Genomic DNA, 57,671 nt, shown 5'->3' with positions numbered 1-57,671 from the left:
ATAATTGTCGGTTTCCCCCAGAGTCCTTTGTTGGCGGGAAACGGCGGCTTGGCCCGCGGCATTCCCCGCTCACCTTCAATCGAGGCGATAAGGGCGGTCTCTTCACCGCAGACAAAGGCACCGGCGCCAAGCTTGACCTTAATCTGCAGATTAAATCCGCTGCCAAACAGGTTCTCGCCGAGATACCCTTTTTCTTTCGCCTGCTTCAGCGCCATATTGAGACGGTCGACCGCGAGCGGATATTCGGCACGGATATAGATGTATCCCACCGACGCACCAATGGCGTAGGCGCCGATGATCATCCCCTCGATAACCGCGTGGGGATTACCCTCGATGATCGAACGGTCCATAAAGGCGCCGGGATCACCTTCGTCGGCGTTACAGATAATATAGTACTGATCGGAATCGTTGGCGGCACAGAAGCTCCACTTCACCCCTGTCGGAAAACCGCCGCCCCCCCTGCCTCGCAGCCCGGAATCCTTGATGGTCTGGATTACATCGGCGGGACTCATGGTGTCCAGCACCTTCTGTGCCGCCTTGTATCCGTCAACCGCCAGGTATTCATCGATCGACTCCGGATCTATCTTGCCGAGGTCGGCCAGAACGATCTTGGTCTGATTGTCATGGAAGGTGTGATAATCCTCGCCGACCAGCCAGTCACTGACCGGTTTCCCGCCAACGACATGTTCTTTTACCAGCTTGGGAACCATGTCCGCCTGGATATACTGGTACGTGGAGACATTACCGTTTATGGTGATGTCAACCAGCACGTCTCTGGCACAGAAACCACGGCATCCCACCTTGTGCAGCCGGCATTTTTCCTTTACCGTGGCGTTTTCAACACCTGCGGCTTCCAGCTCACTGATGAACGCCTCCATTACCTGGCTGCCGCCGGCGGCGATACCACCTGTTCCCATGCACACATTGACAACTATTTCATTGCTCATGGTCTATTCCTTATATTCTTTAAGACTTTTCACCATACTTGCCGGTGATACCTTACCGAGAACCTTATCGTTCACCAGCACGACGGGTGCGATACTGCAGGCCCCAACACAGTTGACCCGTTCCATGGTAAACAGCATATCCCTTGTTGTATCCTGATCTTCCTTGAGCTTGAGATCCTCCCGTACTTTTGCGATGATGCGCGGCGCCCCCTTGACGTGGCACACCGTTCCGCAACATACGGTGACGATATTCTTACCTCGTGGGTTCTGGTGGAACTGGGAATAGAACGTAATTACACCATAATACTTCGAGGCGGGTATGTTTGTGCGCTCGGAGAACCAGTTCACGACCTCTTCCTGGATGTAGCCGAATTCATGCTGAACTTCCTGCAGAACGGTGATGAGGTTGTCCCCGTTGGCTTCACACTTTTGGTATATACCCTCAAGCGTTTCCATCATCTGCTTTTCCATATACGTCTCCATAAAAGATGTTTCTTCACTTTCCGGCGGAACGTGTTGTGCACCGACCGCCTTTGCAGCGCTGAAAAAAATCTATCCTTCAACAAGGCTATTTTCATCCGGCAAAAACCAGCCGACAATAATCAAGCGATGTCCATAGCTCATCGAAAAAATCCGCTCTCCCCCACACAAAATATTTCACTATAACCCAAAACCAGTTCCATTTCCAAGAAGTTTGACCGCAGAATATCAACTAATAGCGTTTATTTTTAAGGTTTTTCCAACTGATCACCCTGCTTGACTTTCCAATCCCGATTTTGTAAAAAACAACCTGCAAGCTGGTTCTCGACACAGAAACTGCCTCTGGCAGTGATCAAATGCCCCAGAGTCTACCATGAATATGATGTATCCTTCATCGTCCTTTACCCTTACCAGGTACCACTCGGGGAGCAGATCGTATACCAAGATGAGTTTTCCGGTGCATTGCGGCTCCTACCACATCATTGAGACCAGAAGCCATATTTTCCACTTTAACCTCAACCATGAGATCATAAGGGCCAGGTCCAAGGGAAGTGATTGGGGACACCCCCACGAATGGCTCAAGCGTACCGCCGGAAACGACTGGGTATACTATTCAACCGGAGGATATGCAGGAGTCTTTGAAGCCATAGGTGAGTACTATCTGCCAAACTTCAGATACCCGACCAACAATATCCTCGGCGGCACCCCGTTCAAGCTGCCTGACGTCACCGAGCTTGTCGATGGCTGGTACGACATGGTTGCCGCCCTGTTACCGGCCAGCCAAGACGATGACCAGCATCGTTTTATCAAGTCGGTGCTGCGCAACACACCTTCGCTGCTTCAGGCAAAAGGGGAGAAACTCCATGACATTATCGGCGGTGTGGTCTCGGTGTTGCCGCCCGACGCCAGGCACGTCGACTACAATGTCATACCGCTGACGATATCAAGAGGCTGTCTCTATAAATGCAGGTTCTGCAAGGTAAAAAACAGCACCCCCTACCGGGAGTTACCGGCTGCTGAAATCGATCATCAGCTCATAAGCCTCAAAGAGCTTTACGGCTGTGACCTGACCAATTACAACAGTCTGTTTCTCGGCGAACACGACGCCCTCCAGGCCGACCCCCGGCTTCTTGTGCAAACAGTTGAACGGGCGCTGACCGGACTGGGGCTGACGCATTCGGCAATCGACGGCGGCAACGTTTTTTTATTCGGCTCGGTCTTTTCGTTTCTCGGCGCTGACCCTGGACTGTTCCATGCCCTTGACAGGCTGCCGGGAAAAATTTTCATAAATATCGGCCTGGAATCAGCGGACCAGCAAACCCTTGACAGACTGGGCAAACCTATTTCAGCCCAAAACGTGAAAGAAGCTTTTGCCAGGATGCTAAACATCAACAAGACTTACCCTTCAATAGAAGTAACGGCCAATTTCATTATGGAAGATGATCTGCCTGAAAGCCACTATCCGTCGGTTCTTGCACTGATCCGCGACAGCCTGGTACGCAACTGCCCGAAAGGAACGATCTATTTTTCCCCGCTGCGGTTTGCCCAACCCTCGAGAAGCAGGCTGTTTGAGTTCAACCGACTCAAAGTGGCCAGCAGGCTGCCAACCTATCTCTATACTATTCAACGGCTGTAACCAGATAAACGTTCAACCGGCCAGGAGCCAATACCCATGACCCCCTCGCAATTGAGAAAAGACATACTTGGAAAAAGAAACAACCTTACCCCGCAGGAACTCAAGAAAAAATCATCCGCGGTAAGAGACAGACTTCTTGCCATGGATCAGGTCCGTGAGAAAAAAAATATTTTTGTCTACGTGAGCTTTCGCAGTGAGGTCATGACCTTTTCACTGATTGAAGATCTACTGCGGATGGACAAGACGGTCACAGTTCCGATCACAAGGACCGCCGACAACAGACTCGACGCCATCAGGATAACGGACCTTGAACGGGATCTCGTTCCTGGCTACTGCAATATTCCCGAACCGACAAAACAGTTATGCAAACAGCAGCTGATGTCACCCCAGACCATCGACACCGTTCTGCTGCCAGGCTCGGTTTTCGACGAAAGAGGCGGACGTTTCGGCTATGGCGGCGGTTATTACGACAGGTTTGTCTCGAAAATTCCGCACGCGGCGCGGATAGGCCTCGCCTTCGACCTGCAGATAGTCGACAAAGCTCCCCTGCAGGACCATGACGAACTGCTTGACTTCGTGGTCACGGAATCCCGCACCATCCGGGGCCAGCGGTAGTTCTTCCGTGTCCAATACGGACGCCATGAAGAACCAGGCCGGAGAAACCGGCCTGGTTCTTTTTGGGCCCGTCTGTGTTCATATCCCCCATGAACAAGGGGTGCTGCTATTTAACAGCCGCTGCTTTAGGATCGACGGCGGTTCCGCAGGAGGGACATTTGGCCGATTTTTCGATCTCATCAGAGAAAACTTCCCACTGGTGCCCGCAATCGGGACACTTCACTTTGACTTCACTTAAGGTTTTGTTGGCTTCAAAGCCCGGGCAATGTGTGTTGTTGGTCATATTTCTCTCCTTATTTTTTTCTTTTAACTGCACTCATTGTATTTCACCATAAACCCTAATGCAACCTCGTGCCAATACTGTTTGTCAGAAAAATCGAGAAATTTTCACAACTCCTGCTGGGGTTGACCAAGAAGTTTACCCGACAACAGGGTAGCGGTCATTGCCAGACACTCCATGTCAAGGAACAGGGCTGCCGACTTGTGGTAAAGAATGGAACAGGAAGCGGGAAACAACTCGTCGCGGTCATTGAAGTTGAGAAGAACCGGGATTCTCGGAAAAGCATAAAACCTAAGAGAAACATCATGGGTCTTGCTCTCAAGGAGTTCGCCGCCAATATTCATACTGCGTTTTTTCAAGCCGTGTATATTTCCCGAGAAATGCGACTCCAGCGTCTTGTTGGTATTATTGGTGAAATAAGAGACGAGGGGCGCCGAATTTTGAAATTCCCGGAAAGTGGCTAAATTTTCGTCCAACTGTGGAAGCGGTGCGGGGCAGGTAAGAACATACATGCAGATCATCACCTTCACGGCCGGTACAACCTCCCTGCCATCAAGAGCTGAAATACGCTGCGCATCGACCCGGTAAACATCGTCGTACAGCTTAATCAGCAGCCCTTCTCCGTCCTGCTCGGCCCCTAAGGGCCCGCATTTTGCTATAAAGTCCATGGAACGGATTTGTTCCATATAATGATCACAGGTCTCATCAAAAACCTTCGAACGTTGCCGCTTCACCGAAGTTGCTCCATTTCCTTCAGCAAGGCGTCTTTTTCATCTTCCAGCGCAAACAGGTCCATCATCACCGGAGGCTTGACCGAATGGGCCGGCAGCCGACGCTTGGTTTCGGCAATTTTCTGTTCCAGCTCTGCCAGTTCTTCCTGCAGACGTCTTCGTTCAGTTAACATGGCAACACCGTGGAAATAGATATATTCAAGGAAAAAATATTACAAAGAGGAGTACATTTCCAGCTCTTTCACCAGCCGACCGGCTTCAACATCAGACGCCCATCTTTTTTCCACCTTGTAGAAGAAGGTAGCGCCCAATCTCGACGACCTTGAGAACGTGACGATTTCAAATCTGTTTTCTGCTGTCCCGTGATCCTCCACCCAGAGAACCCTTTGCAGCTCAAGGGAAAATTCCGCGCACAATTTTTTGGCAAATTTTTCCGGATTTGCAGATACGGAAAATCCGCTGCCGGTCTGGGCATATACGCACACATAGGGTTTCAACGGTTCAACATTGCCCTTGGCCGGCCATTTGTATATCGTCACATCACAGGCACCGGCAGACCACGCTATCTGCTCGCTGTTGTCTTCTCTGATCCCGGTCCAACTGTATCTGCCGCTGAAAATAGCCATTATCTGCTCCGTATTCGCTTTGCACCTGTCAGGGAAGGCCGACTCACCTGCCTTCCCTGTCATATTATCACCGATCAGGCGTTGGCATCAAGGGACCGCCTGTCAGCCATGTCGAGCAGTACCCTTTCCCTGGCCTTGTCGATGCCCAGAGCCGCCCTCTTCTCGTCGATATGAGCGATCATCAACCGTGCCATCTCTTTCGGGTCGTCGGAGAACGCCCATTTGCCAAACCCTTCATTTTCCAATCCTTCAAACAGATATTTTTCAAACTGGGTCCCCTTGGTCATCGGAAAAGTGTGGCCGAAGACAACATAAACCCCGCTGGCGACGAAATAGTGGCCAATGGCAATGGCCTTTTCACTCATCCATTCCGGGGCACACCCGGCCGCCGGCAGATCGGCGAGACAGTCGCCAAGCCCGCCCACCCGGACCATTTCGGATGCGGCGATCAAGATCCTGGAGTTGTCGACGCAGGCGCCAAGCCCCAATATGGGCGGCATTCCGACCGTTTCACACACTTCCGCAAGTCCCGGTCCGGCAAGTGCCGCAGCCCCGGGACCGGTGAGGCCGGCCTTGGCTAGTGCCATCTGTGAACATCCGGTCTGCAGCACCAGCACATCGTTACGGATCAGCTCCTTGACCAATTCGACATGGGAATAATCCTGCTTGGAGCGGGGATTGGTACAGCCGACAACTCCCGCAACTCCGCGAATACGACCGTTGATGATATTGTCGTTTAACGGCGTAAAACTGCCCCTGAAAGATCCCCCGAGCATATAATTAATATACTCGTAGGAAAAACCGTGCACCCCTTTTACGGTCTTCCTCGGAATCCGCACAGGCTTCTTCCTGGTCTTGAACCGGCTGATCGCCTTGATGATTATCTCCTCAGTACATCCCAGGGGATCATGCTCGTCCAGCTGGATATGAAGCGCCCCCTCTATCTTGGCCCGATAGTTGGTAGTAATAAAGGGAGTGTCGTAAAAATCGGCCACCCGTTTGAGATCCTGTTTGATGCACTGGATATCGACAGTCATCGCGTCCACCGCCCCTGTTACGAGGACCGCCTCGGTACTGGAAAAATTTCCCGCGTGGGGGAGCCCGTGGCGTGACATAACGTCAAGTCCTGAGCAGCACATTCCCACAAGGTTGATCCCCTTTGCCCCGGCATCGACCGCCATCTGCTTAAGGGCCGGGTCGGCGGCGGAAATCATCATCGCCTCCAGCAGGATCGGTTCATGACCATGGACAATGATGTTGACCCTGTCTTCCTTCAACACCCCCATATCAACCTCAATTTCAACCGGCGATGGAGTGCCGAACAGGATATCGGATATATCGGTTGAAACCATGGACCCGCCCCAACCGTCCGCCAGGGCTGTGCGGGAGATCTGCTGCGTGATATTTTTATAGTCTTGGTCCACGCCTATCGCGGTCCGATGCATCATTTCCATAATTTCCCGCATCGCTCCCCTGGGGACTATCCCGGCCTGCCGCCAAAGTTCAAGAGTCTTTTTGGGTACCCGCTTCACCATGGGAATTTCACCGTCCACCTGGGTATAGGTCCGCTCGAGTTCATGATACAGATCCATGGCCACTTCCTTAAGTTCCCTACCCTCGGTCGGGATCTCAAGCGAGGTTGCCACTTCATAGAGTTTCATAGGATCTTTGATGGCGAAATCCTTCACCTTGCCGTTTATGACATCGCGGAACAGTTCGAGCATTGCCATACCATGATCGGTATGGGCAGCAGTACCAGCAGCCACCATCCGACCAAAGTTCCTGGCAAGTATGGTATCCACCGTGGCGCCGCACACCCCCACACGGTCGTAAGGACTGTTGACATTCATTCGGCATGGTCCCATTGAACAATGTTTGCAACAGGCCGACTTCTCTCCGATAGGACAGGCTTTCATGGCATTGGCCCGGTCGAAAAAGAGTTCAACTCCGTCTTCACGAGCCTTGGTGATCATCTGCGCAGTTGAGTCACAAATAGTTAAGTCTTCTACATTTACGAGTTCTAGTGGTTTAGCCATAGTGCCTCCTGTTAGCATTGGTTTTGACAGTTTGGCGAGTATCCTCTTGTGTGGAAGAACAATGGCAGGACAACTCTCAACTGCACCGTTGTTACCGAACTGTATCGAGTTACAAAATAAGAACCGGTCCTTATTGAGACAAATTCCTACTTCTGTAGTATTGCACCACACAGTGGCATTGTCAAGTCAATTAACGAAGTGATGGCGATAAAAAAACTCACTTTTACAATGATATATGGCAATAAGGGGCGGACCGGAACAGCTGGAGGGTAATTTGATTCCAAAACTATCTGTCATGCCGTCACCGCTCATCGGTAAACGGCATGATGGCTGCAAAAATCTGCTATGCTTTCTTCATGGAGTTCAGTTTGTCGACAATATCGAAAATTTCCCGGGGGCATGTTTCGATATCCTCAAAAGGCCTCCGCCCTTCCCTGTCGGCGGTGACGATTTCATCGTTTTCTTGGAGAAAACCGAGGATTTCAAAATCGGGCAGAGTCTCGCGGATAAGATTTTCATCTTCCTTTGACCGCAGACGATTTGCCAGCACCAGAATATTGCTGATACCTATGTCCCGGCCAAGCTTGCGAATTTTATCGGCCGCAGCCCTTGATCGAGCCCCGGGGTTGACGACGATGACCAGGGCATCCACCGATGCAGAAGTGGCCCGGCCAAGATGTTCCACCCCGGCCTCCATATCCATTATCACGATATCGTCCCGAAACAGTACGAGATGGTTCATCAGCGCCTTGAGCACGGTACTCTCCGGGCATATGCATCCGGAGCCGCCACTCTGAACAGTTCCCATCACCAGCAGCTTCACCCCGTCCCTCGACCGGGAAAAACGATCAGGAATATCGTCTACTTTCGGGTTGAGCGAGAAAAATCCGCCCATCGTTCCGGGCTTGGCCCCTGTCCGCTCTTCGATCAGCTCGGTCAGTTGCGAAACCGGGGTGATCGGTTCCGTCTCGTCAATACCGAGGCCGGCGGCAAGGTTGGTAACGGGATCCGCATCGATAGCGATTACCTTGTTTTTTTCATTCAAAGCCAGACAGCGTGCAATCAATGAGGTTACCGTGGTTTTTCCTACCCCACCTTTGCCGCCTATTGCAATTTTAAGACTCACAGTTACAATTCTCCTTAGTCAGCGGAGCTTATCGGCCAGTTGCCCCCTCCGCGTCACTCTTTGACAATGCGGCCCTCGCGGTCGACAATGGCCACCACAAAATCGTTTTTCTCCGCAGCTTCATGCAGTTCTTCAATATGAACAGCCTGTAGTTCATATTTCCTGCCTTTTTCCCGGGGCATTTCAAGATAGCAGTCGTTGGCTTCTTCCTTGGACCGAAATGCCGGGATAAAGTTTATCTTCTTTTCCTGGTTATAGAGCCCCAGGTAGCTCTCTTTTTTACCGGGGTCGCATACAAACACGTATACCCACCCTTCTGTATTGGCTTGGTCAGTCATTTTGTCAGCTCATCGTTGTAAATTTCTGGCTTTCCCAGGCACCTTGTTGCGCTCTCACAACAGTGGTAAACATTTTTCGGCAAAAAAAAAGCCCCACCCCGCGAAAGGATGGAGCTTTTCCATGCAATACGACGCTATCAGATTTCCAGATAGGAATCAGAGAACAGACTCTCGCCGGTGATAACCCGTACAGTCTTCACGTAATCACCAAGTTCCTTGGACAGGGTGGACAGATCGGGAGCGGTGCCGTCCATCGCCTGATAGACAACATCGACGATATCCTGCCGCTTGCCCTTGGCTACCTCGGTGAGGTTGGTATCGAGCGGATCGGAGATAACCGACTTCATACCGTACCGGCCCAGCATGACCATGAAGGTAGTGTTGATAATCGGCCGCAGATGTTCCGGAGGACCGTTGGAGATATTTGACAGACCGCAGGTAGACATGGCTCCGGGAGCGATGTCCTCGAGCATCATCTGGAAGTTAATCAGTGACATGCACTGCGCCTGCTGAATGTTGACCGGTGTCACGATACCGTCAACCCAGATCTTCTCGTTAGGGATACCGGCCTCGTTGGCCGCATAGAGCAGTTCGACACACAGCGCGGCGCGCTCGTTTTCGTCGCGGGGCAAACCGTCCGGTCCCCACATCAGCGCGACTATGTCCGCATCATACTTTGCCGCCATGGGCAGCATCTCGGTATATCTCTCGGCTCTTGCCATGATCGAGTTGACCACGTGCGGCTTTGCTGCGGGCTTGAGTACTTTAAGCCCTTCCTCGATCGCGGCGATATTTGACGTATCAAGCAGCAGCGGGGCGTCCGGTGCTGCTTCCTGGACAACCTGGCATACCCACGGCATCAACTCGTGACCATCTTTTTTGGCCGGACCGAGGTTGATGTCGATATAATCCATGCCAAGCTTGAGTTGTTTTTCGCATTCAGCCTGGATTGGCCCGGGATCACGCTCTTTGAAGGCCTTTCCGATAACCTTGGAAATAACGTTGAGGCTTTCGCCGAAAAGAATCATATTTCTCTCCTTATAAAAAATAGTAGGTGGTTCCGCAACAATGCACAGTAATCAACCTGTATTCATCTTAGTGCAACAGGATATGCCGGCATCTTGTAAAAGGTGATTGCACCGGCATACCGTCTCTACCCTAATTTACCTGCTTTTAAGAAAACCGGCAATATGTGCCGCCTCTCTCGGACCCACCGTAATGGTCCAGCCCGACAGTTCTTCCTCAACGTCGCCGGCAATCGCCGCAGCATACCCGGGGATAATCAGTTCGGTATGTTTAACCTTGTCCATTATCCCGCATTTCTTGACAAACATTCCCACATCGTCCCCGCCGAACTTGCCTGCCGCCCATGCGGTAAGCACTGAAAGTCCTTCGGAATCTTTGATAAGCAGCCACGCCGGCACCTTGCTCGCTTCGATCTCGCCGGACACGATAAAGTAGGTCAGGGCGAAATTGGTGGTCACCAGCACAGGAGAATTCTCGTCGGGGTTGCCGATCTCAAAAATACCCTCGGTAACCGTCATCGGCCGCTGCGGATCGGTAAAGATATTGAGCCGTTCCAGCAGAAGCGGGAAAATAACCTCGGTGGTCAGGTCGGACATAACCACGATACCGCCATACTTGGCCACGAACATACTGGCGATAAGTCCTTCCATTTCAACATTTGAAGCCATCTCGCAGGGGAAGGCGATGGTCGGGAATCCAAGCGACCGGTTCCCGCCTTTGAGCGCTGCGCGCCTTATCGCCACCTGATCTGCAAGCGCCTGCTTGACCTCTCTTGCTCCGGAATCGATAACCAGGTCCTTTACTCCAAGCTCACCGAGTTTATCCACCAGGGCGATAACACCGTCAATGGAATCGGACTTGACCGCAAGCGGAAGTTCGTTTTCAAGGGCAATTTTTCCAAACGCATCTACGTTATCCGCCGTTGCTGCGTAAATGAGCGGCCTTTTAAAACCTGCGGCTTTCACCGCACCGCTTATGACCTCGGCGTCCTCGCTCATAAGAACCAGGTTGAACTCGGATGTTTCGGCGATAAACTTGGCCAGCGCGGCAAATGCCACTCCGTCGCCATTGACGTCTTTCAAGGCGACCAGCTCCGGGCGAAGGTTCAGGCCTACACGTTCATACTGCAGGGCATTCCACGCCTTGAGCTTGGCGTCCACGTCTGCTTCGGCACTGTCTGAAGTAATGATTCCCGCAAACATCGTAGGATTATAGAAGGTTTTTTCGTGACGGAAAAGAACGGTTTCGCCGCCTGTCTTTGCTGCTCGAACGCCTTTTCCTATTGGTACGGGACGAATAGGAGGTGCTGATGCTTCTGCGAGTTGCTCCCTCGCTTCGTCTGACACATACGGACAAGAATCAAGTTCAGCTTTACCGGATGCAAGGTTCATTGCAAAAGCAAGACATGTTGGAACCCCGCACTCCTTACAGTTTGTTTTTGGCAGGAGTTTGAAGATTTGTATTCCTGTTAACGCCATTTCTGTTGTCTCCTTATCTATATCTTTTACAGCGGAAAATGCATGGCTCCACGGGTTTCTGCTGTAAAGCCATGCGCCCGGCTATAATGTATCAGCCAATCAGGGGTTCCATGCTCAGCGCCGGATGCCCTTTTTCCTCGAGCCATGGCAAAATCTCTTCTTCAGTGACGCCAACGGTCTCGTCGGCTATCAAGTCAGCGAAATTTTCAACGCCCATTTCGGCGCCCCTGGCATTCAGTCTGTCATAGATTTCATCTTTTACAATCTTCGGCATCCATACCATTCTCAGCAGACCGCCATCACCGAGGATGAACTTCTTCTGGGTAATGTTGAACTTGGAATGGCCGACAAATCCCGGAGAGGAAGCACCACCCCCCATAACACCTGCCAGGGTGGTGAATTTCATTCCGGAAGGAGTGTCACCGGTGTAATCCCTTCCCACGGTCATGATACCGTTGCAGCTCGGCAGCATTGCCGCGATACACTCACAGCATCCGCAGGTGGTCATCGGCGCATGCACCATGGAATAGAAGTTGTAGGTATCAATGGCGCCCTTGGAGGCTCCCTTGATGAATGCATCTACGCCTTCAAAGCGGCCGAGTTTTTGATCAAGAACCTTGCCTTTCTTGATCGGCTGGTTCGGCCCGGTGGGATTGATCTCAAAAGAGGCCTTGCAGTCCATCCAGTTATAGGCACCGCAGAGTCCGGTTCTTTCAGGGCTCACCGTGCACACATGGCTTGGCGCAAAAGATTGACAGAGACTACAGGAATAGAAGGTGTCAACATCTTCGTCGGTCATGGTGTCAACGCGCTCGTCACGCTTCTTGTATTCGGCTCTTGCCGTTGCGGTTAACTTGTCGACATCGTCTTTACCGGTATAAAGCGTTACCTGAACTTTATCAACTATCTTCTGGAATTCCTGATGAAATTTAGCATGAAGAACCACGCCGATATCCTTCAGGGAGAATCCTTTTTCAACAGCTGCCTTGCTCACCCTTACCCAGGATATGTCGCGCTGACCGATATGCATGATGCCCTGGATGTAGTTTACCAAGTGGTGAATCTGGCGTTCCATTATCGGTTCGAAATCCGGCTGGAACTCACGACCGGCAATCTGGACATAGATTCCCAGGGGCAGTACGTCACCTTCCTTCATATCGGCGATATCCGGTCCGATGACGTTCACCTTGCCGTCCTCGATCTCGTTCATTTCAGCCATCTTCACCAGCTCGGTGCACTGGGTCTTGCTGCCGCCCATCTGACCGAACAGATCACCGCCGCGAACCCTCTCGCCCTCGAACGCCGGACCGAATGCGAGCGGAATATCGATTTCGGTAATATTGATTTTGAGTCCCCTGACCTCGACGGACTTCTGGCAGATCTCGTCGTGGGGTACGTTTGCCACAACGTGCTCGTAAGTACAGATGCCGGTGGGCAGAATCTCGGGAATATCGGTGTCGGCCAGAGTCGGGAAACCCCAGTTGACCGCTCCGGCGGCGGCAACCGCCCATTCCGTGCCGACATCGCCAAGTGCGTTTACAAAGGCGAAGATCCTGTTTTTATTGTACATCAACATCCTGCGATAATCGCCAGGCTGAACTCCGCCAAACGCCATGGCGGCGCGGTTGGCAAAACCAAGGGCAAAAACGGCCGAAGAGATATCGGGCCCAAACGGTACGATACGGGTATTCCATCCGACCTGCATTCCGGCCTCGAGGCACTGTTCGATAACGGTTTTGCCGTTATGGTTTGCAGCGCAGAAGATATACAGACTCTTCTTCTGGTAATCCTCGACGATCATCTTAGCCGTTTCAGCATCCGGTGCGGCACCGACTACAGCGGCAAAGCCGGGAGCGGAACCGTCGACAAACTCAACCCCGCGTTTTCTGAGGATGGTGTCATCGGCGGGCCCTACCCACAGTTTACCGGCATCGATATCCGGATCTTCCTGGGCGATGTAGAAATCAGGCTCTTTGAGAATCCGGAGCGCTTCCTTTACTTCATAGGCAAAAATACCGGCCATACCGGCATCAAGGAGCGGTCCGAGATACGGCAGATGATTTGACCCCTTTATATGCGGGGGAAGCAAGCCCCGGGCAAAGGCCATCGGCTTTTTCAAGTCTTCAAGGGTCTCGCACTTCATACCAGTAAGAGAATAGATAACTGGAAGATAATATGCGGTGTTCGGAAATCCAATTTTGGTTGACGCATCATAACTCTGCAGGGCCTTTTCAAGTTCTCCTTCAACTTGAGAAACTACTTTATAACCGCCCTGGATAGCTGCGAATGCTACTAATCGAGACATACTTAACTCCTTTCTTTGGGATTCGTAATCACAGTATTCCAGTTATATTATTCCACTCCAAGAGCCTGCCTGTCGGCCATATCCATCAGAACCCTCTCACGAGCTTTGTCGATGCCGAGTTCCGCACGTTTCTTGTCGATATGGGCAATCATCTTATGCGCATGCTTTATTGGATCGGGTTCGCAATCCCATTTCCCTCCAAAGATTTTTTCCATCTCTTTGTAGAGGTAGTTCTTGAATTCAGGCGCGCCGTCAAGCGGCATATGGTATCCGAACACAGTGTAGACACCGGAAGCAACAAAGTATTGGCCGATGGATATCGCTTTTTCACTCATCCATTCCGGTGCAGAGCCTGCCGCCGGCAAATCGCAGATGTCATTGCCCAGTCCGCCGGCTTTTACAACCTCAGTGGCCGCCAGCAGAATCCGGCTGTTGTCGACACAGGATCCCAGATGAAGAACCGGTGGGATACCGACAGTCTCACAAACCTCGGCAAGACCAGGTCCGCAATGTACCGCCGCAGACTCGGGAGTCAGCAGCCCGTGGATTCCGGCAGCGATAGCGCTGCAGCCGGTGGTCAAAACGATAACGTCGTTTTTAATAAGCTCCTTGATGAGGGTAATATGCTCCTCATTGTGTTTGGTACGGGCGTTGTTACAGCCCACGACGCCGGCTATACCGCGGATACGGCCGTTGATGATGTTGTCATTGAGGGTGTAGTAGTCGCCGCGAAAGGCTCCGCCCAGGTGATATTTGATGGACTCGACTCCAAAACCGGCGATCTGAGTCGTCTTGTGTCTTGGGATGATAACCTCCGCACCGCGATTGGCGTAGTTGTCGATAGCCATCTTGACGATGCGAACGGCGTCTTCCATCGCATGGTGTTCGTCAAACTCAATATGAATGACGTTGTCCTGCTCCATCTTGGCGATGGGGTGAGTGGTGATAAGCTTGGTATGGAAACATTTCGCCACGTTCGCCAGGTTCTGGAAGATGCACTGTACGTCGACGATCATCGCGTCACACGCGCCGGTTATAATCGCCAGCTCCTGCTGGAGAAAGGTTCCTGCCGGCGGTACACCGTGGCGCTGAAGTATTTCGTTGGCGGTACAGCAGATACCCCCGAGCTGAATACCCTTGGCGCCTTTTTCCTTGGCGTAGCTGATCAGTTCCTGGGACTGGGCTGCGGCAACGATCATCTCCGAAAGGAGCGGTTCATGACCGTGAACGATAATATTGACATGGTCTTCCTTCATGACCCCGAGGTTGGCCTCTGCCTGGAGCGGTGACGGAGTTCCGAACATCACGTCCTGAAGATCGGTACCGATCATGGAGCCACCCCAGCCGTCGGCCAGTGAAGCACGGGTTCCCTGCTTCATCAGGTTTTTATAGTCCTGGTCGACGCCCATATGGGTCCGGTGCATAATCTCGACAATTTCACGGTCGACGTTTCGCGGCATAACCCCTTCCTCGATCCACTTGTCCTGCAGCGGCTGCGGAGCACGCTTGAGATAATCGAGGGTTCCTGACGGCTTACCCCATTCGTTGACCGCTTTTTTCGCTACAGCCAGAGCGATTTCCTGGAGATCTCTGTCTTTTACCACGCCGTCTTCTTCAACGGTGGTTGCCACGCCGAAATAGGGCGCGATCTGGATCAACTTGGCGGGATCCTTTATCTTGTAATCTTTGGTCGTGCCTTTGGCAGCTTCAAGGAATGTGAGAGCAACGTTTCTTCCATGGTCGGAATGCGCTGCAGCTCCAGCGGCTATCATACGAGCGAAGTTTCTGGCACAGATGGTATTTGCAGTGGCGCCGCAAAGTCCTTTACGGGTGTCTTCGCCCTGGATTCCGTCCTTGGGCAGCGGCAGGCGGCAGGGGCCCATTGCACAATTTTTACAGCATATGCCCTGAAGTCCTATGGCACAAGGCTTCATGGTAACCGCTCTGTCGAAGACGGTTTCAATATTCAGCTGCTGCGCTCTGCGAATCATTTCCTGAGTTGACGGCTCGATAGACGCTTCCATCGGGTCTGCTAATTTAGCAGCTTTTGCTTTTGCTTTTACTTCTGCCATTTCGAGGTTCCTCCTCATTTAATTTCTGAGATAAGTTCTATCTCAAAGCTCACTTCATTTGTCGTGCGAAGAGATAAGTCGCTTCTACTTTCTCTTATGGAATCTATCGAGCATTTCGATGATCTTTTCCTGGTCCGTCTTCTGCACAGCAGCCGCCGTCACGGTCTCTTCAACTGCAGAAGCAGAAACAACCGCATCCTCGGCTGCGGCCCTTGCCTGGGCTCTCAGTCTTCTCAGGGCTTTTTCCTCTTCTTCCCTTCGCTCGGCATCAGCTTTCAGGGCATCCGCTTCAGCTTTTGCCTTGGCTTCGGCGTCAGCTTTTGCTTTTGCTTCGGCATCCGCTTTGGCTTTTGCTTCGGCCTCCGCTTTGGCTTTTTCATCCGCTTCAGCTTTTGCTTTTGCATCCGCTTCAGCCTTGACCTTTGCTTCAGCGTCAGCTTTTGCCTGAGCTTCCTGGTCTACTGCGGGTTCCGGCTTAGCCTCCGCCTTGACTTCCTCTTTTGGCGGTGCAACCTTCTCAGCTTTGGGGGCAGGCGCCGGTTTAGCAGCTTCTTTCTTGGCAGGTGCTGCTTTCTTGGCCGGTTCGGCTTTCTTTTCCTCCGCTATGGTCAGGTCGACCGGTGGAGCAAGGGCGGCGAAATCGACAGAGACCTCTTCCATTACTTTCAGGATCGGCTTGGAGTCCTGAAGAGATCCGCCGTCGGTCAGAGCGTCGATATACTCCTTGGTCATCCTGATTGCTTCGGGATGACGCATGACGAGAATATTGGACCCGCTCATCAGGTATGAAATGGCGCCAATCGCTTCCATCATTATGCCGCGCTTTTCCGGATCGCCTAACACTTCGGCTTCTTTGAGGGTCTGTTTGGCTTCCTTGCATTTCCACACTTCATTCCCAAGGTTGTTGATCATGGGGAACTGAAGCTTATCGTCGCCCTGGACCATGGCCGCCATAGAAAGACGCTCCATCACCGAATAGGTATACTCCAGTCCGTAACCGAGTCCGCCGGTAGTCGGGTCAACCAGCAGTCTGTCCATGGGCATTCCCAGGTTTTCCAGCAGGATATTGATCTGCTTGGCAAGGTTTACATCAATCGGCGATGAGGCGATAACAGCATGGCCGTAACCCATTGCCGCCGCTCCGATGCCTTTGTAGTTGGCTTCTTCGACAGGACCGAGCACCAGATTGTCTCCCTGGCATGCTTCGGCGATAATTTTCAGGACTTCTTCATCTTTGGACGGGTTGGCGCATCCCCACACGATGACCGGGACGTTTACCGCTGCCAGAACTTTCTTCACGGTCTCGGCGGCGGACTGGCCACTGGCGTCTTTATCGTTTGGATCTATTGACTTCAGCTGAACGACTATCGCGTCCGCACTGAAATCATCTACGCATTTTTTAGCCCAGGCTGCCGGATCTGCTACGACATCCTTAAAGTGGGCCATGACGGGCTCCGGCCAATCCTCCGGCTCCATGTCCCATATTTCCATGGCCACTACCGGCTTGTTGGGCATGTCACCTTCAAAGGTGTGGAAGGGATAACAGCTTTCCCCACCCACGGTTATGGCAGAATCACCTTTTCCTATGGAAATTGCTTTAATGCCGCCGCTATAGGATTCCTTATTCAATTCAAATCCCACTTTTGCCTCCTTACTGGTGAGTAATTATTCTCCTAGAGGTTATCCGTAACCGATACTTCTGGTAACCTCCCCTTTTCTATACGAATTTTACTAGTAGAAGCACAAACATCTATGCGCATAGCTGAAGCAAATTCAGTTAAATAAAGCAAATAAAGCACAAGTTATTTCTTTTATTCTTAATTCTTCCGCGCCTCCATTCTCATTTTTAGTCTAGGAAATTTTTCAATTTCGGTATGCGGCAGAAACATAGCCGCAATGTAGTTATCCATGTACGATGGCGTTTCCGACAGTTCGAAATTCGTCATCCTCTGGGTGACCGAGACCACGTCTCGGCGAATCCTGTTAGTCAGAGAACTCATCCGGGCCCCCATCAAGGAGCCGTTGCCGATGAATGTCACCTTTTCAGGATCTATCTCGGGAAGCAACCCGATAGTCATCGCTTTTTCCAGGTCTATATAACTGCCGAACCCGCCGGCCAGAATGATCCTCTCGACCATGTCCATAGCCAACCCAACCTCTTCAAGCAGCGTCATGCAGCCGCTGTAAATGGCTCCCTTGGCCCTGATCAGATTGTCCAGATCCGGCTCCGTCAGCACGATATCCCGGTTGATCTGGGTCGCATCCTTCCACACCACGACATACTCCCAGATACCATTTGTCTTTCGGATCCTCGGCGTCCCATGTTCGCGGTTGAATTTGCCGCGATTGTTGATGACACCCATCTCGAACATAACCGCTGCCATGGTTATCAGCCCTGACCCGCAGATCCCCTTGGGGCGTACATCGCCGATGGTAAAAATCATGGGCTCATAGGTGATCGGATCGATGGAAAAATCTTCAATGGCGCCCTTTGCAGCCCTCATGCCGAACTCGATCCCACCGCCTTCAAATGCTGGGCCTGCAGAACAGGCGGTACAGGCGAGCCAGTCTTTATTGCCGACCACCAGTTCGGCATTTGTTCCGATATCAAGAAACAGGGTCAACTCCTCGTCACGATACATACCCGACCCCATGATTCCAGCGACAATATCGCCACCGACAAAGCTTGACACCTGGGGGTACAGCAGCGCGATTGCATGCTCGTTGATGGACACCCCGATTTCCGCAGCCCTGAACGGCGGATAGAGAGTGGCGGTGGGGACATAGGGTGCCCGCCTGATGTTTCTCGGGTCGATGGCGAGAAACAGCTGGGTCATGGTGGTATTGCCGGAAAAGGTAATGGTTGAGATGTCTTCCCTGTCAATACTTGACTTTCTGATGATCTTTTCAATAACGCTGTTGATCGTGGCGACGACCACTTCCTGCAATTTTTCGAGACCGCCCGCTTTTTCCGCGTAAATAATGCGGGTGATAACATCTTCCCCATAACTTATCTGGCCATTGAAGTCACCAGCCTCGGCAAGGCACTGACCGGTGGTCAGATCAATCAGCTGGCCGTAGATGGTGGTGGTTCCGATGTCCATTGCTATGGCGTAATTCGACCCGGACCTGTCCCCTGGCTGCACGTTGAGAATGATGTTTTTGCCGTTTTTGCGCACCGGCCTGACCATGGTGAGGGTGAGAGTGAAATTTTCTTCTCTCATCACCGATGGCAGTTTTCGCATAACCGGCAGCGTGAGCTCCAGTTTGTGTTCGTCCGCTTCAAGCTTGAGATACTCCACCAGCCTGGTAACATCGGGCATGTTGTTCTGCGCGTCGGGGGGGGGAAGCCTGAGATAGATTTTCTCGACAGGGGGAATAAACAGCCCCTCTTCCTTCAGGTTCTCGAAGTCCATCTGCTGAATCCTGGCTGTTCTCCGCGGAGTCGCCTGCAGATTCATCACGCTTTTATCAACCGAGGACTCAACCGGGACCCTCACTACGACATCGCCCGTAACCTTCGCCCGACAGGCAAGGCGGACGCCGCTGTCCAGCTCTTCCTGCTTTATTCTTTCTGATTTGCCGTCCTGGACAAGACCCTGTTCAACATGAACCCGACATTTCCCGCAAACACCCTCTCCGCCGCAGGAAGCATTGATGTGCACGCCCGCCTGAAGCGCGGCGCGGATAAGACTTTCTCCCTCAGCAACAGTTATCTTTCTGTCATGAGGCAAAAATGTGACATTACATTCTTTCATGAAGATGTCCTAACGCCAGGACACAGATGGACCGACTGCAGCCTGACTTCACGAGCACAGGGCTCTTTTCTGGAATAAACGGGCTGTTTTTCCGCCCTGCTCGTCCCAGTGCTTTCTGTGAGTATGGGGGTACCTTGAAAACAGCCTCAATTACAGTCCATACAAATACATCTCACACAAGGTGCAAATATAGCACATATCGCAAGACTTACAACTTGTAATTAGCTATTTTCCCTTAAAAGTCGCCTAATTCAGCGATCATCTGTATCTTTTTTTTTACTTAATCACAGCATCAATTTTTTTTATGCAAAACCTCTCTCCCGCCCTGTACTGCATCGTGACATCACATCAATACATCAACACGTTAGAGAACATTGCCACCCCGGAGGGTTCCGGGTGCTCTCTGTTGCGGTTTCACCTGCAAGAATGACACAGCAAATTTATCTCTCGTTCAACCTGCGTTCTTTCTCATGAAAATTAATGAGGCATGCAGAACGAAACTTGCAGTACATCTTCAAGTCGCTGCATCTTGCGCACTCTCGGCACAGGTAAGTCTGATATTTCTGGCAGTAAAAATCGCCCGAAACCTCCCTGTGATTTTTACATTTTTCCATCGCATCCACGAAAAAAAGTTTGGTCAGATAGAAATCGCCGGTTAGTTTACAGCGATATTTCATCCCGAACAAGCTGTATTTACCCTGAGGCTACAATAACGTCAACGTAAAGTAGGAATTTATTGGTAGCACCTTTTCCATAAAATTTATACTCGCAAAATTGATCACTAACAAATCAAACAGTTACAACAAAATTAGTCCTGCGGAAGGTTTAATTTGACAGTGATCAATTTTTTCTACATATTGGTACTACCAATCACACAAAAAACCAATACTGTCGCCTCAAATATCGTTTCACCGGTCAACCACAGTGTCGCGATATCACAGATTTTACTACTCAGCGGTTATGGAGCACACAACGGACAGTGCCCGGATCAGCAGACTGCAATCAATCTTCTCCAAAAACGACGTCCTGACAGTCCCCGAAGATTTACTCGCCTACAGCTACGACGCATCGCATTTTGAAATTCAACCCGAATCCGTTTTTTTGCAAGATCCTGCGACCAGGTCGGCGAGTTGATAAAATTCACCCATGAAACCGAGACCCCGGTGCCCCAAGAGGCCAGCGATGCGGCTTGTCCGGAGGCCGAGCTCACCGCCTCGGAAATTGACCCGCCAGCCCAAACGTTCAACCTTTTCTATCCACCCGATTCCGGGAGTGTCGGTTTTTTTTACCATCGGCGGCAACGTTGCCGAAAACGGTGGCGGGCTTCGCGGATTAAAGTGCGGCGTTACCAAGGACTACGCCAGGATTATGGAAGTTGTCCTGCCCCAAGCGACATTGTCACCGTCGGTAACAAATGCATCAAAAATGTCGCCAAAATTGGTGGTGGATATTCTCACCAGCTACGGCTACGAGGAGATTATCCTAAAAAAAGCAGAAATGCAGCGGTACGCCGGGTCTGATGAACAGCGGCTATGAAGGCGCCGGGAAACTGTTGGTACATATCTTCAACCTGTTCAGGGGGAATGACCTTGATTGAGTCGTGGTCTCCGGCTCATCATGCACCATTGCCCTGAAGAAAGCGATCGGGCTTTTTATCGAAAACTTCAGGGAACTCGCCCCCCGGATCATCTCCCACGCCCACTGCCATATGATCCGCGGGCAGGCAATCAACAGGCAGCCGAAAAACCTGCTGACGATGATTCCCCGGAGTAGAACTCTGCGAGATGAAGGATCCAGACGTCTGGTGCGGCAACGGCTGAACCGGTGTGATGATGGTGCCTCCCAGGCGATTTTTCCTGTTGCGATAAAGATTGTGGTCGCTCTTGGCAACAGGCTCTGCTATGTAGAGCTGAACAGGACCAAGATGGCACAGGGTACCCAACTGGTCCGTTTAAACAACCCAACCACAAAAAAACCGGAAAAAACAATGTCAAAAACCACCATCACCGGCAAGGATGCATCGCTTGAAGAGACCATTGACAGCGCGAGCGGCCGACTACAGCGGCTGGGGATTGAAGTAACCGCTTCAAGCTGGCTCAACCCGGTAACGGACTGCTGGTCGGTGCACCTCCAAGCGGTTGATTGTCCGCAGCTCTCCACCAACGGCAAGGGAAGGTCGAGGCAGGCATGTCTTGCAAGCGGACTCGGAGAGTTTTTCGAAAGACTCGGCACCGATTTCTTTTTTGCCGACTACCACACGGGTACCTTTGCCACACCTCAGGGGAAAGAAGAAGACAACGACCCACCCTTTTACTTTCATCCGGACGAGCGCTGGTTTTATGGGGAAAATGTCGAAGACCTCAAAGTGCGAGAGTGCACCAGGCTCAGGATTCTCACCCCAGAGCTCCACTCTTTCTACAACCCGGACAACGACCTGAAACCACATCATCTTTACGACCATAATGTTGACGGCGCCACACGAGGTGTCGCCGCCCTTCCTTTTGGTGAATATGGTACCCGAAATACCGTCTTTTTCCCGGTAAACATACTCAACAACCTCTATGTCAGCAACGGCATGGCCGCCGGCAACAGCCCCAGCGAGAGCAGAAGCCAGGCGCTTTCGGAAATAATCGAGAGACATGTCAAGAACAGGGTTATCGCAGAGGGGACGGCACTGCCGGACATACCGGAAAAAACATTGCATAATTACCCACGACTTACCGCCATCATAGATGAGCTCAAGGCGGCTGACTTTCTTGTCAGAGTCAAAGACGCTTCTTTAGGGGGCAGGTTCCCGGTCGTCTGCGTCCTTCTCACGGACAGATATTCAAGCGGGGTCTTCGCCGCTTTCGGCTGCAACTGCCGTTTTGCAATCGCCGTCGAGAGAACCCTTACCGAGCTGCTGCAGGGACGACGGCTGGACCAGCTGAGAAATTTCAACACGCCCATCCATAATCAGGCGATCGTGGCATCCCCCGACAACCTTGAGAGTCATTTCATCGATTCGGACGGCCTTCTTGGCTGGAGAATGTTTTGCGACAAGCCGGACTTCACCTTTACCCCGTGGGACTTCAAAGGTTCCACGCAAGCTGAATTCGACCTTTTGACCGCCATCATCACCCGGGAGGGGTTCAACCTGTACCTGGCTGAATACAATCATTGCGGGATGCAATGCTGCCGTCTCATTGTTCCGGGCATGTCGGAGATTTACCCCGTAGACGACCTTGTCTGGAACAACCGCAACAGCGGTGCCCCCCTTCGCCCTCTTCTGCTCAGGCTGCCGCAGATGACAGAAGAAGAGCTCAACAACGTGCTGTCATTTCTTGAAACGACATCGTTTGGCGACGAACTGCTCATCAGCCACCTTATCGGCGTCGTGTTTGAAGACCTATCACCGTGGGCGACCCTTCGGGTAGGGGAACTCAAGGCCCTGGTGTACCTGGCTCTAAAGCAGACGGAAGAGGCCATGGACTGGTGCGGCTGGTGTGTCGATTTCGGCCAACTGCCCGACCATCGCACGAAAATGTATCGGCTGATTTATACGATGTTGGGCATTGCCGCCCACCAACAGTCTTATCGCGATTATATGAAGTCTCTTGGCCAGCTTTACAGCGAAGACGAGATCTTAACAGCGAAGCGAATTATTGACGGGGAGCACCTCTTTTTCGGACTCGACTTTGATGACAGCTGGCAACAGGTGTCTGCCGCCCACAAAAAACTGCTGGCCATGTATGAAAAGATCAACAGGGTTAAACGAGACCACCTGGCAGTTAGCCGCCAGCCTTGAGGTTTCACAGGTCAGACAGGCGGTGACACATCAGGACCTTGGCGACACGTCAGCGGCAAGCTCCTGATAGCAAAAAGGGTGGGTCCGGCAAGCGATGCGCCCCGCGGACAACGGGCCGCATCGCTTGCCAGTGTTGCGTTGCAGTTTTACACTGTTCCGGGTTGAATCAGCGCAACATCAGATGACGGGATTATTTCTGCAGTACCGCCTGGGTCTCCCTGGCAATGGCCAGCTCTTCGTTGGTCGGGATGCCCCAGATCTCGATCTTGCTGTCACTGGTCGACAGCAGGGTCGGCTTTTTGATACGCTGATCGTTCACCGCAAGATCCATAGAGATACCGAAACATTCAAGTCCCTCCAGCGTTTTCTCCCGCACGACCTCGTCATTTTCACCGATACCGGCAGTAAACACGATGGCGTCAACACGGCCGAGCACCGCCATATATGCCCCGACATATTTTTTATTCCTGTAGGTCTGAACCTCAAGGGCAAGCTTGGCTCTCTGATCACCGGCGGCAATTGCGTCATGAATATCGCGCATATCGTTGAGCCCGCACAACCCTTTCAAGCCGCTTTCCTTGTTGAGCAGATTATCGATCGCGTCGATATCCAAATTGCAGTTTCGCGCGAGAAACGCATGGATCGCCGGATCCACATCGCCGCTCCTGGTTCCCATTACAAGGCCTTCAAGAGGCGTGAGTCCCAGGGTGGTGTCTACGCTTTGTCCGTTTTTCACCGCAGTCATCGAACAGCCGTTGCCCAGATGGATGGTGATAAGATTGAGCTGTTCCAGCGGCTTGCCGACCAGACGGGCATACTCCCCGGCAACAAATTTATGGGAGGTCCCATGAAACCCGTACCGCCGAATTCTTTCTTTTTCATACAACGCGTACGGAATGGCGTAATGGTAGGCGTGGGGCGGAATGGTCTGGTGAAAGGCGGTATCAAAAACCGCCACCTGGGGAACATCGGCAAACAGTTCTCTTGCCACCTTTATTCCATCAATATTGGCGGGATTATGCAGGGGAGCAAGCGGAACATTCTTTTCAACAGCCGCCATAACCTCAGGCGTTATCCTGGTCGGTTGATGGAAATCCTCACCGCCATGGACGACCCTGTGACCAATAGCTCCGATATCACTTCTATCCGAGATAACCCCCGTCTTTTTATCTGTGAGAAAGTCGACGACCAGCCGCATGCCGCTGGTATGGTCCTTGATCACCTCCCGCTGCTTGACTACTGCCTCATCGGCAGTACCGGGCTTGAAGGTACATTTCACAAGCCCTTCGTCTTCACCAATTCTTTCAACGATTCCGGAAGCGAGAACGGTCTCGTCCTCCATGGCCAGAAGCTGAAACTTGATCGATGAGCTTCCAGAGTTGATAACAAGAATCTTCATTTCAGAACTACTCCTTATTGCTGTATTTTCGTAAAATAAGCAGCGGGCTTCCCGCTTATACATTCACAGTACCGCACACCCGACCCACTTCTCCGGGTCGGATCAACACCTCTTTTTCACCGGGAGACAAGAAGAAATTCCGCCCCTCTGTGACCCCGGCCCGAAAAAAAACAGTATCACCGTTTGTCAATCCACTGGACAATAAATTTGCATTATCAACAAGTTTGATCAAATTGTCTAGAAAATATAACAGAAAGAGACGAGAACTACAATCCTGCTCTTACCAGCCGGAAGAATTTGGTATGACCTTTACGGCTGTTTGCCTCTCTGGCCACTGGTGTTGATTTCTTGACAAAAGCCTCCCAAATTGGGTAGATAGATTTTTTTCAGACCACTTCCAGTCATCTCTTGTCACCAGTACCCCCAAAAACCCAAAGGAGCTGCGGCAATGCGCTACATCATACTGCTTAGTGCAGTAATCATGCAAATGTGTCTTGGGGCAACATATTCATGGAGTGTTTACGTTGCCCCCATAAAACTCCTCACCGGTCTTCAGCAGGGTCCCGTGCAAGTTCCATTCACCACTTTTTATCTCGTCTTCCCCCTTACCATGGTTTTTGCAGGAACGATTCTGCCAAGAACCGGTCCGCGTTTTCTCGCCGTCACCGGGGGGGTGCTGTTCGGCGGCGGATGGCTGCTGGCGAGTCTTGGGATAAAACATTTTGTTTTCACCACCCTCGGTATCGGTGTTATGAGCGGAATCGGTGCGGGACTGGCCTATATCGTTCCAATCGCCGTTTGCGTTCGCTGGTTTCCTGGACAAAAAGGGCTGGTAACCGGGATTGCCGTCGCCGGCTTCGGCGGAGGCGCTGCCCTGGTAAGCCAGGCCGGAGGTTTTTTTATGGAAAGTGCAGGCAGAACACCTTTTGCGACTTTTGCCCTGTTTGGACTGGTGTTTTTGTGTACCGCCGGCGCTGCCGGATCAACCATGAAATTTCCGGCGAAAACGAAACATTGCGCACCACCGCCACCTGTCAGTATATCGCAGATTTTCAGAAGTCCGCTTTTTCGCCTGCTCTATTTTGCCATGTTCACCGGCCTGGCCGCAGGTTTTGGCGTCAACGCCAACCTCAAGGAACTGTTTCCGACAGACTCTTTTGAGGCGGTCAGGATCGGAATCACCGGTGTCGCGCTGTTTGCCGTCGCCAACGCCGCCGGACGAATCCTGTGGGGTGTTTTTTTTGACAGGACAAAATCGTCCACCGCTATTGGCACAAACCTGATCCTGCAGTCGGCGGCGTTGCTGGCCTCCCCTGCCCTGCTGACAACCCCGGAAGGTTTTCTTGTGCTGGCGGTTGTTTGCGGATTCAATTACGGCGGAATACTCGTCCTCTATGTCGCCACAGCGACCCGCTGCTGGGGAAGTGAGCGGATAGGCCAGGTTTACGGATCGCTTTTTTCCAGCAACATCCCGGCTTCTCTGGCGCCTATCGTCGCGGGCCTCATATACGATTTTTCCGGCAGCTTCACCCCCTTTCTATACGGCCTGGGACTGCTGCTGCTTGCCGCCGCCTTTTTTGCCAGAAAACACGCCCTCCTTTTAGATTGCCCCGGCAAGGATGGTTTGCAGAGTTTAAATGGCCGGGGGTAGGCTGTTGCTCATATCATCACCGTATCACACCGCAGACTTCAGCCTTCTCAAGTAAAATCTCTTGTTATTATAATCGGAAACGATAATTTTGTTTTCCTGCAGCATCTCTTCTATCAATGAAAAACTACAGTCCGCTTTTTGCAGATATGCTCTCACGGCGTCCTCACGCATCGGGTGCACCGATATGATGCTGAGCAGGTCCTCCTTTACGTTTCCGGTGAACGCGAAGTCCCCCCCCTCATAACCTATCAGGTATTCTGCATCCAGAGAGGCTTCCCTGAAAATCTGGTACGCCTTGTTCAACTCTTTTTCCGTCGGCGCCTTGACCCATTTTTGTGCAGGGGGCCTTGTAGGAACGGACAGATACGCCGTTGATGGACACAGGGTTTTGATAAATTGGGCAACTTTTGCCATATCACTATTGAGATCCCTGACCAGCATTGTCTCGGTTACCAGTGTCCCCCGGTATTCTCGTGAAAACAGCCTGATCCCGTCCAGCATGGACGCAAACGCGATTTTTCTGTGGGGTCTGTCAATTTTTTTCCAGATCTTCTCATCCAGGGTATCAACCTTTACAGACACCCAATCGGCATCCCCCAGGTCTTTTCTTACTTCCGGGTCGTTGAGCAAGGTCGCATTGGTAATCACCGCGATCCTGAATCCCAGAGGTTTCATTAACTCAATCAATGTACCGAGGTTTTGATCCAATGTCGGTTCCCCATCGGAGACCAGTGTCAGATAATCGGCGGATTGGTTATTGATCGCAACACTTGCTATCTTCTTTTTCACCTCTGAAAGCAGGTCGTAAGGATCATAGAACTGCTCTCTTTCAGCCGTCATTTTCAACGACGCGCCTAACTGACAGTAGACACATGAGTAACTGCAAATTTTAGGAGGAATATTATTAACTCCGATACTCCTGCCAAGGCGCCTGGAAGGAACAGGACCGAATACTCTGATGCTATTCATACTGTTATCACCTCCCCTCCTGTTTTTTTATTGCCGTTACCGCAACCGCCAAAATCCTGCGCCGTCATGCCTTATTATCGGGCCGATCCAGAGAAAAATCCAGTTTTTACAGATTATTTTCCGCTTCCGGCCGAACATATCAGAACAGCAATGGTTCCGACTCTTTCAAGAGATGCAGCGGGTAGTGTCTGGTGCGCCAGACTATCCCTTTTGCGCGCAGGGTCACAATCATCGACCCGGCTACGATATAAAAAGAGATAAAGGGAGTGACCAGCGCCCCTGCCAGATACCAGCGGGGCAGAAGCTGCATCCGTAACGCTTTGTAAAATATCACCAGCCTTGTCCCGGTTATTATACTGCACACAAACAGCAGTTCAGAGTTTTCTGCTGTCACCAGGAGTACCGGCACCAATGCGATACATCCGATCAACATCAACACCAGAGCGGTCAGCCAGACCCGGTAATGGGCGAGTGCAAAGACGTTTTTTTCAAGCCCCCGACACATCTCACGCACCGAACGATACCAGGGAACCAGAACAAAATGGTCGCCGATGAGGCAGTCCTGTCGATACCCTGCCCGCTTTACAATTTTCCCGAGCATCACATCGTCGATCGGGTGCATCCTTATCCTTTTATGTCCACCAATCTCACGGTAGACGCAACCACGAATCATATTGAAGGCTCCTACCCCCATAAACGCGGAGCTGTCTCTTCTGGACACGCTCCACGGCCTGAAGAGAAGAAAAAGCCCTATGGTCATCTCAACTATCATACTGTTGAGCAACCACCCTTTTGAGATATTTTTAAACGTAAGGCACAGATGATCGAGTTTTTTCTTTTCCATATAGCTGACAGCCCTGGTTACAGCCGTCGGTTCCAGCTGCACATCGCCGTCGGTAAAAAGAAGAACGGTTCCGCTTGCCCTTTTCGCCCCCGTCCACAAAGCGTGCGACTTGCCAATCCACTTGTCCGGCAGGTCATGTATGGTAACCGTTGAAAATCCTGGTCGTGTCGCCTGCATCCGCGCAAGAATCTCGGCGGTACGATCCTCGGAGCGATCGTTGACCACAATTATTTCGAGGTTTTCATAATCCTGATCCAGCAACGAACGCAGCCCTTGTTCAACGTTTTCTTCCTCATTGCAGACAGGCACCACCACGGAGACCTTGGGACCAGATGCACTGTCCCGGCATCCATGGTCACCAAGACGCCTCATGTTGGTACTGCCGGACCAGAGAAACAGACCGCACGAGAAAGCGGCTAAAGCAACCGAAAACAGCGACAACTCCGAACCATTCACGATATCACCCCCTGAGACAACAAAACGCTCGCAATTCTTTACTGAGGTAGTAGAATGTCTTTCTTTGCTCAAAAAATGGTGTTAAAGTCAGTGCGCCTCATTCAACAAGGAGCACTCTCTAAGAACCGGGAGTTCATTCACCCGTCCGCCCCTGGATGTAGTCCAGCAGCAACCACCAACAGTCAGCAATGGGCAGAACACAGGCTCAGGGAACAACAAGTAACAGAAATCAGCCATTTTTTAAATTCCTCAGTTGGTAATATTAAGTCATGAAAGCAAAAAGTTACCGGGAGATACCGTACAATTTCACTTCTGCAGATGATAAACTCATCGTCAACATGCTCTTCGGCCCAGAAGTGTGGGAAGACCTCGAAGAGCTCAGAAGTCAAAGAATTACAGGGAGATCCGCGCGCCTGGTAATGCGCTTCATGGGCGACCTTTTTATCCTCAAGAGAAACCCGTTCCTGTTTCAGGAATTGCTGAATTCACCTTCACGGCGCAATCAGTTTTTCAAGACGGCAAAGGAAGATCTCGATATCATCGAAAAGGCGGCAAAGATAAGCAGAGTGGGCATGGAACGCAGCAACAAAGTTGTCCGGCTGATTGATATATGCAGGGACCGGCTCGAACTGTTGCGCAACATCATCGCCAGGGTTCCGGCAAAACGCCACACAATGATGAGGAAATTCGGCCCTATCATCGGCAAGGAGAATGTCAATTTCGATCCCTTCAGCCTGATCAGCCACGCGACCGACGCAACCGACTGGAGACTTTTCCTCCCCCTTGCCGTGCTGCGCCCCTCGTCCGAAGAACAGGTGCCGCCACTGATGCGGGCTGTTGCCGACCTGGGGTTAAAAATCATCCCCAGGGGAGGAGGGACAGGACTTACCGGCGGAGCCGTGCCAGTGGAAAACGACTGCGTCATCATCAACACCGAAAAACTGACCAAGATTCATGACATCCGCTACGAAGAGTTTTCCCACCTGAACGGCGGGGAAAAAGTTCCAACATTAAAACTGGAAGCCGGGGTCGTCACCTCCGATGCGATGCGCCATGCAACCAGCCACGGGCTGATATTTGCGACCGACCCGACAAGCGCCTGGGCGTCCACCATCGGCGGCAATATTGCCGAAAACTCCGGCGGTAAGACAGCCGTTCTCTGGGGAACGGCCATCGACAACATACTTTCCTACAACATCGCCATGCCCGGGCACGATCTCCTCACCGTGCGGCGTATAAACCACCCGATGCGCAAAATCCTCCCGGAGGACAACGTCAACTTTCAGGTCGTCGACTCATCCGGCCGGGTGCTCAGGAATATCAATCTCTCCGGTACCGAGATACGCAAAAAGGGTTTGTGGAAAGACATAACCAACAAAGCCCTGAACGGCTTGCCGGGCTTTCAGAAAGAGGGAACCGACGGCGTTATAACCTCCGGGGAGTTCGTCCTCTACCGTGAATATGAGAAAAAGATGACCTTCTGTCTCGAATTCTACGGTGAAGATATGGATGAAGCCAGCCGGGTGATAGTTGAAATCTCCGAAGAATTTTCCAACGGCCAAGAAGAAGCGCTGATGGCTCTTGAGCACTTCGATGAAGAGTACATAAAGGCCATCAAGTATAAATTCAAGGCAGCCAGGAGCGAGCGTCCGAAGGCGGTACTTCTCATCGATATGGTCGCCCATAACAGCGACCAGATCCAAAGGGGCAAGTCACGACTGGAAAAACTGCTTGAACATTACCGGAACACTGAACTTTTCAGCGCTCAGGACGCTGACGAAGCAGAGCGGTTCTGGAGAGACCGAAAACGCCTCGGGGCCATTGCCGCGCGAACCAACGCCTTCAAGCTCAATGAAGATATCGTGCTCCCTCTGCATGCGCTGGCAGAGTTTACCCGGTTCATCGACCAGTACAATATTGAAGAGGATATTTACAACAAAGAGCAGTTTATCCATCAGATCCAACAATATCTTGAAACCGCCGAACCCATTGAAGATCCAGACTGGCTCGAGGCAAAAATCCCCAAAGCAGAAGAGCTGTGCCAGAACACCCTCCAAGCGCTGACCCTCAGAACCACAGAATCTGTTCGCCACGAGGTGCACATCAAGAAACTGATGAGCGACCTCCTGGAACTTTTCAGCGGCTACAAGAAGGTAAGCAGCGATATTGAACAGATCTTTACCGAGGTGAGATCAAAAAGAATCATCATTGCCACCCACATGCACGCGGGTGACGGCAACAACCATGTCAATATTCCGGTATTTTCCAACGACAGGGAAATGATGAAACGTGCCGAAAAGACTGCCGAGGACGTCATGGCCAAGGCGGTGGAGCTTGGCGGCGCAGTCAGCGGAGAACACGGCATCGGTATAACCAAGATGAAGTTTCTCGACGATCAGAAACTCCAGGCTCTCTCCGATTACAGAAAAGAAGTCGATCCAGGGGCAATAATGAATCCGGGAATGTTGAAAGATCCACGGATAATCGACAAGGTTTTCACGCCATCCTTCAATCTTCTTGAGCTTGAAGCCAAGATTCTCCAGTATGGTTCCCTGGCTGAACTCTCATCAAAAATTTCAAAATGTATCAGGTGCGGCAAGTGCATGCCGGCCTGCTGTGTCTATCATCCCGGAAGCAATATCTTTTTCCATCCGAGAAACAAGAACATGGTGATCGGCTCGCTGATCGAGGCCCTGCTCTACGACATGCAGCGCTGTCACCTGCCCCGATTCGAGCAGCTTAAGAACCTTGAGGAAATCGCCGACCACTGCACCATGTGCGGCAAGTGTCTGGCTCCCTGTCCGGTGGACATAGACACCGCAGAGGTATCTATCCTCGAAAGAGACATGCTGAGCGCCCTCGGCTATAAGAACAGCGCGCCGGCGACAAAACTAACCCTGAGCTACCTCAACAGCAGAAATATCAGCTTCAACTCGATTTTTCGGCAATCGGTAATCAAATGGGGGGGCTCGCTGCAAAGAACCGGCACCAAGCTGTACAGCAAGCTTCCGGAACGGGCAAAGGCGAAGGAGTCGAAACTTACGGGAATGCTGAAATCGCCCATGAGTAAACCGGCTTCCGAACCGCTGGCGGCTTTTCTCCCTCCCTATGAGGAAAACGAAGCCTTGATGATTATGCCTGAAGGAACGATCGACAAGACTGTATTCTATTTTCCCGGTTGTGGGTCTGAACGCCTCTATACCGATGTCGCGTTGGCGTCTATCTTCCTTTTGGCCAAAAACAATATCAGGACAATCCTGCCACCGTCCTATCTCTGCTGCGGTTTTCCGGCCAAGGTTAACGCAAAGAAGAAAATGGCTGCGGACATCAGCTTAAGGGATACCATCATTCTCTCACAGATACGGGACATGCTCGGCTATATCGTCTTCGACGGCCTCCTGGTAAGCTGCGGGACCTGCCGGGAATCGCTTTTGGATATCGGCGGCGACGAAATATTTGATTGTAAAATTGAGGATATTTCCGCCTTTGTCCTTGAAAACACCAACTGGCAGTACCAGGACAAAGCCGATCAGAGAATTCTCTACCACGCTCCATGTCACGATTCTTTCGACGGCAACGGTTCCGTGTTGCTGAAACGGTTTTATCACAACGTCGAAGTGGTCCCCAACTGTTGTTCCGAGGCCGGCACCATGGCGATCTCGCGTCCTGATATCTCCCACGCCATGAGAAACCGAAAGCGTGAATCGATCAGCAACGCCAAGGGGGAAAACGAAAAACTGGTGATAGCCACCAACTGCCCCTCCTGCCTGTCCGGATTGGGACGAAATCCCGATATGCACGTGGAACCGAAACATATGACGGTTCTGCTGGCGGAATCGATAAGTGGAAAGAACTGGAAGAAAGAGGTGGCGGAAATGGTCAAGAAATCGGAAAAAGTCACATTCTAATCAACCCTGAATAGGCTGGCCGCCCCGGATATGAAAAGTTCTCCCGGAGCTTTTAAACAAGACGGCCCGGAAAACGAGTAGGTTCGTTTGCCGGGCCGTCTGTTCTGTCGTCTATGAGAGACCAGCTGATCAGGTCACAATTTTTTCATAGTAGCGTTTCAGATCATTCTGCAGAAAGTTCTGTATTTTATTGTAACTTCTGCCATATCCAGTCCATAAGTCCTTAACCTTCATCCCCTTGATATTCTCAATAATCTTAACTTCCATCTTCGCCCACAGATTCTTGCGGTAGTCGCTGTCCAACTTCACCAGCGAACGACAGTTGGCCAGTGTTTTTTTCTGGAGCTGCTTAAAGGCTATCCTGCTGAAGCCCAAGGCCCCGACCACGAGGGTGGCAACGCAGAGCACAAGAGGAATAACCAGGTTGACAAGACCAAACTGGCTGGTTCTGATGGATGCTATCAGGGTGCTTTCGGGAAAACCGAGAATCGAATTTAGCACCAGATCGCCGAAGAAGAAGAGTACCAGGGCGATGGCCACCGTGATATTGGTAAATTTTCTAAATACCTTGCCGGCCTTTTTCAAAAACTCATTGACAGTTTCCGCAACCAGCTCGACCTCGTTGACCTGCCTGTCGATATCCTCCAGGATATGGTTGATGCGAAACCCGGAGGCCTGGGTTATTTTGGCTATCAACTCATCCCTCTCCTGGGGCCATCCCTCGGCGACGGAGTCGGGATTGACAGCTGAAGGAGAATAGGTCAGGTAGACATGGGGAATATCTTTTCTCCCGGTCATCTGCGACATGTTCCAGCAAAGCGTACCGTAAGATCTGGTGAAATCGCTGAGGTTGTCGCATTCGTCGATCCTGCTCATGACAAACACGATACGGTGTTCTCCTGATTTTTCAGGAAGGGTGTTGCGGATCACCTCATAGGATTCCTTAATGGTACCGGCCTTATGCGGATCAAACATCAGCACGATCAGATCGGACAGCTTGGCTAATTCGCCGAGAACTTCAAGATAATTGTAACCGCGATCTTTCTCGCTGGTCGCGTCGAGCATTCCCGGGCTGTCGATAATCGCCATATTTTCGAGCAGCGGACTGTTGATCTGCTTCATGCAGATATGGGAAATAAGTTTTTCACCATACGATTTAAAATGTCCAAACGGCAGATTCTCGTCGTTTACCAGGGTGGAGCCGGGAATCTCTACATAATCGGAACCGCCGCCGGCGGTGATGACGGTAAAGGAATCGTCGGTCGGGGCCTGACCGACCCTCTGGATCTGCTGCCCGACCAGTTCATTGATAAGCGTGGATTTACCGGAACTGTAATTGCCTATGATCAACACCAGCGGCTTCCATTTCAGGCTCGCATCGATCCCGGCAAAATCCATATTATATTTGGCAAACAGCGGCTCAAGTTTTTTCTTTACCTTCGTCTGTAATTGCTTCTGCAGTTCTTTTTCATTCATCATGTAACCCAGTTTTAAATTTATCGAACAATGACATCATCAGAAAAATCGGCTCGTATTACCTAAACTATAAAAACACCCGGCAATAACTGATGCACAGTCTTACCGGGCTATCTTTCTACCAGGCAGGTTATTGCTTCAGCAGTACCACAGAAGCTCCATGGTGTGAGTAAAAAAACGTATTTTTCAAGAGGCTGTCTGATGTAAACAGGTGTCAAACATCAATCTTTTATCCTCCCGGCCCTGCACAATCGCACTATCTTACCCTGAACAACATGGCCAGGCAATTGCAAACAGAGATCTTTTTAAAAAGAAAGCCGGCAGGGGCACAGCAGCTGGTAGCGCCAAAGCGCGCCCTCCCCTCCGTTACCTGTCATATAACCTATTGAAAACAGATATTCTTACCTCCTGCAGTCAGTCATTGCACCGTAGTGAAGAGACCGAACGAAACCAGTCACCACCCATTTATTTTATTCTTCTGCCATCTTTTCTGACGGTTGTACTTACTTTTTTTCATGAATTACTCATTCTGAATACAGCCGCAATCCGAGCCTCGATCTCTATTGTTCCGGGAGATACAGGAGGCGTGCCACCACCATTGCGATAGGATTCCGCCATCGCATTGCCCATCGCTTTTACCTGTATGCCATTTGGAACCTCTTCGATGACAAGCGGTTCCTCCAGTTGTCCGCCAACCGCCTGGACAAGTTTTTCAGCCTTCTGCCTGGCGTCAAGCAGTGCCTCTATCCTGAGTTCATCGACGATCTCCTTGTGGTTGGACACCGCGAAATCGACTCGCTCGATGGTCAGATTCGTCAATTCCGCCAGCCGCAGCCAGTAGGCCAGGTAATCCTCTATCCGGTTCTGGGTAAAAGTGACGGTGGTAAGCGCCAGATATCCTTCCCGCACCCTAGTGTTGTTGCGAAATATCATGTTTTCACGCAATTGCATCCCCGTAGTCAGCACGTCCTCACTTTTTTGGCCAAGTTCTTCCAGCGCTTTAAGGGTTGCCCCGACCTCTTCGGCGTGTTTTTGCGAGACAACGGGGACACTGTTGTCAACGCTTTTTATCGTCAATCTCCAGCGCAGTTCGTCGGGGACTGCCTTGCGCACCGCAGTCCCATTAACCTTGATGGAAGGAACGTCCTGCTTTGCCTGAAGTAATACCGGGCAAAGAAGAACCAATATTATTGCGATCAATTGCTTTTTCATCATCTTTTCTCCTCTTTTTTTAAATCGGCTGACAACCCTGCCTTATCAGTGTTGGCAAAAAAAACAAACGGCAGGGCAAAGGGACCGAACACCACTCCCATCACCAGCCAGAAAACCTTGTTGGCACCCCTTGCTCCTCCAATCAGATAGAGCACAATACCGAAAAATGCACCGATTACCGTCTCTTCAAACATGTTTTTCGCCCTGTCGCAGATTTTTGCCGCAACAAGGTCCTGCCTGTCAGGTTATGTCATTTTGAGCCATGACGCAGCCGCCTCTGAAACCCCTCCGTCGTTGTTGGAGGCGACGTTTGCATAGAGGGCCTTAAGGGATGAAGGCGTGTTTTCGGTGACAAAACTGATACCTGCCCACCGCAGCATATCCTCGTCGTTATAATCGTTGCCGACCGCACAAACTCCACGACGATGGAGGCCGATATTTTCGCAAAGCCAGTTTATTGCAGTACTTTTGTTTACCTCCGGGGCAAAAATCTCAATCCAGATCGACGTATGATCAAGCGGAGAAGTTGCCTTTATCACACTGAGTTCGGGAAATTGCCCCTTGATCTTCGCCGCGGCCTGATGGCCACTTTCCGCCGGTACTATTGCCAGCACCTGGGTGGCCGGACCGAAGCGCAGGAGCAGTTCATCTGTCAGGGGAGTAGCGAATTCGCCATAGATCCCCAGCCTGGTCTGAAAATCATGGTTTTCCCCGCCAAAGGATTTATAGATGAAATGATTGGTCTGTGGCACCGGGCGCTGCACCATATAGTCAATTCCAAGCATCTCCAGAAAACCGCAGACTCGCACCACATCACCGTGGGGCAGGGAAAAGGACTTCAGAATATCTCTCCGGGGAAAATTCATGATACCGGCCCCTGTGGAAAAGATCACGTAGTCGACCGGCAGCGGGCTTGTATCAGAACTCTGCTGCAGCTCGGCCACAAGTTTATTGAACGAAAAAAATGACCGTCCCGTTGCGATCGCGGTGACGATATCCCTGTCCTGCAGGGCTGCGAGGGTGTCGATTTCAGTTTTCCGAATAACTTTTCCGTCGGTCAGAAGCGTCCCGTCAAGATCTGTCACAAAAAGTTTTCGGCTATTGACCGGTCGATACCCGGTGTTGTTTTTTTTCACAAGATCCTTCATAAAACCTTCTCAACCCGGAGAGTCCACTTTTCTACAAACCTACAAACTGTATTTACCATAATAACAACAGGTTGTCAGCAACAGATCGACATCCCTATATATCTTTTCAGAAAATCTGCGACACCGGATCGCCCGCTGATGTGAGTCGCAATAAGAGTGGGGCAGAAACCGTTTCAGCCACTGGTGCGGCCGCTGTCTATACGCTTGCACAACCCGGATTGGCGGACAGCAGTGCGACCAAGAGCGCATCCTAAGATTTCCCTGGAAGAGTGTATCCACACCTGCTCCCTGGCTCTTGTCACCGCAGTATAGACCAATTCCCTGCTCAGTATCCTGCTATCCTCTTCGGGCAAGACAACTACCACTTCGGTAAACTCCGACCCCTGGCTCTTGTGAATTGTCATGGCATAAACGGTCTGCAACTGCACCAGCCGGTTCGGCGAATAGCTTCTCAGACCGGAGTCGAACCGCTCAAACCACACCCTGAAGCGGCCGTCAGCCCCCTTGAGACAAATTCCGACATCACCGTTATACAACTCCAGGGTGTAGTCGTTTCTGGTTATCAATACCGGTCTCCCGTGATACCATCCCCCCGGTCGGCAGTCATAGCCCTTTGCGGCCAGCCATTTTTCGATGCTGAGGTTTATCGCTTCTTCACCGCGGCCGCCGTAGCGTACCGCGCACAGAACCTGAAAGCTGTTGAAAGCCTGGAACAAGCGGCGGATTGTCTGCTCATCCTCGCCATCGCATTTACCGGCAAGGTGCATATATCGCTCGTAACTTTTGCCCAGACAAGACCCCGCACCGCCTGACAGCAGCGCGAGGTTGGTTATCTGCGCATCTTCTGCCATTTGCCAGCATCCGCCCAGATCCCCCCGGTTTATCATTTCGGCAAAACGTTTAATGTTACGATCGAAGCGATATGTGGTCTTCAGTTCTACACTGTTTTCGGGCAGCGCCGTTATGAGATCCGCCAGTACCGCTCCGGATTCGACCGAGGCGAGCTGGTCCTTGTCCCCCAGCAGGATAAGTTTTGCCCCAGGTTTCAGGGCATCGACCAGCTTACACATCATCGCCAGGTCAACCATGGAGGCTTCATCGACGACGACCACATCCCAGGTCATGGGATTGGCCGCATTATGGACGAACCTGGGAGAATTGCGTTTTACCCCGAGCATCCGGTGGAGCGTTGAGGCGCTGGCGGGAATATTTTCCAAGATCTTTCGCACAGACTCCAGCCGGTCAAGACTGGCCCTTACCGACTCACTCAGGCGCATCGCCGCTTTTCCCGTGGGCGCCCCCAGCGCTATCTTCAACCGGCGCTTTTCCACATCCAGGATCAGGGCGAGAATTTTCACCACGGTGGTTGTCTTGCCGGTGCCGGGTCCGCCGCTGATAATAGTCAGTGATTTCCGGGAAGCAACCTGGGCGGCGTAGCGCTGATAGTTACCACCGCCGCTGTTGCCGCCAAACAGTTCATCGAGCTTTCTCGTCAGATCACCCGGTGGCGGAGCTGCCTGGGCGGCCGCAAGAGCTGTGATGTTCCGGGCAAGCCTCGTCTCATAGTGATCGTATCTATAAAGATACAGGTTTTGGCAGGCGACGATAAGCGGAGTCTTCCTCTGCTGTTTTTTGTCGGAGACGACCGGACTGTCCATAAGCGGTTCCAGGACAGCCAGGTCGTCCGGGCCAAGCGCCAAACAGCTGTGCCCCCCCTCCATCGCCTGCACCAGCCTGGCCACAAGGGCCATGAAGCTTTTGCGGCCGGCATCTTCCAGCGGGGTGCGACGGGCGAGGAAATCGGCGAAATAGTGCGCCAAAAAACTTCCTTCAATATCAGTCATCACTGCCCCCCCCCATCACCCGGCCAAGCGCTTCAAGGGTCTGGCGGTCGGGCAGAGTAGAGTAGACGCCGCTGCCCGACACAGCCGGGTTCATTCCCCGTACAAAAAGATACTTGACCCCGCCGAAATGGGTAAGATAATCGTATTGCGGCACAATGTTGTTCAGGTGGGTGTGCAGCACCAGGGTATAGATCCAGTATTGCAGGCCGTAATTATGCGACTGCATCGCGGCGGCAAGGCTGGCGCTGTCGTAGTCGCCGGCAAGATCTCCAAGATAGTTGGTCTTGTAATCTATGATATAGTATTTTCCGCGATGTCTGCAGACAAGGTCGACAAACCCGGCCAGGTACCCCTTCATCGTCTTGCGGCTCACGGGGAGTACGGTTCTCTCCCCGGCCAGCACCTTGTTCACCTGCTCCGTGACCATCGCCCCCAGATGAAAACAGAACTCCATCTCCTTCACACAGGTGCTGTCTTCCAGCTGACCAAGAGCCGTATTGCCAAACAGCGGCGTTGAGACAACGGTTTTCAGCAAGTCCAGGACCGAATCCACCTCACACTCCACCCCGTAGCTGCGGCACTGCCGACGACACTGCTCAGCCATGTTGTCGAGCTGTTCACCGCAGTAAATGGTTGAAAAAGAAAATTTTTCAAGCAGGTTGTGGACGACATTACCAAACCCCGCGCCAGCTGGCAGATCAGCCACGACGATTCCAGCACCGCCTTTACTTTTTGAGTCTTTCAGGACGGGGTGGAGTCTTTCGTACTCATAGTCGCTCATTGCCGCCATCGCCGAGAAAGAGGAGAGCTGCCAGTCGGTGAAAAGAGGTCTTGGCGAAAGCCCGAGCGGTTCCAGCTTCTCCTGCATCTTGCGCTGGGAAAATCTTTGCGGTTCTATTGCCGGATCGACAACCTCATGGACCGCATTTTGTCTGCCGGCAAGCCCGTCGAGTTGTTCCCGCTGAAGTTTTGCGGGGCAGGGACCGTCAGGAAAAAGGACATACCCCAGCGCCGAATCAAAGGAGTCGATGCCTCTTCCGCCATGTTTTTTCACATCCGCCCACATTACATAGCACCTCAATTTTGCCCTGGTAAGAGCCACATACAAGAGGCGCAGATCTTCTGCGTGCTGTTCGACGACAGCCTCGTTTTTTCGCGCCTCAAACAGGTCGGAGCCAAGGTCCACAACGGTCCGCCCATGATCATCGTAGCCGCTCACCTGATATTTTTCCCCGGCTATAAAATTACTTCCTCCCCAGAGGGAGGGGCAGAACACCACCGGGTACTCGAGCCCCTTGGCGCTGTGCATGGTCACCACCTGGACCGCATCCTCGTCACTTTCAAGCAGAAGCTCCGCGGAGTCATCGGGAGCCTGGTCAGCCATCATTTTCTTGAGCCACCTGACAAGTTGTCTTGCCCCAAGTTTTTCTGCCGTTTCCTGCTCCTGTATCAACTCCAGCAGCTGGTGAACATTGGCAATAGCTCTTTCGGCAAATCTTTTCCCGGCCAGCCGGACAAAGACCTTTTCATCGGTAAGCAGCCTGCCCATCATGGTAAGAAAACCCTGCTGCTGCCAGAGGCTGTAATATTCTGTCATTCTTCCCTGCCACCTGCTCAGCGCGTCATCGTCTTCCTCGAGGTTGAAGAGGTCGTTTCCCGTCAGGCCGAACCAGGAGACGGCCAGGCCGGACTTGAGCACGGTTATGTCGGCAGGATGACTGATCGCCTGCAGCACCAGAACCATTTCCCTGCATTCGTTGGAATGATAAACCGACTGCCTGCTGGCCACCACCACCGGAACACCGGCCATGGCCAGCTCGTTGCGAAATTCTTCGGCTTCTTTATGGGTGCGTACCAGGATGGCGATGTCTTTTGGTCCAAGCTCCCTGGTTTTTTCATCTTTTTTCCCCAGGACAAGAGGCGGCCGGGAAGCGAGGAGAGCAACGGTTTCAGCGACGACATATCCCCTGATGATTGTTCTGGCCGATTTGGCTGACCAGCGCCCGAGCTTGTCGCTATCGTTTGGCGGCAGCGAGCGGTAGACCATGGTGGCAAACGACCTGTTGCCTTGTTGCAAAAAGAGTTCATCCTCTTTTTGCGCGGCATCGATCTCCTGGTAATCGAGCAACTCCTTTTCATAGTAAAAAGGCTTTGTTCGCAAAACAAACAGATGGTTTACCGCTGCTACCAGCCGGGGGTGGGAACGATAGTTCCGGTGCAGGGTAAGAAGCCTCGTCGCTTCTTGCTTGGCCCTGAAATAGGAGTTGATATCGGCTCCACGGAATTTATAAATCGCCTGTTTGGGGTCGCCGATGAGATAAAGATGCTTCCGGTTGCCGAACAGGGTGCGAAAAATAAAATACTGGTCGCTGTCAGTATCCTGAAATTCGTCGATCAGGGCAAAAGAAAAGCGGTCGGCCAGCATTTTCTGCAGCAGTCCGCAAGGTTCGTTCTTCAGGTGCTCGGCGAGATTGAAGATGAGATCATCGAATCCCAGGTATCCTCGGTCGATAAGCCTGCTACTCACCTCCCGCCGCAGATCAGCGGCCAGCTCGACCCTGAAGGCGAGAAGCAGTTCCCCGCACTCTTCCACAAATGAATCCAGCACCTTCCCCGGTAGCGGCCACCTGCTGAGGTAATCCTCTTTCTGGGCCTCAGTCCTGAACTTGGTGGCTTTCAGCTCGGCGGCGATTTTGTCAGGTGTCAAAATATCCAGGTTAGGTGGAAGCCTGGTGGTATCACCGGAGAAAAAGCGCTCGATTCCCGAGAACCACTGGTCAAATTCATGATATATCCTCTTTTTGAAATGATCCATTTCAATGCCGAGGACAAAACACCCCTTAAGGGATATTGCGTTTTTTTCCCACCAATCGACCATAGCGGCCAACGATGAGCCAAGGCTGCGGGCGACATCGGCAACGGGGCGGCAGGAAGGGACTATGGCGCAGCCGCTGTTGCCGGCAGAAGAAACCGAGTCGAGCAGCTCCGCCGGCGAAGACAGCCGGGAGGTAATGAGACCGCAGGCAAGCGGCTCCATCGAATAGAGGTGCTTACGCCAGAAATCCTCGACCACCTGGTTCCGTACCTGCGAGATATCAGCCAACAGCTCCAGGTCGAACAGCTGACCGCTTTCAAGGGCGTGATCTGAGAGCATCCGCTGACAAAAGCCATGGATGGTGAATATCTGAGCCCGGTCAATGTTCATGAGTGCTTCGCCGATCCTTGCCGCTGCCTGCGCCCTGTCGGCGATTGTTTCAGCCCACGCCAGCAGCGTATCGTCAACCTGCTCTTGTTCCATATGGCTTGCCAGCAGCAGATTTCTTGCCTCGACCATCCTTGAGCGGATGCGGCTCTTGAGCTCTTCCGTTGCAGCCTTGGTGAAGGTTACGACCAGAATCTGATCAAGAGCAATGTCCAGCTCAACCAGGGCGCGCAGCACCAGCATGGAAATAGCGTAGGTTTTCCCTGTCCCGGCGCTGGCCTCGACAACATGGATTCCTTGTGACAGGACCAGAGTGGGAGCGTCGAACACCTCAAACTTCATGGCCATGACCATTCCTCCAAAAAGCGCACATCAGTTCCTCTGCCAGCAGACCAAAGTCGGGTCCTACCACAACTTGTCCGCTGGCGTCGCCAAAGAGCAGCTCCGCCTCCGGCTCATATCCGCGGTCAACACGTTGCTGCATTTCCTTTGCAGCTTTTTCAAGCGGGGAGTCTTTTGCCCCTCGGCTGCTTAACCGGCACCTTGCGTAGGCCAGACCCGGCTCGACGAAAAAGGGCAGCGGTGCTTCGCATCCGGCCAGATACAACTCCACCAGCCGCTCAAGCGACACCCCTTGCTGCGTCCCGGTAAATGACACCGGTTCATCAAGTGTTACGAGAAAGGTCGAGATCCCGGGGATAAGCTGCCGGGCAACCGCATGGTTGATCCCGGCCAGAAGAAGATCCTGGCCCCGCAGAGAACCGTAGCGGTATAGCATCACCCCTTTTTCATAGATGTTTTCCAGAGTTCCCCGCAAAACAGTCTGGCCGACCCTGAGTTCAAAAGGGTGGTCGTCAAGACGCTCCCCTGCGTCTGTGAGCTGCGAACCGAACAGTTCCACAGCTCGCAGCCGCTCAAGAAAATCAATTCTGCCCACTTCTCCCAGGGGCCATTCACCTTGGGTCTGAAGTTTCAGCAGCAGCTCATCCCGACTTCCAGGCTGGTCGGTCCTTTGTTGGATCACCGCGTCCACCAGAGCCTGCTCTGCCTGGTATTTTGCCAGCCCCGACAACGTAAATATTTCCAGATCGGATTGATCCTCGGTTGTCGGCTCGAGGTAAATTCCAACCCGTTCGCGGATAAAATATTTTTGCGGATTCCTGAAAAAACGCAACATCTCGACAAATTCCACAGAGTCGGCGGCAACAACTCTGCGGCCCTGCCACCAGGGTCTTGCCACCTCTTTATCGCCCCTTATAATCTTGGCGACCTCGCAGAAGTGGTGGCTGTAACTGAAAAGGTGCCTGTCATCCTCCCTGCTGAAGTATCTGGCGCTGAACGGATGGAGGGGATGGTGAACGACGATCTCTTTTACTCCATAATCGTTTTCCAGCACCTCAACAAGTTCGGCAACGACTACAGACGGCGGTATTTTATCGTTGGTCTTGATCGACTGGCCGATATAACTCAGATACAAGCCTCTTCTTGCCGACAGCATCGCCTCGAGAAACTGGTACCTGTCGTCATCCCTTGGCGACCTGTCACCCGGCCGCTGCTCCAGTGTCATCAGGTCAAAGGTCTCCCCTTCCTTGTTTTTAGGGAATTCACCTTCGTTGAGTCCAAGGATACAGACCGCTTGAAAAGGTATCGAACGCATGGGAAGCATTGAACAGAAGGTGAGCTGTCCTCTTAAAAATCCGGAGCTCGATCTGGTTTCGCGGGCGGTCTGGGCGAACCAGTCTGTTATGGTGTCGAACTCAACGAGACAGTGGTTGAAGCTCTGCCCCGCTTCACCGAGTTCGGCGATGATCAGACGCAGATCCATAACCTCCTGCTCTGTGCTATCCCCGAACAGGAAATCGACATATTCTCGCAACAGTTCCGACCAGGCCACCAGGCTGTACTGGTTTTTAAAATCGTTTCTGCCCCGCCCGACAAGTTCTATAAACCGGCAAAGACCGCCAAGGGGCGCGGCGCCCTGTCCTTCCAGTTCGCCATAGGGCAGCACGGTGTCGACAAAGCCGTCGGAGTCTATTGCATACCCCATCAGGAGACGGTCAAGCCCGGCTCTCCAGCTTGATTCGCCAAAAGACGCCAGCCCGTCTTCAGCTCTCTGTTCCCGTGACAGCCCCCAGCGGATTCCGGTCTCGGCAACCCAGTGCTCGACCTGCTCCAGATCCACCTCCGACAACTGAAAGTTACGATGAACAAGGGGCTGCTGCATAAGGTCCATCACCTCGCTCACTCCGAACCTGCCTGCATAGAGGCCGAGAAAGAAAACGAACGTCCCGATGGCATTGTTCTGAGTCCGCACGCTCCGGTCGGCAATAGAGTGCTGGATATCGGCGAAGACACTTGGAATCAGGATTGAATAGTCCTGGATGTCAGGCGCCATGACGACAATGTCACGCAGTTCAAGAGAATCATCGCAGTGGAGAAGATTGAGGATATGATCTTTTAACACCATCAGCTCGCGCAGTTTAGAATGGCACGAGACAATCTGAACGGAAGGGTCGACCAGGCAACCGGCCTCACTGGAGGAACACCTTCTCCCGTGAAACAGGTCAGCCTGGATTTTTTCCAGGAGCGTCAGCTGCCTGTAGTCCTTTTCCTCAAGGGGATCCTGGTAACTGGCAAACTCCTGGACCTGCGTTACCCCGCTGAGCATCATGTTCTGCAGATCCCGGCCCTGCCTGCCCAGAGCCGCCAGCAGCGGGTGGTATTCGGGCGCATCCGGGTGCAGGGCGCCATCGGTGTTTTCCGCTTCAAGCCGCCGCCGGTCTTTTCTGCCCGGAGTATCCCCCCAATAATTCCTACATGGGGAGAGCAGGAAAAGATGCACATCCGCATGGTGTGCCAACAGCTCAAGAAACTGCAGATAAACCGGCGGCATGGTGTGGATGCCAAGGATCGAGATCCGCCTCGGCAACCTCTGCACCGCCTGCCCCCCTGCTTTGAGCTCTGCACATATCCGCTCAAAAAGCACACCCCGGTGAATGTCACCACCCCGTTGGGCGATCAACCGCTGCCACAGGGCACATTGCCATCTTTCGGCGGGGTGATCCGTCCCGGGTCTGTCCTTTGACCAGCCGGCAAGCATATCGCCGCGCATCAGCTGGTACTGGTCGAAAATATTCGCAAGTTTTCTCGCAAGCTGTAACCGCTTTCGCCCCTTTCCATCACCCTCCAGGTATCTGGATATCGGTGCAAAGACGGGGTCGTCAAGATCGCGGAGCATTCCCTCGATCCGCCAGCTGAGCACCTGGCGCTGAAAACCGTTTTCCGACATTTCAAGGCGCAGCCTCCGTGCCGTCTCCTCCAGAAAATCGATGGGCAGCAGGAACTTGAAATTACAGCAGCAGCCGAACTCATCCGCGAGGGTCTGGGTAACCATTCGCTCCATTCCCCGGCTCTGAATCAGAAACAGTTCTGGCTGGAAGAAATCCCTATCCCCGTCGACCCTGATCACCTCGACCAGATGGCGGAGCAGATTTTCTGTCCTGTTGGAGACGTGCAGATAAAACATAGGGATCCCGGATGGTAATAAAAAATATTTGGCGTACTCCGGCCTTTTCCTCGTTTACAGAAGAGATGAGTCTTTGTATTATCCGGCCTTGGAATCCCGACTGGAAGACTACCTGCCTGTCAGATCGACCCCGGCGTACTCATATATGCCGTAGATGAGCCCGGCGATGATCCCGATGGCGAAAAACAATCGCAATCGTCGATCCCAGGGAACCTTGTCCCCACCGGCCATATACTGCAGAAGGGCTACGATAAAATAAGTGATTCCGGCAACAAAAGGGGCTGTCTGCACAATCTGCCAGAGTGTTTCCTTCAGCGTTTCGATAGCTGAACCGCCGATACGCGTATTGAAGACGACATAGAGGACAGCCGATACAGAAAATGTGATTTTACTTCGAAGATCTTGCATATGAATTTACTTGAACCTGTCTATTTCCCGGTAACGGATATCTCGTCCATACGCCAATATCCGGTTTTTCTCCTGTTTCCGAAAATTCACCTGCTGCAGCCCGTCGAACATGAAACGCCGGCAATGGCCGAAGAGAACTCAGATAGTTTCATTAAATCAGGTTTCTGTCAAGTAGATACTCCATGTCCTCTTGGAGAAAACCGCAATCGTTTCCTGCACCTGGTCAACGATATCCGTTTAAGGACCGACGACTACGCCGCCCAGCTCAGCTCCCTGACCCTCGCCTCCATGGCGACAGTCACCGACGATCACGAAAAATCCGAACATTCGATAATACAACAGTTGTTCACCCCGAAAAATCTGCAAAAAGATCAGCTGGACAGACAACATGAGGCTAAGTTGTGGCAGGCCCGCCTGGTCCTTGCCATAGCCGACATCCTAGACCGTGAAAGTGAAGAAATCGCGCGAAACCTGGCCGTTCTTGACGATTCCACCGCAAACCTTATCAAGGAACTCCACGGCGATGACAGTTTTGAACCGGACAATCCATTTGATGAGCTGCGCCAGATAGAATCAGGGCTTGGGGCCGCCCGGACTGGAAATATTAGTGCCAGATTCAACGCCTGGCACACGCTGTTAAAACAAACCCAGCTGAAGACCGAGCAGGTTTTTGTCACCATGGGCCAGGATGCGGCGGATATCATCATAGAAAAATATCAGGCGAAAAGCTCGGTTGCACCACTTGCGGCACCGGGACCCAGAATTCCGGCACTGATCGGCATGAAAGGCGATGAGGCGGTGGCTACTGTCTCCAGTTTCCATCACCAAAACCTCTCGATTGTCGATAGCTTTAACCATACATTGGCGAAATGGTGTAGTGCGGACGTCGCCGACGAAGCCGATTTTGCAGGGTCATTTATCCAGGTGGCAAAGCAGTGGGAGGGCATCGTTGAAAAACACTTTCCGGAACGGAAGTGGGGCCGAAAAGACGTAACAACCTATCTGTTTCCAGGCCACAACCTGGAGACCATTTTCAAAGAAGGAGAAACCGCATCCGGCAACATGGCGGTGGTGGTTATTGACTGAGCCCGCTGTCCACAGGAGAGCTGCGCAGATATTCCCGGAACCGTCCAAACGTATCTCTACGCCGTCCCCACATCTTTTACGATATTGGCCGGGTCATGGACCGGCAGTCAAGAGGACAGCCCCACCGTACCCGGGCCAACCCTCCTGGCAAACAGGAAAAGAGACGATCGTTTTCCTGATGGCTGCATTAAAACTCTGCCGCAGCCGGACCCTGTGGGGGTCATGCTCCCGGCGGATGCCATTGCATCGTCTGTTTGACCGCCCGGTCGACCTCTTCAGGGGTGACCAGCGCCGTAATGCTCACTTTTACCGTGCCGCTGGCGTTTGCAATCATCGTCCCGGTGATGGCTTTCACATTATCCTCTGTTTCGAGGATGATAAAAAAATCGGTACCGCCCAGGGCGTAATAGTAGGCTTCCATTTTTCCGCCTAAAGACTCGATCGCTTTCCTGGTAACCTCCACCCGCTTGGTCCCGCCATCTTTCATGAGTCCTTTCAGTCCCTTATCGGTGTATGAGCCTTGATACAGATATTTGGGCATAATTCCCCTCCGTTTTGCAACAAACTGCGCCAGCTGTTTTTCGAGTTTACCTCTCAAAGCGGCTTAAGCTTCACGTCTCTGCCGAAAACAGGCATGACAGTTGTCCGGCCTGCTTTTGTTTTTGTAGCCGATAGCCTCTTTGAAAAGCTCTTTTTCATCCCCCCGTTAACCGGTAGTGTACGACTCGATATCCTTGCCAGAACCAAAGGAATACTCCAACCCGTCTGAGAGGTCGGCCGGTTCAAGATGATAGCTGTGGATCAACCTGTTGCCGAGCATTCCGGCAAGTCTTTTATAAAATTTCATGCCGTTGACCGGATCTTCCTCAACTATTTCATCAACAAACTCTTTGGTGAATCTTATAAACGTGGTCTCCTTCAAACATTGGGCCGACGCCGTATAACTCTTCATCCCCACCAGGCTCGACCAGCCGAACGCCTCCCCTGCGTGGTTGACAAGATAGGTTGTCCTGCCATGTTCCCCAAGGCTTATCCTGATACTTCCCTTGACCATGATGAAAAAGAACTCGGCTGGTTCTCCCTCCTGGAACAACTTGAATCCCTTCGGATGCGTTTCCTTCATCCCGGAACCAATAAATTTCTGTACGAATTCCTTATCCATCCCCCAGAGCAGATCTGATTGTTGCAAATACATAGTCTACCTCCTTCCGGTTGCGTCCTCCTGAATCCGTTCTGCAACTTCTTTATAAGAAGTTGAAGTAATCGCATACAGACCGGCATGTAACTGCACCATGAACAGACCAAGAAGGTTTCATTATCCCCTGTTTAATTAATAACGTGCCGACTCCAGCCGGTTTTACTGCCAATCCCCTATAAAACCAAACAGCCGAACCACCCTGTTTTCAGGCAGCTCGGCTATCGGTCATGACCCGTGGCTTTCCGTCCCTGCCTTGCGGCAGGTTTGGCTTTATCTGTGTTTTTAAAAGACGCTTTTATCCATAGTTAATTTTATGTCACCCCTTTAGTGCAAGTCAAGAAGCTAAAACACTCGGGGCTGCCTGGCAGCCGCAGGGTCACAGGGAAACACACGTTTTTGTTTTATTATCCCAGGTACAGGACGGCTGGGTAAGACATTCGCTTCTGGTTACAAAATCCGAACACTGAGTAACCTGAATTTCCTGGCAGGAACCAGTGTTCGGATTGCCGTTCCATGTACAGTTCGGGTCGCCGTTGCAGCCGGCCTTATCGGTATACACCGCACAGACGGGACAATCGGCATCACTGAAATCGACATCTCCATCACAGTCGTTGTCCAGGCCGTCGTCGCAGGAAAGTTCGACATTGGGCTCGGTCGGCTCAAGGGGTATGCACGCAACCGTTTCTACCAGGGTACCGTTACTGCAACTCCTGGTGCCGGTACTACTGCACACTCCGAGACCGCAGACAGTGGTTTCGCTCTGACCGTCGCAGTCGGTTCGGTCGTCACAGTCGACGGCACCGTCAAAATCGTTGTCCAGTCCATCAAAACAGAAGGGATACTCTATAAGCGACGGACACTCCGGGGTTCCGCTGCAATCAGTGTCGTTGCAGTCGACGATGCCATCACAATCGTTGTCAACCGTGTCATCGCAGATTTCCGGTTCCGCCACACACGCTGCACTCCCCCAGACGGCGGTGGCCATGACCTGGGGCGGCACCATCGAATTATTATTGGCGTCTTTGGCATTTACCCAACCATCGAGAAAATTTTTCCCCTCGTCGGCGAGGAAAAGAGAGACGGGATAGGGAAAGGGTTTCGCTGGATCACCAGGGCCAGCACTGACCGCCTGGTAGAGAAACTGCACATACTCCCAACTGGTCCCCTGGTAATACAGGGTAAGATCCGCGGCAACCGCACCCTGGGGCGCAATTTGGGCTATATCGAATTCATCCCAGTGTTGATACACACCGCCCGGCGCTCCTCCATACTGACCGTCCGGTACCGGCAGGGCGTTTCGTTTACGTGCCTCGTCATAGCTCATCCGATACGGGGGGATCCGGTTATCCGAAGCCACGTAATTATTAAGCGCAAAATGAAACGTCTGATAATAGCTTCCGGGTTCAAGTGCCGCCAGCTGGCCGAGGGTAAAATCAACCCGCCCCGTTATACGGTCAAAGCTCAGGGGCATAGCCTCTGGATAGCCCAAGCCGACCAGCATATCCGCCCACTCCTGGGTCATGGCGGGATGCACCTCGTAGACTTTCAGGTTCGGATCTTCAAGATTTATGATCGATTTAGGTATAAACTCCTGCTGATCTCTGGGGTTCACCATTATGACCGGGTCTCCGTTGTTATCGACAAGGGGGCCCCAGGCGCCGATTTCATGGTCTGGCAGCTCCGCTCCCGAGCTGTCGTACCACTTGATGTTCAGCCACATCCGCCTTCCTTCTGGATACCCGGTTATGAGTTTATGTCCGGTCATATTGGTAATACGCACCATGTTACCGGCGACATCAAGGGTTGCGGCCTGGCTAAGATGTGATTTGGCGCGTAAAACTCCGTCATCAAGCGCTTCAACCTGCTCTGCGGTCAATCCGCCTCCCAGACGCAGGGTTCCCTGCTGGTCCTGGTATTTTACCAGAGGATAAACCCAGTAGTTGCCGCCGGTCTGGTCATGCATCGGCTGGTCAAGCCTGTTGGGCGCGCCGTTTTTATCACAGCCTCTTCCCGTTATCGCCCTCATATGACAGGTCTGGCATGAAAAATATCGCTTTGACGTTTCATCAGGGTTCGTCGCATCGTCTATATAATTGGCGGAGCGGGTCTCCTCCGTCGTTGAATTCATATAGGCGTTATACAGAGAACCCCGAGGATCCTGCAGATCCTGGGGCAGGCTCCAAAAGCTGTCCACCAGGGTCGCTGAAAGCGGACTTGATTTATATTCACTGAAAGTCCTCTCCACTATACCGTAACCGTAAGGAGGATTATTAAACGCCGCTTTTTCCTCCCTTAACCCTCCAGGATTTGGCGCGCCTACCGGGGCAAAATCCCAACTGTTCACCACATCTGGCGCACCATCCTGGGTGCCGCTGTTTGGCGCGAGATCACCGACAGCTGGGTTGGATACATCGTGGCAGGTGCCGCAAAAATCAACATCTCTGTGAAAATTCGATTCGGTGAACTGATGCCTGGCAACCGTGTCGCCGTAAGGACCGAGTTTTCCGTAACTGTTGGACATGGAATACATGCCGCTGCCATAATACCCCTCCCCGGCCTGGGCAGGGTCAAGGCTGTCACCCTGATTCGCGATAAATGGATCCACCATAACACCGGTATGTTCCCCCATGTCCGGGTTAGTCATCTGGTGACAGGTATCGCAGTCTATACCGTTCTCATCACTAGCCCGTAACCCGGAACCGTCGGTGGGGGTTGAACGCCCCCCTATCCAGCCACCTGCACTGTGGCAGCGGATACAGAGATCGCCGACACCGTCAAACCCCTGTTCGGCAATAGCAAGCGTTGCCCAGAAGATCGGATCACGCCCCGCATTGCCCATGGCGCCTCCCATCCAGCCGAAACCCGGCTCAACCCTCGGGTTGGTTTCATAATTTTTATGACAGTTCAAGCACCTGTTCGGAGACTCCAGGCTCACTTCAAGGGGTTGTGTGCCCGGCATGTCAATTTCCGGCGGGACGACAGCGGCCCCCCACAAAACCTTGGGAACTGAAAAGCAGTAGAGTAGAGTTGCGGCAACAATAATTTTTTTCATTTTTATTCCCCTCCGGCAGCTTTATTTCCACTCACAATCGAAGATCATTGTCCCCATGGTCCTGACAGATAGATGCGATCATCAGACATCTGGATCACCCGTCAACTGCATGTTCCTGAAACCGGTTCTGTTTTTGAAACAGCCTGTTGACGGGACAATAAAAAAGCCGGACCACCTTGAGGCAAAGGCAGTCCGGCTATCTTTTTACGTTTAAGACCCGTAACTTTCCGTCCTTGTCTGTCGACAAGTTTGGCTTTTTCTTTTTTATCACTCCGCTATTACACGATGCGCACGTTTTATGATACTGTGGGCTGTCGCGAAAAACAACACCACAGCGTGGTACTTTTAATAATATTTATCGGTCTATTACTTCAGCAATTCCCATAAAGGTCCGCACTGCCTGTTCGTAAACCGGATTTGCGCAGACACTGCTGTGATCGACCCCTTCTATGATCACTGCTTCAACCAGTTCGGGAGGCAGTAAGGCAATGAGATCATCACTTCTTTTGCGCGGAACGACCAGGTCATCTTCCGCCGTCACCACCAGTATCGGCATCCGGAAGCCATCAACCTTGTCTACCGAGGTATACCGGTCCTTTAGCATAAGGGATACCGGCAACAGCGGATAGTGCGCTTTGGCAACATTCACCATGGAGTCGAAAGGGGTCACCAGGATAAGCTTTTCCACCGTCCTGTTTGCTGCAAGATCCATGGCCACCCCGGTACCAAGACTCCTGCCCACTACAGAGACCCTTTTGTATCTTTTATCTGCATAATCGAAAAGCGACGCAGCATCTGCGTACAGTCCTTTCTCCGTCGGGGTACCGGTACTTCCGCCGTACCCCCGGTAATTAAGCAGGAACACTGAATATCCGGGGAAAATTCGTTTAAACTGTTCAATATTTAGGGCGACGTCTTCAGCGTTGCCGCCGAAATAGAGGACGGCCTGGTCGTTATCCCCTTCAAGCTGCCAGACTTTTAACACTTCTTTGCCGCTTTTGAGCCTGACAACCTCAATATCGCTGCGATAAACCTCTGCGGTAGGGAAATAGAGCATGGAGCGCTGCATTACATAGAGCAGCAGGCAAAGCCCCGCATACCCCGCGACAACAAGCAACAATAACGTGACAGCGGTTTTAGCGATCATCATCTGATTTTCATACCACCACGCCCACTCTATTTTTCCTTCGCCCTGACCATCAACACCGGGACACTGCCCCCTCTCATCACTTTATCGGCTACACTGCCAAAGGCAAAACGTGACAAGCCACTCCGTCCGTGAGTTGACATGGCCACCAGATCTGCGTCGATTTCCTTTTCTACCCTGATAATCTCCTCAGCCGGATTTTCACTTACCGAAACTTGGCAGGAAATGGAAACATTTTTCTGTGTTAGCCCGGCACTTACATTTTCAAGGTAAATTCTTGCCGACTTTTTCATTTCCCCCAGTTCCCTGTCTGTATAAGGAACCGATACCATCTCTCCCCCCCGCAGGTTAACCGTGTGCCATTCTGCAGTGATGACGTTGAGCAGGGTAAGTGCGACCTGTTCTCCCGGACCAAGCCTTGCGATTAATCCTTGGATATAGGCAAGGGCTGCTTCACCTAATTTAGAGCCATCCAGCGGTACGAGAATTCTCTCCGACATATCAGCCTCATCTTATTGAAATTATCCCGACAAAATTATCACGACATCTCCAACCGAAGTAATAGAGCTACGACACCTCCCCCACAGGTGACCTGCACCGGTGTTAGATATCTTTTCAGGATGCACCTGAACAACCGGCAACAGCGGCAGGGGCATGGCCTCGCTCCATTACTTCATGGTATCATCCGGACAATGCCGGATGCAATGCAGGATGCACCTGTACAGAATTTACAGCTTGTAACATGGAAACGAAAAAAGCAGACGAGCACCAGCGGCGATTCGTGTTGGTGCAGGAGGCATCCCTAGAACAGATCGGTGAATTTCTTTTCCGCCTCGGTCGTGCCGATAAGAATAAGATCATCATCGCCGTTAAGCGGGATCATCGGGTCGGGACCGACCAGCAATCCCTGCGCATTTCTGATTGCCACGACACTGCAGCCGGTCAGGGGCCTGATCCTGCTTTCAACCAGGGTTTTGCCTGCAAGAACGGCCGGCATCGGCAGGCTGAAGATATTGAGTCCTTCGGTGAACATTGAAATTTCATCGGTTTTCAGCACATTGATTACGGCATTGGCCCCCATAGATGCATATGACAAGACCAGGTCAGCTCCAGCCATGTGCAACTTGGCCACGTTGCGTTCGTTGGTGGCCCGACATATCAGCTGCACCTCGGGCCGCAATTGCCGGCAGTAAAAGCTGAGGTATATATTCATGGCGTCATTGTGGGTGGTAATGATCACAGCCCTCGCCTGCTCGATCCCGGCCTGCTTGAGAACGTTCAGATCAGCAGCATCCCCGTGGATAAAATCGTTACCTGCTCCGGCAAGAGAACCTTTTTTTTCAACTATCCTGTAAGGAATACCGTACTCCTTCAATCTCCCCGCAGCGGCAACACCAACCCGTCCTCCACCAAGAATCAAAACCGGATCGTCACCACTATATTCCGTTCCGGGCAGGGTGTAATACTTTTCAAACATTACCAACTGCTCCTCGGTACCTGCAAGCAGCAGAAGGGTAGACGGATGAATCATAGTCTCCGGTTGCGGGACTTCAAAATTGCCTTTTTCCCACAAGCCGATAATTATTGCTCCGGACTTCTGCCTTAAGTCCGTTTCAGCTATTATTTTCCCGGCAAGGCTTGTCCGCTTGGCCGAGATTTCACCAATCAACAGTTTGTCAAAATTGCTCACCCTGGTAGTAGCACTGCCAAAGCCCTGGGTCCTTTCGGCAAGTGACTCCCCAAGCATCTTCATAAACTGGAACACCTGGGTATTGCCGGGGAATTTCAGGATATCCAGGGAGTGCTCGTTATCAGCCGTGGACACTATCGGAACATGTTCGGAAATCTCTCTCACCGTAAAAGAGATATTGGTGTTTATGAGATCGTCATTGGTGGCAACCACCATCGCCGCTCTTTCGACCCGTAGTCTCCTGAAGGTCTCAGGATCATCCGGTTCGCCGATTACGACCTTGTAGCCGCTGTCCCAGAGCTCCGCTCCGTATTGCTGATCACCGGTGACGATCACATATTCATAGTTGCGCCTCTCCAGCTTCTCCACAAGCTTCATCGTAATCGGGTCGAGGTTGGTGATGATGACGTGGTCTCTTATCTCAGGAGACAATTGTTTCGGGGCCCTGTTTTTTGCGTGCTCCTCCAGCCACGGAACCCAGAAAAACTGGATAAAGGTGAACGGCAGCACGATCAGCATAAAAATGATCCCGGTCACCAGGACGATGATGGTGAAAACCAACCCCAAGTCACTGTGAAAGGTGATGTCCCCGAAACCAAGGGTCGACATCACGGTCAATGCCCAGTAAAAGCCTGTCACCCAGCTGTATTCACGTCCTTCGTACAACATCAGCACATGAAACAGGACGCTGTAGATACTGATCATCCCGGTCAAAAACAGCAAAAACCGCAGAAGCAGCCTCTGGTTTCTTCTGGCACCGGAAGTTTGAGAGAAAAAGGCCAGTTGAGAAAAGAGAAATTTCATGACAAACTGCATTCACCAATAATAATAGAGACTCAATATCCACAAAACGGATTTATCCCGACCAATAACCGCATATTGTTACCGCCTGCTCATCCTATCTGATAAGTATTGTAAAAGCAAAATCTTATCAATGCCAAAGCAGGAATTACCCGGTACATAGAGCTGAACCGAAGAATTAGAACAAGCCTCTAAGTGAAAAAGCTGCTACCTATGAGAACCTTATAGTGGTGAAAAGAAGGAGCAATTATTGCGAGGAGAAAGCGACGCAACCATCCAGCCAATTTTAAGGCGAAAGTGGCTCTTGCTGCATTACGCGGAGAAAAGACTTTAGCTGAGTTGACTGAGCTGTGCGAGGTGCATCCCAACCAGATCACAACCTGGAAGCGGTAACTGACTAAACAGGCCGCTACAGTATTCGGCAAAGACTCTGGCAAGGAGCCTGTCCCCGATCTCAAGGTTTTGCATGCCAAGATAGGGTAATTGACTCTGGAGAACGATTTTTTAGAAAGTGCGCTCAACAAGGCGGGATTGCTGAGCGCAGAGCGATGATCAACCGTAGCCATAGGCTGGCAATCAGCCGGCAAACAAAGCTTCTCGGAATAAGCCGTGGCCATGCCTATTGCCAGCATCGGCCGATGGGTGAGGATGATCTCTCACTAATGCGCCGAATCGACCAGATCCATCTAGAGCACCCTTTCATGGGCGCACGCATTCTTCGTGACCAGCTTGTCCGAGAAGGAAAAGCTGTTGGCCGCACTCGCGTAGGCACATTGATGAAACGAATGGACATAGAGGCTGTTTATCCAAAGCCAAAAACGAGCAAGAAACATCCCGGCCACGCCGTCTATACTTACCTGCTGCGCGGTATGAACATCGACAAGGCGAACCAGGTGTGGGGCTCTGGGTACGACATATATACCGATGGCTAATGGTTCTATTTGACGGCGGTTGTGGACTGGGCCAGCCGGAAAGTTTTGGCTGCGAAGGTTGCCATTACCCTTGAGGCCAGTCATGCAGTGGATGTTCTCAATGAAGCATTCGTGCACCATGACACGCCTGAGATCATCAACACCGATCAAGGCAGTCAGTTTACTGCGCTTGAGTTTGTCGAGACCGTTAAAAGCCAGGGGTGACGAGTCAGCATTGATGGCAGGGGTGCGTGGCGAGACAACATTTTTGTTGAACGCCTCTGGAGAAGCGTGAAGTATGAGCAAGTGTATCTGCATGCATATGACTCAGTTTCTGAGGCACGCAGATCGATTATGAGATATTTTGAATGGTACAACCGATGTCGACCGCATTCAGGGCTTAAAAGACAGACACCGGACGAGGCCTATTGCGAAAAGTTACCAGCCATAGACTTGGTGGTTTAAATTCTGGCAGGTTTTCCACTTAAAAAGATTAAAAAACTGTTCAAATGATCTGAGCCACCTCTTATTTGTAGTAGTCACGATTTGATCTGACAAATACCAAGACTCTGTAAATAATTCTGTGTAACTGCTATTTTTCAGATTTCAGAGAATCTATCTTCATATTCAATGAGAAAGCGGTTCATAGCCGGTTTCCAGTTCCGAATAGGCATGGTCCATCTTTCAGAAGCTTTCTGGATAGCCAGAAACATAACTTTAAACGCCGACGTGTAATTTGGAAAGATTCGTCGGTTTTTTATTGCCTTGCGTATTACGCTGTTGAGCGACTCGATAGCGTTTGCTGTATAGATAATCTTCCTGATATCATCAGGATAACTAAAAAGTGGTATGACATTCTCCCAACGACTCGTCCATGATTTTGAGATAGAAGGATAACGGCTATCCCACTTTTCTGCAAAGTTCTTCAACTCCATGGCGGCTTCTTCGGTTGTGATCGACTGATAAATACGCTTGAGATCAGTAGCAACCGACTTGCGGTCTTTATACGAGACGTATTTGAGTGAATTTCTCACCATATGAACAATACAGAGCTGGACCTGGGCTTTCGGGTAAACGGTGTTGATTGCCTCAGGAAAGCCGGTCAGGCCATCAACTGCTGCGATGATAATATCTTGCACCCCTCGGTTCTGTAGTTCTGTGAGAACAGCCAGCCAGAATTTGGCACCTTCCGTTTCAGAGAGCCACATTCCCAGGAGTTCTTTGTGCCCTTCTGTATTGATACCGAGGGCAAGATAGATTGACTTTTTAACCACCCGCTTGTCCTGATGGACCTTGATGACAATGCAGTCTAAATAGACAACCGGATAGATCTCATCAAGGGGCCGGTTTTGCCAGGCGATAACCTGGTCGATCACGGCCTCTGTAACCTTTGAAACAAGGGTGTGGGAGACCTCGGCCCCATACATTTCCTTGAAGGTTGCTGCAATATCCCGGGTTGTCATCCCCCTTGCGTAGAGGGCCAGGATCTGGTCGTCGAATTCGGTGAGACGGGTCTGTCCCTTCTTGATAAACTGGGGTAAGAAACTGCCTTGGCGGTCACGGGGAGTGGCTATCTCCACCTCGCCGATTTGTCCCTTGAGTGTCTTTTTAGAAGTACCGTTGCGGCTGTTTCCAGTTCCTCTACCCTCATTGGCATGCTTGGCGTAACCCAGATGTTCCTCCATCTCTTTGCCAAGCGCTGTTTCTACAGTGAGTTTTACAAGTTCACGGCTCAGGGCTGAGAGGTCCTTCTCGCTTTTCAGGTTCTTGGCCAGTTCAGCGGCCAAAGACTGCAGGATTTCTTTGTCGGATTCTTTGCTCACGTCAATTCCTTTTCTTAACGAAGTTAATTGATTGTAAGCAGTTACACAATTTTATTTACAGACTCAAATCGTCAGATAGTACGTGCGACAAAATATCTTGACGTTTTCCATCGAACGAAAAAAGCCAGACACCTTGGGCTATACCTTGATCATTTTTTATTGCAACTGGTATCTTTGGGCTTTTCATGCTCTTCATCTTTTGATAAGGCATGTATCACCCAACTGACGGATCTCCACAGCTTACTTTGTGGAATTAACTATGGAACAGCAGTGAAAAAATATGATAATAATTTGGTGCGTAACACTCATTCGACAAAATTGTATATACTACCTCACTCTTGTCCCAAATAGCATTTAAACAGGAAAACCCTCTTGTTAGATGTGGTATAAAGTTTTTACGCCAATAAAAACAGAGCCACAATCAACGAAGAGGGTTAGTCCATGATAAAAGGTTCCAGTTTGTTTAGTCAACTTCTTCAGCATTTTCCAAGAACAGAGTTTGCGCAGCTTGTTGCCAAGCACAAGGCTGAGCGCTGTTCGAAAGGATTTACCTGCTGGACCCAACTTGTCTCCATGCTGTTCTGCCATATGGCCCATGCCGATTCTCTCCGTGAAATTTGCGGCGGGCTCGCCTGTTGCTTAGGCAAGCTCCGTCATTTGGGGATTTCAAAGGCACCCA

The 57,671-nt window shown here is 51.7% G+C and carries 41 protein-coding genes, 1 pseudogene and 2 riboswitches (1 of these 44 running past the window's edge); of the genes and pseudogenes, 9 read left to right on the top strand and 33 right to left on the bottom strand.

Annotated elements, in window-relative coordinates; all coding sequences use genetic code 11:
- Together nuoF and BLQ17_RS15790 are read right to left on the bottom strand one after the other, a co-directional pair.
- A protein-coding gene (gene nuoF, locus BLQ17_RS15795) for an NADH-quinone oxidoreductase subunit NuoF (RefSeq protein ID WP_092224572.1) crosses the window boundary here: on the bottom strand, positions 1 to 947 show its 5' portion. 835 nt of this gene lie to the left of the window's left edge; 947 of the gene's 1,782 nt are visible here — the first part of the coding sequence; its start codon is at positions 945 to 947; the stop codon falls past the left edge of the window.
- A 3-nt stretch (positions 948 to 950) separates the two neighbouring features.
- Positions 951 to 1,418 carry an NADH-quinone oxidoreductase subunit NuoE family protein gene (locus tag BLQ17_RS15790; protein WP_218121817.1) on the bottom strand — a complete coding sequence of 156 codons (468 nt, stop codon included), beginning with the start codon at positions 1,416 to 1,418 and terminating at the stop codon, positions 951 to 953.
- Positions 1,419 to 1,800: 382 nt separating this feature from the next.
- Here BLQ17_RS15790 and BLQ17_RS15785 point away from each other — a divergent pair, with 382 nt between their 5' ends.
- A complete protein-coding gene (locus BLQ17_RS15785) occupies positions 1,801 to 3,063 on the top strand; it encodes a radical SAM protein (RefSeq protein WP_092224568.1) in 1,263 nt (420 codons plus the stop codon).
- Positions 3,064 to 3,099: 36 nt separating this feature from the next.
- Positions 3,100 to 3,678 (top strand): 5-formyltetrahydrofolate cyclo-ligase, encoded by a 579-nt coding sequence (locus BLQ17_RS15780; protein WP_092224566.1) that lies wholly within the window; start codon positions 3,100 to 3,102, stop codon positions 3,676 to 3,678.
- A gap of 106 nt (positions 3,679 to 3,784) precedes the next feature.
- On the opposite strand, the gene BLQ17_RS22310 is transcribed toward BLQ17_RS15780, so the two are convergent.
- The 13 genes from BLQ17_RS22310 to BLQ17_RS15725 form a co-directional block, all read right to left on the bottom strand.
- Positions 3,785 to 3,961 carry a hydrogenase maturation nickel metallochaperone HypA gene (locus tag BLQ17_RS22310; RefSeq protein WP_143005527.1) on the bottom strand — a complete coding sequence of 59 codons (177 nt, stop codon included), beginning with the start codon at positions 3,959 to 3,961 and terminating at the stop codon, positions 3,785 to 3,787.
- A 104-nt stretch (positions 3,962 to 4,065) separates the two neighbouring features.
- On the bottom strand, positions 4,066 to 4,644 hold the full coding sequence (locus BLQ17_RS15775; RefSeq protein ID WP_176761268.1) for a DUF3786 domain-containing protein: 579 nt from the start codon (positions 4,642 to 4,644) through the stop codon (positions 4,066 to 4,068).
- 44 nt (positions 4,645 to 4,688) lie between these two features.
- On the bottom strand, positions 4,689 to 4,862 hold the full coding sequence (locus BLQ17_RS22305; protein ID WP_218121816.1) for a hypothetical protein: 174 nt from the start codon (positions 4,860 to 4,862) through the stop codon (positions 4,689 to 4,691).
- Between the two features lie 39 nt (positions 4,863 to 4,901).
- The gene (locus BLQ17_RS15770) at positions 4,902 to 5,315 is read right to left on the bottom strand and encodes a hypothetical protein (protein WP_092224562.1); all 414 of its coding nucleotides are present in this window, start codon (positions 5,313 to 5,315) and stop codon (positions 4,902 to 4,904) included.
- Between the two features lie 74 nt (positions 5,316 to 5,389).
- Positions 5,390 to 7,351, bottom strand: a complete 1,962-nt coding sequence (cooS, locus tag BLQ17_RS15765; RefSeq protein ID WP_092224560.1) for an anaerobic carbon-monoxide dehydrogenase catalytic subunit — start codon at positions 7,349 to 7,351, stop codon at positions 5,390 to 5,392.
- A gap of 343 nt (positions 7,352 to 7,694) precedes the next feature.
- Complete coding sequence (locus tag BLQ17_RS15760) at positions 7,695 to 8,477, bottom strand: ATP-binding protein (protein ID WP_092224558.1); 783 nt, start codon at positions 8,475 to 8,477, stop codon at positions 7,695 to 7,697.
- Positions 8,478 to 8,530: 53 nt separating this feature from the next.
- A complete protein-coding gene (locus BLQ17_RS15755) occupies positions 8,531 to 8,815 on the bottom strand; it encodes a hypothetical protein (RefSeq protein ID WP_092224556.1) in 285 nt (94 codons plus the stop codon).
- A gap of 137 nt (positions 8,816 to 8,952) precedes the next feature.
- Positions 8,953 to 9,843 (bottom strand): dihydropteroate synthase, encoded by an 891-nt coding sequence (locus BLQ17_RS15750; RefSeq protein WP_092224553.1) that lies wholly within the window; start codon positions 9,841 to 9,843, stop codon positions 8,953 to 8,955.
- Positions 9,844 to 9,978: 135 nt separating this feature from the next.
- Positions 9,979 to 11,319, bottom strand: a complete 1,341-nt coding sequence (gene acsC / locus BLQ17_RS15745; protein WP_092224551.1) for an acetyl-CoA decarbonylase/synthase complex subunit gamma — start codon at positions 11,317 to 11,319, stop codon at positions 9,979 to 9,981.
- A gap of 91 nt (positions 11,320 to 11,410) precedes the next feature.
- Positions 11,411 to 13,624, bottom strand: a complete 2,214-nt coding sequence (gene acsB, locus BLQ17_RS15740; protein WP_092224549.1) for an acetyl-CoA decarbonylase/synthase complex subunit alpha/beta — start codon at positions 13,622 to 13,624, stop codon at positions 11,411 to 11,413.
- 47 nt (positions 13,625 to 13,671) lie between these two features.
- The gene (cooS, locus tag BLQ17_RS15735; RefSeq protein ID WP_092224547.1) at positions 13,672 to 15,696 is read right to left on the bottom strand and encodes an anaerobic carbon-monoxide dehydrogenase catalytic subunit; all 2,025 of its coding nucleotides are present in this window, start codon (positions 15,694 to 15,696) and stop codon (positions 13,672 to 13,674) included.
- Positions 15,697 to 15,780: 84 nt separating this feature from the next.
- Complete coding sequence (locus tag BLQ17_RS15730) at positions 15,781 to 17,337, bottom strand: acetyl-CoA decarbonylase/synthase complex subunit delta (RefSeq protein WP_092224545.1); 1,557 nt, start codon at positions 17,335 to 17,337, stop codon at positions 15,781 to 15,783.
- 176 nt (positions 17,338 to 17,513) lie between these two features.
- Complete coding sequence (locus tag BLQ17_RS15725) at positions 17,514 to 19,454, bottom strand: ASKHA domain-containing protein (protein WP_092224543.1); 1,941 nt, start codon at positions 19,452 to 19,454, stop codon at positions 17,514 to 17,516.
- 1,182 nt (positions 19,455 to 20,636) lie between these two features.
- On the opposite strand from BLQ17_RS15725, the gene BLQ17_RS23725 reads away from it, so the two are divergent.
- Positions 20,637 to 20,990 (top strand): FAD-binding oxidoreductase, encoded by a 354-nt coding sequence (locus BLQ17_RS23725; RefSeq protein WP_176761267.1) that lies wholly within the window; start codon positions 20,637 to 20,639, stop codon positions 20,988 to 20,990.
- 64 nt (positions 20,991 to 21,054) lie between these two features.
- Positions 21,055 to 23,241: a YcaO-like family protein gene (locus BLQ17_RS15715; RefSeq protein ID WP_092224539.1), complete on the top strand. Its 2,187-nt coding sequence runs from the start codon at positions 21,055 to 21,057 to the stop codon at positions 23,239 to 23,241.
- A 190-nt stretch (positions 23,242 to 23,431) separates the two neighbouring features.
- On the opposite strand, the gene BLQ17_RS15710 is transcribed toward BLQ17_RS15715, so the two are convergent.
- Complete coding sequence (locus tag BLQ17_RS15710; RefSeq protein WP_092224537.1) at positions 23,432 to 24,640, bottom strand: acetate/propionate family kinase; 1,209 nt, start codon at positions 24,638 to 24,640, stop codon at positions 23,432 to 23,434.
- A 448-nt stretch (positions 24,641 to 25,088) separates the two neighbouring features.
- Here BLQ17_RS15710 and BLQ17_RS15705 point away from each other — a divergent pair, with 448 nt between their 5' ends.
- Positions 25,089 to 26,291, top strand: coding sequence for an MFS transporter (locus BLQ17_RS15705; protein ID WP_092224535.1), 1,203 nt, complete (start codon positions 25,089 to 25,091; stop codon positions 26,289 to 26,291).
- Between the two features lie 24 nt (positions 26,292 to 26,315).
- On the opposite strand, the gene BLQ17_RS15700 is transcribed toward BLQ17_RS15705, so the two are convergent.
- The gene (locus tag BLQ17_RS15700; RefSeq protein WP_092224534.1) at positions 26,316 to 27,260 is read right to left on the bottom strand and encodes a radical SAM protein; all 945 of its coding nucleotides are present in this window, start codon (positions 27,258 to 27,260) and stop codon (positions 26,316 to 26,318) included.
- 139 nt (positions 27,261 to 27,399) lie between these two features.
- The gene (locus tag BLQ17_RS15695; RefSeq protein ID WP_092224532.1) at positions 27,400 to 28,560 is read right to left on the bottom strand and encodes a glycosyltransferase family 2 protein; all 1,161 of its coding nucleotides are present in this window, start codon (positions 28,558 to 28,560) and stop codon (positions 27,400 to 27,402) included.
- Between the two features lie 269 nt (positions 28,561 to 28,829).
- Between BLQ17_RS15695 and BLQ17_RS15690 the strand changes: the two genes are divergently transcribed.
- Positions 28,830 to 32,468, top strand: coding sequence for a DUF3683 domain-containing protein (locus BLQ17_RS15690; protein ID WP_092224530.1), 3,639 nt, complete (start codon positions 28,830 to 28,832; stop codon positions 32,466 to 32,468).
- Between the two features lie 129 nt (positions 32,469 to 32,597).
- Here BLQ17_RS15690 and BLQ17_RS15685 read toward each other — a convergent pair whose 3' ends face one another.
- The 8 genes from BLQ17_RS15685 to BLQ17_RS15650 form a co-directional block, all read right to left on the bottom strand.
- Positions 32,598 to 33,947 (bottom strand): dynamin family protein, encoded by a 1,350-nt coding sequence (locus tag BLQ17_RS15685; protein WP_245695182.1) that lies wholly within the window; start codon positions 33,945 to 33,947, stop codon positions 32,598 to 32,600.
- A gap of 510 nt (positions 33,948 to 34,457) precedes the next feature.
- Entirely contained in the window at positions 34,458 to 35,159 is a 702-nt protein-coding gene (locus BLQ17_RS15680) for an SIMPL domain-containing protein (RefSeq protein WP_092224526.1), read from the bottom strand.
- Complete coding sequence (locus BLQ17_RS15675; protein ID WP_092224524.1) at positions 35,156 to 35,350, bottom strand: hypothetical protein; 195 nt, start codon at positions 35,348 to 35,350, stop codon at positions 35,156 to 35,158. The genes BLQ17_RS15680 and BLQ17_RS15675 overlap by 4 nt, the downstream gene beginning before the upstream one ends.
- 51 nt (positions 35,351 to 35,401) lie before the next feature.
- Positions 35,402 to 36,304, bottom strand: a complete 903-nt coding sequence (locus tag BLQ17_RS15670; RefSeq protein WP_092224522.1) for an HAD family hydrolase — start codon at positions 36,302 to 36,304, stop codon at positions 35,402 to 35,404.
- A 173-nt stretch (positions 36,305 to 36,477) separates the two neighbouring features.
- Positions 36,478 to 38,148, bottom strand: coding sequence for an exodeoxyribonuclease V subunit alpha (recD, locus tag BLQ17_RS15665; protein ID WP_092224520.1), 1,671 nt, complete (start codon positions 38,146 to 38,148; stop codon positions 36,478 to 36,480).
- On the bottom strand, positions 38,141 to 41,698 hold the full coding sequence (recB, locus tag BLQ17_RS15660) for an exodeoxyribonuclease V subunit beta (protein ID WP_176761266.1): 3,558 nt from the start codon (positions 41,696 to 41,698) through the stop codon (positions 38,141 to 38,143). The genes recD and recB overlap by 8 nt, the downstream gene beginning before the upstream one ends.
- Positions 41,682 to 44,876, bottom strand: coding sequence for an exodeoxyribonuclease V subunit gamma (recC, locus tag BLQ17_RS15655; RefSeq protein ID WP_092224516.1), 3,195 nt, complete (start codon positions 44,874 to 44,876; stop codon positions 41,682 to 41,684). Before recC ends, recB begins: the two co-directional genes overlap by 17 nt.
- Before the next feature lie 108 nt (positions 44,877 to 44,984).
- Positions 44,985 to 45,284 carry a hypothetical protein gene (locus BLQ17_RS15650; protein ID WP_092224514.1) on the bottom strand — a complete coding sequence of 100 codons (300 nt, stop codon included), beginning with the start codon at positions 45,282 to 45,284 and terminating at the stop codon, positions 44,985 to 44,987.
- Between BLQ17_RS15650 and BLQ17_RS15645 the strand changes: the two genes are divergently transcribed.
- Positions 45,285 to 46,370 carry a hypothetical protein gene (locus BLQ17_RS15645; RefSeq protein ID WP_092224512.1) on the top strand — a complete coding sequence of 362 codons (1,086 nt, stop codon included), beginning with the start codon at positions 45,285 to 45,287 and terminating at the stop codon, positions 46,368 to 46,370. It abuts the gene before it with no gap.
- Positions 46,371 to 46,590: 220 nt separating this feature from the next.
- Here the strand turns inward: BLQ17_RS15645 and BLQ17_RS15640 are convergent, their stop codons facing one another.
- From BLQ17_RS15640 to BLQ17_RS15615, 6 genes are all read right to left on the bottom strand, one after another.
- A complete protein-coding gene (locus BLQ17_RS15640; RefSeq protein WP_092224510.1) occupies positions 46,591 to 46,911 on the bottom strand; it encodes a GYD domain-containing protein in 321 nt (106 codons plus the stop codon).
- A gap of 165 nt (positions 46,912 to 47,076) precedes the next feature.
- Positions 47,077 to 47,565: a Crp/Fnr family transcriptional regulator gene (locus BLQ17_RS15635; protein WP_092224508.1), complete on the bottom strand. Its 489-nt coding sequence runs from the start codon at positions 47,563 to 47,565 to the stop codon at positions 47,077 to 47,079.
- Positions 47,566 to 47,773: 208 nt separating this feature from the next.
- Positions 47,774 to 47,847, bottom strand: a riboswitch (cyclic di-GMP riboswitch).
- A 97-nt stretch (positions 47,848 to 47,944) separates the two neighbouring features.
- The gene (locus tag BLQ17_RS15630; RefSeq protein ID WP_092224506.1) at positions 47,945 to 50,620 is read right to left on the bottom strand and encodes a PSA repeat domain-containing protein; all 2,676 of its coding nucleotides are present in this window, start codon (positions 50,618 to 50,620) and stop codon (positions 47,945 to 47,947) included.
- A 183-nt stretch (positions 50,621 to 50,803) separates the two neighbouring features.
- Positions 50,804 to 50,884, bottom strand: a riboswitch (cyclic di-GMP riboswitch).
- Positions 50,885 to 50,975: 91 nt separating this feature from the next.
- Positions 50,976 to 51,770, bottom strand: a complete 795-nt coding sequence (locus tag BLQ17_RS15625) for an alpha/beta hydrolase (protein ID WP_092224504.1) — start codon at positions 51,768 to 51,770, stop codon at positions 50,976 to 50,978.
- 26 nt (positions 51,771 to 51,796) lie between these two features.
- Positions 51,797 to 52,267 carry a universal stress protein gene (locus tag BLQ17_RS15620; protein ID WP_092224502.1) on the bottom strand — a complete coding sequence of 157 codons (471 nt, stop codon included), beginning with the start codon at positions 52,265 to 52,267 and terminating at the stop codon, positions 51,797 to 51,799.
- A 302-nt stretch (positions 52,268 to 52,569) separates the two neighbouring features.
- On the bottom strand, positions 52,570 to 54,261 hold the full coding sequence (locus tag BLQ17_RS15615; protein ID WP_092224500.1) for a potassium channel family protein: 1,692 nt from the start codon (positions 54,259 to 54,261) through the stop codon (positions 52,570 to 52,572).
- Between the two features lie 246 nt (positions 54,262 to 54,507).
- On the opposite strand from BLQ17_RS15615, the pseudogene BLQ17_RS15610 reads away from it, so the two are divergent.
- Positions 54,508 to 55,634: pseudogene (locus BLQ17_RS15610) on the top strand (IS3 family transposase).
- A gap of 134 nt (positions 55,635 to 55,768) precedes the next feature.
- Here the strand turns inward: BLQ17_RS15610 and BLQ17_RS15605 are convergent.
- Complete coding sequence (locus BLQ17_RS15605) at positions 55,769 to 56,992, bottom strand: IS256 family transposase (protein ID WP_092224498.1); 1,224 nt, start codon at positions 56,990 to 56,992, stop codon at positions 55,769 to 55,771.
- A gap of 441 nt (positions 56,993 to 57,433) precedes the next feature.
- On the opposite strand from BLQ17_RS15605, the gene BLQ17_RS15600 reads away from it, so the two are divergent.
- A partial coding sequence (locus BLQ17_RS15600) for a DUF4372 domain-containing protein (RefSeq protein ID WP_143005526.1) occupies positions 57,434 to 57,671 on the top strand: 238 nt, incomplete at its 3' end.

The sequence above is a fragment of the Desulforhopalus singaporensis genome, from assembly GCF_900104445.1.
Classification (GTDB): Bacteria; Desulfobacterota; Desulfobulbia; order Desulfobulbales; family Desulfocapsaceae; genus Desulforhopalus_A; species Desulforhopalus_A singaporensis.
This window is presented reverse-complemented; position numbering and strand designations above follow the sequence as displayed.

Bases quoted from the DNA above. Each gene is read 5' to 3' on its own strand.
- BLQ17_RS15710 (WP_092224537.1), bottom strand. From the start codon at position 24,640: ATGAAGATTCTTGTTATCAACTCTGGAAGCTCATCGATCAAGTTTCAG.
- cooS (WP_092224560.1), bottom strand. From the start codon at position 7,351: ATGGCTAAACCACTAGAACTCGTAAATGTAGAAGACTTAACTATTTGT.
- BLQ17_RS22310 (WP_143005527.1), bottom strand. From the start codon at position 3,961: ATGACCAACAACACACATTGCCCGGGCTTTGAAGCCAACAAAACCTTA.
- BLQ17_RS15670 (WP_092224522.1), bottom strand. From the start codon at position 36,304: ATGAAGGATCTTGTGAAAAAAAACAACACCGGGTATCGACCGGTCAAT.
- BLQ17_RS23725 (WP_176761267.1), top strand. From the start codon at position 20,637: ATGCGGCTTGTCCGGAGGCCGAGCTCACCGCCTCGGAAATTGACCCGC.
- BLQ17_RS15675 (WP_092224524.1), bottom strand. From the start codon at position 35,350: ATGTTTGAAGAGACGGTAATCGGTGCATTTTTCGGTATTGTGCTCTAT.
- BLQ17_RS15705 (WP_092224535.1), top strand. From the start codon at position 25,089: ATGCGCTACATCATACTGCTTAGTGCAGTAATCATGCAAATGTGTCTT.
- BLQ17_RS15615 (WP_092224500.1), bottom strand. From the start codon at position 54,261: ATGAAATTTCTCTTTTCTCAACTGGCCTTTTTCTCTCAAACTTCCGGT.
- BLQ17_RS15785 (WP_092224568.1), top strand. From the start codon at position 1,801: ATGAATATGATGTATCCTTCATCGTCCTTTACCCTTACCAGGTACCAC.
- BLQ17_RS15770 (WP_092224562.1), bottom strand. From the start codon at position 5,315: ATGGCTATTTTCAGCGGCAGATACAGTTGGACCGGGATCAGAGAAGAC.
- BLQ17_RS15750 (WP_092224553.1), bottom strand. From the start codon at position 9,843: ATGATTCTTTTCGGCGAAAGCCTCAACGTTATTTCCAAGGTTATCGGA.
- BLQ17_RS15620 (WP_092224502.1), bottom strand. From the start codon at position 52,267: ATGTCGGAGAGAATTCTCGTACCGCTGGATGGCTCTAAATTAGGTGAA.
- BLQ17_RS22305 (WP_218121816.1), bottom strand. From the start codon at position 4,862: ATGTTAACTGAACGAAGACGTCTGCAGGAAGAACTGGCAGAGCTGGAA.
- acsB (WP_092224549.1), bottom strand. From the start codon at position 13,624: ATGTCTCGATTAGTAGCATTCGCAGCTATCCAGGGCGGTTATAAAGTA.
- recC (WP_092224516.1), bottom strand. From the start codon at position 44,876: ATGTTTTATCTGCACGTCTCCAACAGGACAGAAAATCTGCTCCGCCAT.
- BLQ17_RS15690 (WP_092224530.1), top strand. From the start codon at position 28,830: ATGAAAGCAAAAAGTTACCGGGAGATACCGTACAATTTCACTTCTGCA.
- BLQ17_RS15625 (WP_092224504.1), bottom strand. From the start codon at position 51,770: ATGATGATCGCTAAAACCGCTGTCACGTTATTGTTGCTTGTTGTCGCG.
- acsC (WP_092224551.1), bottom strand. From the start codon at position 11,319: ATGGCGTTAACAGGAATACAAATCTTCAAACTCCTGCCAAAAACAAAC.
- cooS (WP_092224547.1), bottom strand. From the start codon at position 15,696: ATGGCAGAAGTAAAAGCAAAAGCAAAAGCTGCTAAATTAGCAGACCCG.
- BLQ17_RS15755 (WP_092224556.1), bottom strand. From the start codon at position 8,815: ATGACTGACCAAGCCAATACAGAAGGGTGGGTATACGTGTTTGTATGC.
- BLQ17_RS15630 (WP_092224506.1), bottom strand. From the start codon at position 50,620: ATGAAAAAAATTATTGTTGCCGCAACTCTACTCTACTGCTTTTCAGTT.
- BLQ17_RS15780 (WP_092224566.1), top strand. From the start codon at position 3,100: ATGACCCCCTCGCAATTGAGAAAAGACATACTTGGAAAAAGAAACAAC.
- BLQ17_RS15790 (WP_218121817.1), bottom strand. From the start codon at position 1,418: ATGGAAAAGCAGATGATGGAAACGCTTGAGGGTATATACCAAAAGTGT.
- BLQ17_RS15650 (WP_092224514.1), bottom strand. From the start codon at position 45,284: ATGCAAGATCTTCGAAGTAAAATCACATTTTCTGTATCGGCTGTCCTC.
- BLQ17_RS15775 (WP_176761268.1), bottom strand. From the start codon at position 4,644: ATGGAACAAATCCGTTCCATGGACTTTATAGCAAAATGCGGGCCCTTA.
- BLQ17_RS15725 (WP_092224543.1), bottom strand. From the start codon at position 19,454: ATGAAAGAATGTAATGTCACATTTTTGCCTCATGACAGAAAGATAACT.
- BLQ17_RS15680 (WP_092224526.1), bottom strand. From the start codon at position 35,159: ATGATGAAAAAGCAATTGATCGCAATAATATTGGTTCTTCTTTGCCCG.
- BLQ17_RS15685 (WP_245695182.1), bottom strand. From the start codon at position 33,947: ATGATGAATGAAAAAGAACTGCAGAAGCAATTACAGACGAAGGTAAAG.
- BLQ17_RS15640 (WP_092224510.1), bottom strand. From the start codon at position 46,911: ATGCCCAAATATCTGTATCAAGGCTCATACACCGATAAGGGACTGAAA.
- BLQ17_RS15645 (WP_092224512.1), top strand. From the start codon at position 45,285: ATGAATTTACTTGAACCTGTCTATTTCCCGGTAACGGATATCTCGTCC.
- recB (WP_176761266.1), bottom strand. From the start codon at position 41,698: ATGGCCATGAAGTTTGAGGTGTTCGACGCTCCCACTCTGGTCCTGTCA.
- BLQ17_RS15700 (WP_092224534.1), bottom strand. From the start codon at position 27,260: ATGAATAGCATCAGAGTATTCGGTCCTGTTCCTTCCAGGCGCCTTGGC.
- recD (WP_092224520.1), bottom strand. From the start codon at position 38,148: ATGACTGATATTGAAGGAAGTTTTTTGGCGCACTATTTCGCCGATTTC.
- BLQ17_RS15635 (WP_092224508.1), bottom strand. From the start codon at position 47,565: ATGTATTTGCAACAATCAGATCTGCTCTGGGGGATGGATAAGGAATTC.